Raw genomic sequence first — 57,671 nt, 5'->3', positions numbered from 1 at the left:
TGCCTGTACGCAAAGTCAGCCGACGACCGAACAGGTGGGCGTTCGTCATGTGGTGAGCTGCCATCGCTGGCGGGAACTGAGTTCCGCCGTTGAAAACCAGGCCCTTTACGCCTGAAGCAAAGAGGAGAGCAATATGCAGGATGACCTTCGTGCCTTTATGCCTTATCCGGTACAGCCGGTGGTACATGCCTTAAGTGGCCCGTTAAGCGGCATGACCTTTGCGGTCAAAGATTTGTTCGATGTGGCGGGCTACCCGACCGGCGGCGGTAACCCGCATCTGCTGGCACTCTCCGGGATAAAAAATCGCACTGCGCCAGTGGTGCAAAAACTGCTGGATAACGGGGCGCGCTTTATCGGCAAAACCCACACCAGTGAGCTGGCCTACTCGATGAGCGGACAAAATATTCATTACGGCACTCCGCGCAACGGTAGCGCGCCGAATCACATTCCCGGCGGCTCCTCATCAGGGTCGGCGTCGGCGGTGTCGAACGATGCCTGTGATTTTGCCCTCGGCACCGATACGGGCGGCTCAGTGCGTACTCCCGCCAGCTATTGCGGGTTATACGGGCTGCGCCCCACGCACGGTCGCATTTCCCTTGAGGGCTGTCAGCCGCTGTGCGCCACCATGGACACCTGCGGTTTCTTCGCCCGAACTCCGGAGGTTTTCAGTGCGGTTGCCGGTTGCCTGCTGAGCGATGAACGACCGGACATCTCACGCGCCCGGCTGGTCAGTCATGAGGGGCTGTTTTCCCGCCTGCCTGCACGTAGCCAGCAGGCGTTGATGCCGGTTCAGCAGCGGCTGGGGCAGTTTTTTGGCGCGATAACGCCGCTGAAAGCGCCGCTACCGGAGATTGATGAGATTTATCTCGCCTTCCGCCAGATACAGGGCTACGAGGCCTGGCAGGCGCAGGGCGAAACCATTGAGCGTTATGGTCTGCAACTGGGGCCGGACGTTAGCGAGCGGTTTTTATGGGGTAAAGCCGTCACCCGCGCGCAGTTCGAGGCCGCTTGTCAGCAGCGTGACCGCTATACCGCCTGGTGGGATGAGCAACTGGGCGACGCGATATTGGTGCTGCCGACCGTCCCCGATGGCGCTCCGCTGCTGACGGCCCAGCCCGAAGAGATTGAGAAGGTACGTCGTCTTTCCCACGATCTGTTGCTGATTTCGGTTATGACCCAACGCCCGCAGGTCACGTTGCCCGTCGCCCGGGTTGGCGGTCTGCCGCTGGGGATTTCATTTTTAGGGCCACGCGGTAGCGATCGTCTGCTGGTTGAGATGGCCAGCGCTTTTATGCAAGGAGACCAAAATGAGCAGTGATGTCCTTTCTACCCCGATAACAGAAACTCAGCTTTACCGTATTAACGGCGAACGTTTGTGGGATTCGTTGATGACGCTGGCGGAAATCGGCGCAACGGCGAAAGGCGGCTGCTGCCGTCTGACGCTGACCGATCTGGATCGTCAGGGGCGGGATCTGGTGATTGGCTGGGGACAAGCGGCCGGAATGAGCGTCACCGTCGATAAAATCGGCAACGTGTTTATGCGTCGGGAAGGGCTTAATCCTGCGCTTCCGCCGATCGTCTCCGGCAGCCATATCGATACCCAGCCGACCGGAGGCAAATTTGATGGCAACTACGGGGTACTGGCGGCGCTGGAAGTGGTGCGCACGCTGAACGACCTTGGTATCGAAACGGAAGCGCCCATCGAAGTGGTGTTCTGGACCAACGAAGAGGGCTCGCGCTTTGTCCCGGTGATGATGGGCTCCGGCGTCTTTGCGGGCGTGCTCCCGTTAGAAACGGTATACGCCGCGCAGGATGTGGAAGGCAAAACCGTGGGGGAGGAGCTGGCGCGCATTGGTTATGTCGGCGACCAGACCCCAGGCGATCATCCGATAGGCGCCTATTTTGAAGCGCATATTGAGCAGGGGCCGATTCTGGAAGATGAAGAGAAGGTCATCGGCATCGTGCAGGGCGTGCTGGGGATTCGCTGGTATGACTGCGTGGTGACCGGGCAGGAGTCCCACGCCGGACCGACGCCGATGCGCCTGCGTCAGGATGCGTTACAGGTCGCGACGCGCATTATGCAGGAAGTGGTCTCCATTGCCGGACGGAGTGCGGAAGGGCGCGGCACCGTTGGCATGGTACAGGTCTATCCCAATAGCCGTAACGTGGTGCCGGGCGAGGTGACGTTTTCGATTGATATGCGCAATCTCAGCGACGAATTGGTGGATGAGATGGATCGTCAGTTGCGTGAGTTTATCGCCCGCGTCGGGCAGGAGAGCGGCCTTGGGGTGGCGCTGAAAGAGGTCAGTCACTATCCGGCAGCACCATTCCACCCCGACTGCCAGGCGGCAATTGCCGGTGCTGCACAACGGCTGGGCTATCCATCACGGGAGATTGTTTCCGGCGCGGGGCATGATGCGGTGTATATGAGCTATCTGGCGCCGACCGGGATGATTTTTATCCCCTGTAAAGACGGTATCAGCCATAACGAGATTGAATACGCTTCACCGGAACACGTCACTGCGGGGGCTAACGTGCTGTTGCAGGTGATGCTGCAATACGCTGGTTAAGCCCTGGCCTGTAATCGTCAGTCTAAACCGCCATTAGCGCGGTTTTTTCTTGACCAGAATCGAGTGGTCGTGGTGGCAATGCTCCTGATGACGGCAGGCTTCCACTTCCGCGCATCCGCGGCACAGACCGTGCGCTTCAATCACATTATGACGTAAGGCAAATCCTAATTTTGCCGCCAGAGAATGCATAATATCTTCAACACCTTCCGCCTGTTCTTCTTTCACCACCCCGCATCTGTCGCAAATAAACATCGCTGAAGTATGGGTGGGTTGATCAAAGAGATGGCACAGCACGTAGCTGTTGGTTGACTCAACCTTATGCACAAAACCCTGCTCCAGCAGGAAATCCAGCGCCCGATAGACGGTAGGGGGTTTGGCCTGGGGTTCGCTCGCGCGCAGCAGGTCCAGAAGGTCGTAGGCGCTGATAGCCCCTTCCTGCAGGCTCATTAACCGCAGTACCTCAAGGCGTTGTGGAGTCAGGCGCACATTGCGCTGCGCACACAGTTTTTCGGCCTGCGCCAGCATCTCTTGCGAAGTGGTCTTATCCATCGTCGTCCTCTCAAATACACACGGCATAATGCGCCACTTTACCATGTTCTGCGCCAAACGCCGAGATCGCCTGCCAGGGCCGTGACTTTCGCAATTGCGGTACATCTTCTATAAGTAATGAGGGTCATTTCTAATAATAATCATTTCTGCTGTTTTTTCGTTTTGCGGCAGAAATAGCCATTTTTCCACTCTTATTCGCAGCAATAGAGCCTTCCCGTTCCTGTACAAAGGAATGGGGCATAAAAAAAACTCATCTGACTACGAGACGCATAATTGTGAAAAACAAACTTAAACTTTCAGTGGTCGCTATCGCTGTCTCCTTTTCTGTGGCAAATCAAGCGGGAGCCGCAAATACCTGGGCGGAAGCACGTAATGATGCGATGGGGGGAACGGGGGTCGCTTCGGCTAACTACGGCAGTGCGGCATTAATTAACCCGGCGCTGCTGGCAAAAGCAAAACCCGAGGATGATGTTACTGTTATCCTGCCATCCGTCGGCGCGCAGATTACCGATAAAGACAATTTGCGCGATGAAATAGACGATATCAGTAATAAGATTGATTATTACAAAGACACGGTGGGGAACCTGAATCTCAATGATATTCTGCTTGATCCCATCGGCACCATTGATGATTTTCAGATGGCGGCCGGGGACGTTGCCGATTCTCTTGAGTTCCTGAAAAACAAAACCGCCAGTGCTAATGCCGGGGCGGGGATCTCGGTCAGTATTCCCAATGATGTGCTGTCGATGGCCTTTGTGGCCAAAGGGTATGCACATGCACGGGTGAATTCAACGGTCGATCAGCAGGATATCGATTATCTGCGCGGAATTCAGAACAGCGATGCGGTGGCCGCGGGGGTCGCTGTCGATGCGCTCACCTCGCCAAACGGGGCAGATGAGATAACCAAAAACCTCAATTCAACCGCCTCAGGCCGTGCCGCGATTGTCTCCGATATCGGTATCGCCTTCGCGCATCAGTTTACGGTTAGTGATATCCCGCTTTCAGTCGGCGTGACGCCGAAGCTGCAAAAAACCTGGATCTATAACTACACCACGTCGATTTACGATTATGACAAAAATGAGTGGAACAGCAGCCGCTACCGGAAGGATGACACCGGCTTCAACATCGATGTCGGTCTGGCGGCAGATCTGACGGACAATTTTACCGTTGGCTTAAGCGCGCAAAACCTGATCTCGCGTGATATTGATTCGAAAGATGTCCTTATTACCAATAACCGCACTGGCGAAGTGACAAATTACAAAGACACTTACCAGATAGCCCCGTTGGTGACTGCCGGTGTGGCCTGGCAAAATGAACTGCTGACCCTGAGTGCCGATGGCGATCTTACCGAGACCAAAGGCTTTAAGAGCGAGAAAAATTCACAGTTCGTCGGCGTCGGCGCTGAGGTGCGTCCTCTGAACTGGCTGGCAGTGCGCGCGGGTTACCGTGCGGATGTGAAAGGGGATGAGAGCAACGTCTTTACCGGTGGTGTCGGTTTCGCTCCCTTTAATACCGTGCACGTCGATTTGATGGGCTCGGTGGGTGAAAATGAAACCTGGGGTGCGGGCGCGCAATTGAGCCTGACATTCTGATAGCTGACCGGAGGCAGTGCGCCTCCGGTTTTTCTTTTCATCATCGTCCCGGGACTTCAGGCAAAAGTGACCTTCAGGCTGCCTGGCGTAACGCCTTGTTTGCCAACTACAATCTGAATGTCTCGTCCCAGACGAGTCAGGCAATCAATCATCTTGACCTCGCTGATACCACGAAACTGGCCGCGCAACATGTTGGATAGCTTCGGTTGCGTCATACCAAGCAGATTTGCCGCTTGCGCCTGAGTCAGTTGGCGGCTTTTGATGATATTGCTAATGGCGGTGGCAAGCTGAGCTTTAATCTGCATCTCTTCAGCGTTTTCCAGACCAATATCTGCATAGACATTGCCGCTGCTGACGTTAATCTCATGATTCATTTTCAGCTCCTCTTGCATGTGCTTGCGCTGTTTTAAGGCGTTGACGAATTTTTTCTATATCAGGCCTGGGGATCGCAATACCGGATGATGATTTCTTTTGATATGCATGCAGAACATCGGCACTGGGTTGTGCGATTTTTAGACTTCAACAGGCGCTGCCTGGAATTATATCTCTGTGCTATAGTAGCGCCCCTTTTTTCCGCAAAGCTTATTTATTCGCCATGTCGCCAGAAACTCAGCCTGTTGCTTACCCTGCTCACCGCTTCTCCATTGCGCCGATGCTCGACTGGACGGACAGGCACTGCCGTTACTTCCTGCGCCAGCTTTCACGCCATACTCTGCTCTATACCGAAATGGTGACTACCGGGGCGATTATTCATGGCAAGGGCGATTATCTGGCATACAGCGATGAAGAGCATCCGGTTGCTCTGCAACTGGGCGGGAGCGATCCGGCGGCGCTGGCGACCTGTGCAAAACTGGCAGAGCAGCGCGGTTATGATGAAATAAACCTCAACGTTGGCTGCCCGTCCGATCGAGTGCAAAACGGTATGTTTGGCGCCTGCCTGATGGGTAATGCGCAGCTGGTGGCGGACTGCGTCAAAGCGATGCGCGATGTGGTGTCGATTCCGGTGACGGTCAAAACCCGTATCGGCATTGACGATCAGGACAGCTACGAGTTTCTCTGCGATTTTATCAATACGGTCTCCGGCAATGGCGAATGTGAGATGTTTATCATCCACGCCCGTAAAGCCTGGCTTTCTGGTCTGAGCCCGAAAGAGAACCGCGAAATTCCGCCGCTCGATTACCCACGTGTTTATCAACTCAAGCGTGATTTCTCGCACCTGACGATGTCCATTAATGGCGGCATCAAATCGCTGGAAGAGGCTAACGCGCATCTTGAACATATGGACGGCGTGATGGTCGGGCGTGAGGCGTATCAGAATCCGGGGATACTGGCGCGTGTCGACAGGGAAATTTTCGGCGCGGCAACCCCCGATGCGGATCCTGTTGCCGTGGTGCGGGCGATGTACCCTTATATTGAGAACGAACTGCGGCAGGGGACTTATCTGGGCCATATCACTCGCCATATGCTCGGTTTGTTCCAGGGCATCCCGGGGGCGCGTCAGTGGCGTCGTTATCTGAGCGAGAATGCGCATAAAGCCGGTGCCGATGTTGCGGTTCTGGAGCACGCGCTCAGCCTGGTGGCAAATCGTTAAAATTTCGCCATAACTTCGTCAATTTCACTAAACCCTGCAAACGAATGCGGGGTTTTTTATTGATAAATCAACGAGAAATGTATTGGCACGCTTCTTGATATATCTCTGACATAGAGTCCACGTCATGACTCATTTATCGGGAGCGCGCCATGCTGGAATTACTGTTTATTATCGGCTTTTTTATCGTCTTACTGGTGACCGGCGTTTCACTGCTGGGGATCCTGGCGGCCATTATTGTGGCAACGGCGGTGATGTTCTTAGGCGGCTTGTTCGCCATGATGATCAAGCTGCTGCCGTGGCTGTTACTGGCGGTTGCCGTTGTCTGGGTGATACGTGCGGTTAAAGCGCCAAAAGTGCCTCAATATCAGCGCAATAAGCGCTGGCGTTACTAAAGGTTTGAGTGTTCGATCACAACCTCGACACTTTTTCGGGCGCATTGCTAAGAACCGAATAGGATTTAGATATCAAATCTGTCACTATCGCGTCGTTAACAAATTCATCGAGCTGTACCCTACATACAGCCGAACTAAAAAAGAATGGGCTTCCCTCGGGAAGCCCTAATTCTTTGTCACTCCATCATTCTTCGAGCTGCAGGTGTGTTGGCTGCGCTCATTCATCCCGGTTACTTACCCGAGTAAGCTCCCGGGAATTCATTCTCTGGTCGCCTTCCTGCAACTTGAATTATTTTGGCGGTGCTGATCATGGGATCAGCAGACTCGACCCCTGGGTTGCGCGGCTTTCCAGTATTTCATGTGCGCGCTGTGCATCATGCAACGCAAACTTCTGCCCTTCCGCCACATCCACTTTAATCACCCCGCTGGCAATCAGTGAGAACAACTCGTGGCTCGCCTCTTCCAGCTCCTCGCGATTGGTTACGTAACCGTTCAGGGAAGGACGGGTGGCGTAGAGCGATCCCTTCTGATTGAGGATCCCCAGATTGACCCCGGTAACCGGCCCGGAGGCATTGCCAAAGCTGACCATTAATCCGCGACGTTGCAGGCAATCGAGAGAGTATTCCCAGGTGTCCTTGCCAACTGAGTCATAGACAACCCGCACCTTTTTACCGCCCGTAATCTCCTTCACCCGCTCGACAATGTTCTCTTCGCGATAATTAATCACCTGCCAGGCGCCGGCCTGCAATGCGCGCTGGCCTTTCTGCGCAGAGCCAACCGTGCCGATAAGTTTCGCCCCCAGCGCCTTCGCCCACTGGCAGGCAATCAATCCCACGCCGCCAGCGGCCGCATGGAACAGGAACGCTTCATCCGGCTTGATCTCATAGGTTTTACGCAGCAGATAAAAGACCGTCAGACCTTTCAGAAAGGACGCTGCCGCCTGCTCAAAGGAGATGGAATTGGGCAGAATGGCGACCTTGTCTGCCGGGACGTTATGCACTGAGCTGTAAGCGCCTAAGCCCGACTGGGCATAGACCACGCGATCGCCCGGTTTGATATGTTTAACGCCGCTGCCGGTTTTGCTGACGATGCCTGCCGCCTCAGTGCCCAATCCACTTGGCAGCGACGGCGGTGGGTAGAGACCGCTACGGATATAGGTATCGATATAGTTAATGCCAATGGCTTTGTTTTCTACCTGTATCTCGTTGGCCGCCGGGTCGGCGGGGGTGAACTCAACGCTTTTCAGTACGTCCGGGCCACCATGCTGGTGAAATTCGATTCTTGTCGCCATGCTTCCTCCTGAATGTGATAATCTTTCGACCCATTCTCTATCTCGGTAACTCCATTCACTATGGCAGGAAATAAACCCTTCAACAAACAGACAGAACCCCGCGACTTTCAGCTCGAGGGAATGAAAGTTCCGCCTCATTCTATTGAAGCGGAGCAGTCAGTGTTGGGCGGTTTAATGCTGGATAACGAGCGCTGGGACGACGTGGCAGAACGCGTTGTATCAGAAGATTTCTACACCCGTCCGCACCGCCATATTTTTACTGAGATGCACCGTTTGCAGGAGATGGGCAAGCCCATCGACCTGATTACGCTGGCAGAATCGCTGGAGTTGCAGGGCCAGTTAGACAGCGTTGGTGGCTTTGCCTACCTTGCGGAGCTGTCAAAAAATACGCCAAGTGCGGCGAACATCAGTGCTTACGCCGATATCGTGCGTGAACGTGCGGTTGTGCGTGAGATGATCGCGGTGGCGAACGAAATTGCCAGCGCCGGTTTTGATCCTCAGGGCCGCACCAGTGAAGACCTGCTCGACCTTGCAGAGTCGCGGGTTTTCAAAATAGCCGAAAGTCGCGCCAACAAAGACGAAGGGCCGAAAAACATTGCCGATGTGCTGGAGGCGACGGTTGCGCGTATTGAGCAACTGTTCCAGCAACCGCACGACGGTGTCACGGGTGTGAACACTGGCTACGATGATCTCAACAAGAAAACCGCTGGTTTGCAGCCGTCGGACCTGATTATCGTTGCGGCGCGTCCTTCGATGGGTAAAACGACATTTGCGATGAACCTCGTCGAAAATGCAGCCATGCTGCAGGATAAGCCGGTGCTGATCTTCAGCCTTGAGATGCCCTCCGAGCAGATTATGATGCGTTCTCTGGCCTCGCTCTCCCGCGTGGATCAGACCCGTATCCGTACCGGTCAGCTTGAAGACGAAGACTGGGCGCGTATCTCCGGCACCATGGGGATCCTGCTGGAAAAACGTAACATCTATATCGATGACTCCTCTGGCCTGACGCCAACAGAAGTGCGCTCCCGTGCGCGACGTATCGCCCGCGAGCATGATGGGATTGGCCTTATCATGATCGACTACCTTCAGCTGATGCGCGTCCCGTCGCTTTCCGACAACCGTACGCTGGAAATCGCCGAGATCTCCCGTTCCCTGAAAGCACTGGCGAAAGAGTTACATGTGCCCGTCGTGGCGCTGTCGCAGCTTAACCGCTCGCTGGAACAACGTGCCGATAAGCGCCCGGTAAACTCCGACCTGCGTGAGTCCGGATCCATTGAGCAGGATGCTGACCTGATTATGTTTATCTACCGTGATGAGGTTTATCACGAGAACAGCGATCTGAAAGGTATCGCCGAGATTATTATTGGTAAGCAGCGTAACGGCCCTATTGGTACGGTGCGCCTGACCTTTAACGGGCAATGGTCTCGCTTTGATAATTATGCGGGGCCGCAATACGACGACGAATAATCCTCGTCATCCTTCTTTTAATAAGGATTTCAAATGCAAGCGGCAACTGTTGTAGTCAACCGCCGCGCTCTGCGACACAATCTGCAACGCCTGCGCGAACTGGCTCCCGCCAGCCGTCTGGTGGCGGTTGTGAAAGCGAACGCCTACGGACACGGTCTTGTTGAGACCGCGCGAACGCTCCCTGATGCCGATGCTTTCGGTGTCGCCCGTCTCGAAGAGGCCCTGCGTCTGCGCGAAGCGGGCATCACCCATCCCATCCTGTTACTCGAAGGCTTTTTTACTGCCGACGAGCTGCCGCTGGTTTCTGCCCATCGTTTTGACACCGTGGTGCATAGCGTAGAGCAACTTACCGCCCTGGAAGCCGCCGATCTTGCTGAACCGGTTAGCGTGTGGATGAAGCTCGATACCGGTATGCACCGCTTAGGTGTGCGGCCGGACGAGGCAGAAGCCTTTTATCAACGCCTGACGCAGTGCAAAAACGTGCGTCAGCCGGTGAATATCGTCAGCCATTTTGCCCGCGCCGATGAGCCCGACTGCGGCGCCACCGAACGTCAGCTGGATATCTTCACCACCTTCAGCGAAGGCAAACCAGGCCTGCGCTCTATCGCTGCATCCGGCGGCACGCTGCTGTGGCCGCAGGCCCATTTCGACTGGATCCGTCCCGGCATTATTCTGTATGGCGTATCGCCCCTCGACAGCCATCCCTGGGGTGAGGATTTCGGCTTTAAGCCGGCGATGACTTTTACCTCGGGTCTGATTGCCGTGCGTGAGCACAAAGCGGGTGAAGCCGTGGGCTACGGCGGAAGCTGGGTCAGTGAGCGTGATACCCGCCTTGGCGTGGTGGCGATGGGCTACGGTGACGGTTATCCACGCTCTGCCCCTTCCGGCACGCCGGTACTGGTTAACGGGCGCGAAGTGCCGATCGTCGGACGCGTGGCGATGGACATGATCTGTGTCGATTTAGGGCCACAGGCGCAGGATAAAGTGGGTGATGCGGTGGTGTTCTGGGGCGAGGGCCTACCCGTTGAGCGTATTGCCCGGATTACGGGCATCAGCGCTTATGAGCTGATTACCCGCCTGACTTCACGCGCTGGGCTGCAATACGTGGATTAATGCACCGCCTGCATCATGTTGGAAGAGGGATCAGGCCGCGCCCATTCAGATCCCTCTCGACCTTCCTCCGCTTCCGGTTTATTGTGGTTCTCTTGCCACTGTAAACCTGGAGAACCACCTCGTGTTTCAGAAAGTTGACGCCTATGCGGGCGACCCCATCCTGACGCTGATGGAGCGTTTTAAAGACGATCCGCGCAGCGACAAAGTTAATCTCAGCATCGGGCTCTATTACAATGAAGACGGCATCATTCCGCGCTTGCAGGCTGTTGCCGAAGCTGAAGCCCGTCTCAATGCCCAGCCGCATGGCGCGTCTCTCTACCTGCCGATGGAAGGACTGAACAGCTATCGCCACACCATCGCACCCTTGCTGTTTGGCGCAGACCACCCGGTACTGACGCAAAAACGCGTTGCCACCATTCAGACGCTGGGCGGCTCAGGCGCGCTGAAAGTGGGGGCGGATTTTCTTAAGCGCTATTTCCCGAACTCCGGCGTCTGGGTAAGCGATCCGACCTGGGAAAACCATGTCGCCATCTTTGAGGGCGCGGGCTTTACGGTTGCCACCTACCCGTGGTTTGACAGTGAAACCAACGGCGTGCGTTTCAACGCGCTGCTCGAGAAACTGGCAACCCTGCCGGAGCAAAGTATCGTCCTGTTGCATCCATGCTGCCATAACCCGACCGGTTCAGATTTGACCAACGCGCAATGGGATGAGGTGGTAAGCCTGCTTAAAGCACGCAACCTGATCCCCTTCCTCGACATTGCCTATCAGGGCTTTGGCGCCGGGATGGAAGAAGATGCTTATGCTATTCGCGCGATTGCCGATGCCGGTTTGCCTGCGCTGGTGAGCAACTCCTTCTCGAAGATCTTCTCGCTGTACGGTGAGCGTGTCGGTGGCCTGTCGATTGTCTGTGAAGATGCTGAAACGGCTTCCCGTGTGCTGGGGCAACTGAAAGCGACGGTGCGTCGTAACTACTCCAGCCCGCCGAATTTCGGTGCCCAGGTCGTGGCAACCGTGCTGGGCGATACGGCGCTGAAAGCGTCCTGGCTTGCGGAAGTGGAGACCATGCGCACCCGTATTCTGGCCATGCGCCAGACGCTGGTTGATGTGCTGAAAGAGACCGTACCAGGCGGAAATTTTGACTATCTGCTTAAGCAGCGCGGCATGTTCAGCTACACCGGCCTGAGCGCCGCCCAGGTTGACAGGCTGCGTGAAGAGTTTGGTGTCTACCTTATCGCCAGCGGGCGTATGTGTGTTGCCGGTCTTAACAGCCGCAACGTGCACCGCGTGGCGCAGGCCTTCGCGGCCGTGATGTAATGTTTGATATTTTCCTCCCGCAAGGGAGGAAAATCAGCCAGCCTCGCACAAACGCCTTCCCTTACCCCTCTATCGACGGTATGGTCGAAGAGTTTTTTGAGCCGTTGTACAAATTCGAAGCATAACAAACTGAAAATTTAGGGATAAATATGCGAAAGATTACATTAGCGCTTTGCTTGTCGTTTTCGCTTTTCAGCGCGGGATCTGCTCTTGCCTCCACACCTGTTCCGGATAATGCCGTTGGCACCAATGTGGCCAAACTGGCTGAGCAGGCGCCGATCCATTGGGTCTCGGTGGCGCAGATTGAAAGCAGCCTTGCAGATCGCCCGCCAATGGCGGTGGGATTTGATATCGACGATACCGTGCTCTTCTCAAGCCCGGGGTTCTGGCGCGGCAAGAAAACTTACTCACCCGACAGCGAAGCTTATCTGCAAAACCCGGCGTTCTGGGAAAAGATGAATAATGGCTGGGATGAGTTCAGCATTCCAAAAGAGGTCGCCCGTGCGCTTATCACCATGCATGTGAAGCGTGGCGACAGCATTTACTTTGTTACCGGCCGCAGCCAGACGGCGACCGAGACCGTGACCAAAACCTTGCAGGATGATTTCCTGATCCCTGCGGCTAATCTTAACCCGGTGATTTTCGCCGGTGACAAGCCAGGGCAAAACACGAAAACCCAATGGCTGGTGGATAAGAAGATAAAAATCTTTTACGGCGATTCAGACAATGACATCACCGCGGCCAAAGAGGCCCAGGCGCGCCCGGTGCGTGTTCTGCGGGCATCTAACTCGACGTACCGTCCCCTGCCGCTGGCGGGTAAGTATGGTGAAGAGGTGATTGTTAATTCTGAGTATTAAAACATACCGACTGAATGCGCCCGCAACGGCGGTGCATTCAGTCGGTATGATATAAGGCGAATAAACCGCATCAGCGGCTAACGCATGACCCAATGTTGAGCACCGACCTGCTCATAGTGACGGGCAGGGCGCTGATAATCTTTGGCGCGAAACGGCGTTGGCAGCTCGTCATTATTGATTTCACGACGCAGATGACGGCGCGCCGGATCGGTTTTAGGAATTGCCGCAATAAGTTTTCGGGTATAGGGATGTTGAGGGTTGTTGAAGATTGCCTGACGGGGGCCAATTTCGACGATTTCACCTAAATACATCACCGCTACGCGGTGACTAACCCGTTCAATAACCGCCATATCATGGGAAATAAACAGGAAAGCGATCTGCATCGTTCGCTGTAATTCAATAAGCAGATTGACCACCTGGGCTTTTACCGAAACATCCAGCGCAGAGACGGACTCATCCGCAATAATCACCTTCGGGTTCATCGCCAGGGCGCGGGCAATACAGATTCGCTGACGCTGCCCGCCGGAAAATTCGTGTGGGTAACGGTTTAACGCCGCGACGCTCAACCCCACTTTCTCAATCAGTTCCTGAGAACGGGCCAGCGCCTCTTTACGGGTTGCCAGGCCATTTTCCAGTAAGGGTTCGATCAACGCTTCCTGCACTTTTAAACGAGGATTGAGGCTGGCGAACGGGTCCTGAAAGATCATCTGAATATCCTGACGCAGCCGCTTTTGTTCCGCAGCCCCGGCCTGCAGAACATTGTGCCCGTTAAGGAAGACTTCGCCAGATTGTGCCTCAACTAAGCGAATCAGGCTGCGACCGGTGGTCGACTTGCCACACCCGGACTCACCTACCAGCGACAATGTTTCACCTGGCCATAAATCGAAGCTGATATTGTCAACGGCACGAATATGCCCGACAAGCTGGTTGAAGAAACCTTTCCTGACGGGGAAATGGGTCACCAGGTTTTTAACGCTCAGAACAGGCGGCGGCGAGTTATCTGCGAGCCCTGGTTCGGGTTGAAAGTAAGATGTCTCCCCGGTCTGCAAATCCACCGAAGGGAATTTACACGGCGTCGTCATCCCATCCATTTCACCCGCCGCAGGTACAGAGGATAAGAGTGCTCTGGTATAGGGTTGTTGCGGTGCGGCAAACAGCGTTGGGGTCTGTTCACACTCAATCGCATCACCGCGGAACATCACCAGCGTGCGGTCAGCGGTTTCAGCGACGACCTCCATATCATGGGTAATAAACAGCACTGCCGTATTATTTTCTTCCTGCAATACCTTTATTAAATCAATGATTTGCCCCTGAATTGTTACATCAAGCGCGGTGGTGGGTTCGTCGGCAATCAATAGCTTAGGTTTCAGTGCCAGCGCCATAGCGATCATGACGCGCTGGCGCATGCCGCCAGAGAATTGATGCGGGTATTCATCGAACCGCTGTTCGGCATGAGGAATACGTACTTTTTCGAGCAGGGCCAGGGCCTCTTTTTTGGCCTGCGCTCTGGAGAGCTTCTGGTGCTGGATAAACACTTCCGCAATTTGATGACCAATAGTAAAGGCCGGATTCAGACTGGTCATCGGCTCCTGGAAAATCATCGCCACGTCAGCGCCGCGAATGGTGCGCATCTGTTGTTCCGATTGCGTCAATAATGATTTTCCACACAGGTTCACCGTGCCTTCAATCCGTGATGCGCGGGGTGAAAGTAAACGCATAATCGCCATCGCCGTGACGCTTTTACCTGAACCAGACTCACCGACAATGGCCAGTGTTTCGCCTGGAGCAATAGTAAAATTGATATTTCGCACGACCTTTTGCCAGTTATCACCGTGGCGAAAAGATACGGATAAATTTTCGACAGTGAGCACCGGAGATGGCGTTATGGTTTTCATTAATCATGACTCCAGGGAAAAGGGGGCGCGGGCAGACGCAAAAACTTTTGGCGTAAAATCAATGTCGCGGGCAAATGGCCAGGTTTTGGTGAACATACGCAAACGCGGAACACGTTCAATATCCTGATCGACCACACCTTCTGATAACGCCATAAGGTTAGGATTCGCCAGCGGAGCTAACTCTGGCGACAAATAGCCGGATTTGACGACCAGAATCTTCACCGTGGCGGGGTCTAATCCCAGGCTCGTGAAATCAGCAATGTCGTGGTAAGGACGACGACGGTCAGCCACCACCACCGTGATGCCTGCGGTTTGCAGTACCGCCTGGTTGGCATTGCTATGTTCACCGGCGGCAAGCAAATTTTTGACGGTGAAATGTGCGCTCACGCTTTTACCCGCCGGGTCGAGGCTTGCGCCGAGCGTGAGTTCTATTGTGGCTCCCACACCGGCGCTGAATGCCGCCTGGGTGGCCTGAGCGTCCATGATCCCGGCAATCAGGGTGTGTTGCGCATTTTGCCGTAATAACTCCGCCAGCATATCTGCGCGATCGCCCACGCCGCCGCCGGTTGGGTTATCTCCGGAATCTGCCAGGATCACCGGGAACGTCGTGCTGGCGATAGCTTGCTGGACGGTGGCCTGCAGGGTGCCGGTACGACAGCCGAAAACAAATTCTTCCCGTACATCCCAGTAATACTGCGCCAGTTTTTCTGCCTGCTGTTTGAGCACTGCCGCATCGGTGCCCGTGAAAATCGCCGCTGCGGTAGCGCGTGGTTCATCGGCCCACACGTATCCGACCATCAAGGAGCTGTCCAGGATACCGGGAATCGTGTCGCTTACAGGTAATGTGGCGTAGAGGCTTTTCGCGGGCTCATCTTCGGTGCTGGTGCGCTCGCCAGGCAACATGACCGGTATGGGCGCCCACACGACGCCGGGACGAATGCCGGTTTGAATGCTATTGACCAGCATCGTGACGGAGCGGCGCATCGTTTCTTCAATATCAATATGTGGCGCAGTGCGATAGGTTGAATACATATCAATGGCGTCAATAATTCGCTGGGTGACGTTGCCATGCAGATCGTAGCTGACGGCGACAGGGCAGCTGTCGCCGACACACTCTCTGGCCGCGGTGATCCAGTCGCCTTCCGCATCTTCCATACCTTCAACATACATTGCTCCGTGCATGGCGAGATACAGGCCATCAACGGGCAGCGCTGCTTTCAGACGCGCCAGAAACTCAGCTTTAAAATTTTCATAGGTTTCGCGCGCAACCGGGCCGCCGGGAATACATCTGGCATGCAGCGTCGGCATAAATGTCGCCGGGTAATCCTGCAAAAACTGAAAATAAGGTGCATCCAGCAAGCTCTCGCCTTTAACAATTCGGAACTCTTCTTCATGAGTTAAAACAGGATTGAAGGTGCTGCATTCAATATGTATTCCGCCAACAGCTATGCGCATAGAGACCTCATTAGTATTCAGGAAATAAAACGTGAATGATGGCGACGCTTGCCGCAGCCAGCGCCCAGCTATTCGGTTCGAGAGCGCGGTATATGAGTGGTGTTTTACCGGCCATGCCAGGGAGCAGATTGGTTTCGATGGCCTGCTGCATGACGGTATTAAGCAGCCCCTGAAAATGCTCCGGCTGGTGGGCAAGCATAATGGCGGCAGGATCGTTGTTATGGATCTGATTGGCAATCGCCATCCCCAACGCATCTCCTGCCTGATGCAGAATGTGAACCGCTGCGGAATGGCCCTTACGCGCCATCGCTTCCAGTTCGCTCAGGCTTGTGGCATCTATCCCTTCCATTCTGGCTTGTTCAAAAATGGCCGTTAGCGAGGCAATGGTGTCCAGACAACCGCGTTTGCCACAGCGGCAAGGTTTTCCTGCCGGAACAATGGTGCAGTGCGCGATTTCGCCTGCACCGCCGTGCGCCCCTCGCCAGATGCGCCCGTGAATAACCGCCGCGCTGCCAATACCGCTGCCGTGGGAAATGACCACCGCACTGTCCTGTTTGCGTAACAGACCAAAGGTTTTTTCATGAATGGCTAATGCGCGAGTGTCGTTTTCAACTACCACCGGCAGCCCGCCAGTAGCTTTACTCAGTAATTCCGCGAGTGGAACCTGATGCCAGCCCATTAACGCCGACTGCACACATACTGACTGGCTGGCATCAATAAATGCCGACAGGGCCAAACCCACGCCCATTAAATGTTGCCGATCAATGGCCGACTGTTCGAGCATCGCGGCGATTTCATTCGCCAGTTGCTGAACTAAGGGTGGGATCCCGCTCGCGGGAATAAGGTTACGCTCAAGAAGGATTTCCCCTTTGCCATTGGCCAGCACCATAACCAACTGATTATCAATAAATGAGATGCCGATAGCGTATGCCGCATCAGGGGCAAGAGAGAGGGTGACCGACGGGCGGCCCTGTCCGCCAGACGCGGGTATATCGCTTTCCTGCAAAATACCGTCAGCCAGCAGCTCTTTCACTATTGTACCGATCGCCGCTTTACTCATGCCCGTCAGGCGAGCGAGGTCTGCACGGCTCGCGCCATCTTCGTTACACACCAGAGAAACGATTTGTTGCTGAAGTTTATTTAGCATAGTTATTCATTTTCAGTTTTTTTTAAAAGTAATTGTCCACTGTTGCTTTAGCAATCACTTTATTCATAAAAATAACTAAATTCACACTTATAAGTTAATTATATTACCTAATGTGGCTTTTTATTGGTTATTGATATATCAATAGAAATCTAATGCGCATAAAAATTGTTCTTAATGATAGCGCGCAACAACACAACAAACAGACTGGGGTAACAGATGAAGGCATTGCTTTTGAATAAGTATCGAATTTCCATCCTGGCGGGCGTTCTGGCTGTAGGTGGCGTGACATCATTACAGGCAGCAACGCTAAATGTGATGCAGAATGAGGCTCCACGTAGCATGGATCCGGGCGATCAGACGGCAACGTTTACCGACACGGTGTTAAAACCGATGTATGAAGGTCTGGTTGATTTGTCCCCTGAGTACAAGATTGAACCCGCGCTGGCCACCTCATGGAAAATGAGCGATGACGGTAAAGTCTGGACCTTCACGCTGCGTAAAAATGTCGTCTTCCATGATGGTACGCCCTTTAATGCGGATGCGGTCGTCGTTAACCTCCAGCGTCATATCGATACCAAACGCGGTTTAGCCGCCAGTTCCCGCATGCGTAATGTGGTGGCGTCAGTGAAGAAAATAGATGACGAGACGGTTGAGATCACGCTGAAGAAAGTCTATCCCTCGTTTTTGAATTTGCTGACCGGCGGATCGGCGAAAATGGTCAGCCCTGAGGCAGAAAAGGCAGGCACCATTGGCCGCAAGGCGGATGGCACCGGTCCGTATATGCTGCAGGAGTATAAAGCTGGCGAGTACGTGCTGCAGAAAAAGAACCCGCATTACTGGGGCAAAAACGACGGCCCGGATCAAATCAAATGGACCTGGAGCTCTGAGCCTTCCGTCATGAATATGGCGTTACTTTCCGGTCAGGTTGACGTTATCAACCCGGTTCCCCCTCAGTTTGGTTTGCAACTGAAAAGCAATCCGCAAATCAAGCTGGAAGAGGGCGAGGGGGCATCGGTATTTTGGCTGGCGCTCAACACCGAGCAAAAACCATTGAATGATGCGCGTGTGCGGCAGGCGCTGAATTTCGCAACGGATAAAGACGCACTCCTCAAAGCGGTGATGTTCGGTTTCGCTTCCGCCGCAAACTCGCCGCTTGCCCCGGTTAATGAAGGCTACGACAGTACGCTCAATGAGTACCCTTATAACGTTGATAAAGCGAAAACGTTGCTGAAAGATGCCGGATATCCGCAAGGTTTTGATATGAATATTGCGGTTCAGGGACCCGATGCGCGTACCGCGCAGATCCTGCAGGCGATGTGGGGCAAGGTCGGCGTTAAAGTGAATATTCAACAGATGGAAAGTGGCGTCTGGAGTAAGGCGGCATTTGCGCCGGTGAGCGAAAAACTGGCGAATCATACGGATTCAGTGCTTGCCTCCTGGTCCTCTGGTCTTAATGGCTCGGATTTACAACTGCGCCCTCTTTATCACTCGCAAAGCGCGGCGCCCGTTGGCGCAAATCTCGGTTTCTACAAGAATCAGGTGGTTGATGAGCTGCTGGATAAAGCCTCCTCGACGATGGATGACAAAGAACGTATTGCCGATTACGTGCAGGCACAAAAAGTCATCATGCAGGATGCTCCTCACGTGATGCTCTACTTCCAGAACGACCTCTACGCAACGCGCAGCGGGATTAAGGGTGTCCGTATGGAACCCGGTGGAGAAATTATTGTGATTAACGCGCAGAAACCATAAAGCAGGATGCCCCGGAGTTGCTATGAAGGCTTATGTCGTAAAGAAATTGTTGTCGTTGCCATTCATTCTGCTTGGTGCTTCGCTCATCGTCTTTCTGGCGATCAGGACTTTACCTGGCGATCCCGCGCGTTTGATGGCCGGCCCTCAGGCAACTCAGGATGACGTTAGCCGTATGCATACTCGTCTGGGGCTTGATGAGCCTCTGCCGGTACAATACGGACACTTTGTTAGCGGAATGCTGAAAGGCGATTTTGGCACGTCGCTAAAATCAGGCCAGCCAGTATCAGAAGAGATAGGCGAACGCGCACCTTATACCCTGGGCCTGGCGTTACTGGCCTGGATTATGGCGATGGCCATTGGCGTCCCTGCCGGTATGTGTGCGGCGATTTATCGTAATCACTTGGCCGATCATGTGCTGATGCTGATGGCGATAGCCGGGGCATCTATCGCCAACTTTTGGCTGGCTTTAATTGCGATGGATACGTTCTCGGTGAAACTGGGCTGGCTTCCTCTGTTAGGTGCTGAGGGATGGAAAAGCTATATATTGCCGTCAGTATGTCTGGGTATTTTCCCTATGGCGGTGATGTCCAGAATGACGCGTTCCAGCATGGTGGATGTGTTGGGTGAAGACTATATTCGCACTGCCAGAGCCAAGGGATTAGCCCCTTTTCAAATCTACTTTAAACATGCATTGCGCAATGCACTGATTCCCATCGTTACTATTATTGCCCTGAATTTCGGCAGCTTAATTGGCGGCGCGGTGGTTACGGAGTCTGTCTTTAACTGGCCTGGTATCGGGCGCTATCTGGTCGATTCAGTGCGTTATCGTGATTACCCGGTTATTCAGGGGGTAACAATGATAACGGTGGCAAGTGTTGTGGTGATGAATCTGATCGGTGAAATCATTATCGCCAGAATCAATCCGAAAATAAGGTTTGATTAACATGTCTGACATTACGGTAGAAAAATCGAGAAATAACCTGGCGACGTCTCTGCGCTGGATGGTGAAACATCCTGCCATCAGCATTGGTGGTTTTTTGGTGGGGTTAATCACGCTGTGCGCCATTTTTGCCCCGCTGATTGCCCATTATGATCCCTATGCCCAGGATTTAATAAATATCCTTGCCTCTCCTTCTCCAGAGCACTGGATGGGGACCGATGACTATGGTCGGGATATTTTTTCACGCACTGTTTACGGCGCCCGGATATCGTTAATTGAAGTGGCGGTCAGCGTCGCGCTATCTCTGCTGATGGGATTACCACTGGGGATCGCTGCGGCGTTATGCGGCAAGTATGTTGACCACGCGATTATGTGGGTGATGGATGTCATTTTTGCCTTCCCGGGAATTGTGCTGGCGATTTTGCTGGTCAGCGTCCTGGGTTCAGGGCTGATGAATATGCTACTTGCCATCGCTATTTTTTCGGTTCCGGTATATGCGCGTCTGAGTCGTAACCTGACGTTAGGTATTAAGAACATGGAATATATGGAAGCCGCCCGGTCGCTAGGGATTGGCTACAGAAGATTGATTATTCATTATATTCTGCGTAATACCCTCGGCCCTATTACCGTTCAGGCAACGTTAACTGGCGGGTCTGTTATCCTGGCGGCGGCATCTCTGTCTTTCCTCGGTATGGGCGTGCAACCGCCAATGCCTGAATGGGGCACGATGATGAGCGATGGGCGTAACTTTCTTGGCATGAGCCTGGGCATCTCTCTGTGGCCAGGGCTTGCTATCGTCGTCTCGGTGCTGGGATTCAATGTGTTGGGCGATGGCCTTCGTGACTTACTGGATTCCCGTTTATGAATAACAGCGTATTGTGCCTGGATATTGGCGGCTCTTTCATTAAAAGCGCGCTTTCAACTGCTGAGGGCGTTATTAGTCATAAACGGCAGCGTCCGCTTCTTGCCACGCACTGGGCGGATTTTTCGGCGGCTATTCGCAGCATTATTGCCGAATACGGTGATGCCTTATCAACCAGCAGCCCTGTCGCTCTCTCCTGCGCAGGCGTAGTGGATATCGCTCAGGATAGTATTCTTGCCAGCAATGTCCCTCCCTTTCAGGGGGTGAAAATCACCCAGACCTTATCTGCTGACCTGGGGCGAACGGTGGTGATGGCTAATGATGCCGATTGCTTTACCCTGGCTGAGGCCTGCTACGGCGCGGCAAAAGATCTGCCGGTGGTTCTGGGGATTATTATCGGCAGCGGAATTGGCGGGGGGATTGCGATCCACGGGAAAATCTTTAAAGGTAATCAGGGGATTAGCGCTGAATGGGGACATGCTCCTGTTACCCCGACCAGCCTCGTCGTACAGGGAAAAACGGTCACATTGCCGCGTTTACCCTGCGGCTGCGGTCAGTCTGGTTGCCTTGATACGCTAGGCGGGGCCAGAGGGATTGAACGTTTGCATCAGTTACTCAGCGGCGAGTCGCTCGCCAGCCAGGACATTGTGCAGGCGGCGTTTGCCGAACAAGAGCAGGCAGCCATGACGCTGGCGGTATGGGTCGAGTTGGTCAGCGAGCCACTGGCGCATGCGGTGAATATACTGGGTCCTCACAAAATTGTGGCCGGAGGGGGCTTAGCCAGTGAGTTAACGTTGATCGCTCGTCTGGATGAGGCAGTTCGGCGCAAGATCCTGCTTAAAACGGATGAACCCTTACTGATCCCTGGTTGCCATTTTAGTGATGGCGGCTTGATTGGCGCATCAATACTTGCGCATCAGGCGTCATAACGAACGCCGGGATGAGGTTCGTCAGTATCCTGCATATTGTCAGCACCCTTTGTGGTTGTTAACCTGATTTTCCGACGGGCACAGAGAGAATTTTCTCCTAATCTGAATGCAGGCGGTTATCGATATCGTATCCACGGCGGTTCGCGGAAAATCACCGCGACACTACAAGGGGAATAAGGATGACAATTTCGGAGTTACTCCAGTATTGCATGGCTAAACCCGGAGCAGAACAGAGCGTACATAGTGACTGGAAAGCCACGCAGATTAAGGTTGCTGACGTGCTTTTCGCCATGGTGAAAGAGGTGGAAGGGCGCCCGGCGGCATCGCTGAAAACCAGCCCGGAACTGGCAGAACTGCTACGGCAACAACATGCTGACGTGCGCCCCAGCAGGCATCTGAACAAAGCCCACTGGAGCACCATTTATCTCGATGGATCCCTGCCCGATTCGCAGATTTACTACCTGGTGAATGCCTCATATAAACAGGCCGTTTCGCTGTTGCCCGATCCGCTCAGGCAACAGCTTTCGGACTGATTATTTCAGCATCGGTTTCAGGAAGCGCGCCGTATGCGATGCTTCGCATTCGGCGACGGTTTCCGGAGTTCCTGCGACCAGAATTTCGCCGCCGCCGCTGCCGCCTTCCGGCCCGAGGTCAACAATCCAGTCTGCGGTTTTAATCACATCCAGATTGTGCTCAATGACCACAATGGTGTTGCCCTGGTCTCTGAGCTGGTGGAGCACCTCCAGCAGTTGCTGGATATCGGCAAAGTGCAGGCCGGTGGTCGGCTCATCAAGAATATAGAGCGTCTGACCGGTGCCGCGTTTGGATAACTCGCGCGCCAGTTTCACGCGCTGGGCTTCGCCGCCGGAAAGGGTGGTCGCCGACTGACCAAGACGAATATAGGTCAGGCCCACGTCCATCAAGGTTTGCAGCTTGCGCGCCAGTGCCGGAACGGCATCAAAGAATTCGCGGGCCTCTTCGATGGTCATATCCAGCACTTCATGGATAGTCTTGCCCTTGTACTTGATTTCCAGCGTTTCGCGGTTATAGCGTTTGCCTTTGCACTGATCGCAGGGCACGTAGATATCCGGCAGGAAGTGCATCTCAACCTTGATGACGCCATCACCCTGGCAGGCTTCGCAGCGCCCGCCGCGGACGTTAAAGCTAAAACGTCCAGGCGTGTAGCCGCGGGAACGAGATTCCGGTACGCCGGCAAAGAGTTCGCGCACGGGGGTGAAGACGCCGGTATAGGTCGCCGGGTTGGAGCGCGGCGTACGGCCAATCGGGCTCTGGTCAATATCGATAACTTTATCGAAATGTTCCAGACCCTGAATCTCGCGATACGGCGCAGGCTCAGCCAGGGTAGCCCCGTTAAGCTGGGTCTGCGCGATCGGGAACAGGGTGTCGTTGATCAGCGTCGATTTACCCGAGCCGGAAACCCCGGTAATACAGGTAAACAGGCCAACCGGCAGCGTCAGGGTCACGTCTTTGAGGTTGTTGCCGCGCGCGCCGGACAGCTTCAGCACTTTTTGCGGGTCGGCTTTGGCTCGTGATTTAGGGACTTCAATTTTGCGTTTGCCGCTCATGTACTGGCCGGTAAGGGACTCCGGCACTGCCATAATGGCATCCAGTGTGCCCTCAGCCACCACCTGACCGCCGTGCACGCCAGCACCAGGACCGATATCGATCACATGGTCAGCCGCGCGAATAGCGTCTTCATCATGCTCGACGACGATCACCGTGTTACCGAGGTTGCGCAGGTGAATCAGGGTTCCTAAAAGACGTTCGTTATCGCGCTGATGCAGGCCGATCGAGGGTTCGTCCAGCACATACATCACGCCCACCAGGCCTGCGCCAATCTGGCTTGCCAGACGGATACGCTGGGCTTCGCCGCCGGATAAGGTCTCCGCAGAGCGAGAAAGGCTCAGGTAGTTCAGACCGACGTTGACGAGGAATTTCAGCCTGTCGCCAATCTCTTTGAGCACTTTTTCGGCTATTTTAGCCCGCTGACCGGAGAGCTTCAGATTGGTGAAGAAGTCCATCGCATGGCCGATGCTCATATCTGAAATGGTCGGCAGGGGGGTGTTTTCAACATACACATGGCGTGCTTCACGCCGCAGACGCGTTCCTTCGCAGCTTGTGCACGGACGATTGCTGATAAATTTTGCCAGCTCTTCGCGTACCGCTGAGGATTCGGTCTCTTTGTAGCGGCGCTCCATATTGTGCAGCACGCCTTCGAATGGGTGACGGCGCACGGAGGTATCGCCGCGATCGTTCATATACTTGAATTCAATGTTCTCTTTACCGGAACCGAACAGCACCACTTTGTGCACATTCGCGCTCAGGCTGGCCCATGGGGCATCGACATCAAATTTATAATGCTCAGCCAGCGACTTGAGCATCTGGAAATAGTAGAAATTACGCCGATCCCAGCCGCGAATAGCGCCGCCGGCCAGTGAAAGCTCAGGATTCTGGATAACCCTGTCCGGGTCGAAATACTGCTGCACGCCAAGGCCGTCACAGGTCGGGCAGGCGCCCGCCGGGTTGTTGAACGAAAACAGGCGTGGCTCCAGCTCGCGCATGCTGTAGCCACACACCGGGCAGGCGAAGTTGGCGGAAAACAGCAGTTCTTCGGCTTTGGCGTCGTCCATATCGGCGACAATTGCCGTACCGCCGGAGAGCTCAAGCGCCGTTTCAAATGACTCGGCAAGGCGTTGCGACAGATCCTCACGCACCTTGAAGCGATCGATAACCACTTCGATGGTGTGTTTCTTTTGCAATTCCAGCGGCGGCGGATCGGAAAGATCGCACACTTCGCCATCAATACGCGCACGGATATAGCCCTGGCTGGCGAGATTTTCCAGGGTTTTGGTGTGCTCGCCTTTACGCTCTTTAATCACCGGAGCCAGCAGCATCAGGCGTTTACCTTCCGGCAGCGCCAGCACGTTATCGACCATCTGGCTGACGGTTTGCGCTGCGAGCGGCACATCATGATCCGGGCAGCGCGGCTCGCCGACGCGGGCAAACAGCAGACGCAGATAATCGTGAATTTCAGTGATGGTACCGACGGTGGAACGCGGGTTGTGCGACGTCGATTTCTGCTCGATGGAAATCGCCGGTGAGAGCCCTTCGATATGGTCAACGTCCGGTTTTTCCATCAGTGACAGGAACTGACGGGCGTAAGCGGAGAGCGATTCAACATAGCGTCGCTGCCCTTCGGCATACAGGGTGTCGAAGGCCAGTGAAGATTTACCCGAACCCGACAGCCCGGTAACGACAATCAGCTTGTCGCGTGGGATGACGAGGTTGATGTTTTTGAGATTGTGGGTGCGTGCGCCCCGTACTTCGATCTTATCCATTCACCTTTCCCGGTTAAAACACGGATCGCCAGGTTTGCTCGAAGGGCAACCGGCGGAAACGGCTAATTATGACACAATTTACCCTGTCTGAATATACAGTATTGGAATGCTTATTCTGGTTAGCTGTGCAAGAATGTGCGGTTCGTGAGAACTCTGGAAGATGCTTCGAAACTATCGGAAGACCAAGTGGAAATGGTACACTCTCGCGTTTACACTATACAGAAACGTATTCAGGAGACTCGATCATGGCCAGCAGAGGCGTAAACAAGGTGATTCTCGTCGGTAATCTGGGGCAGGACCCGGAAGTACGCTACATGCCGAGTGGTGGCGCAGTTGCCAACATTACGCTGGCGACCTCCGAATCCTGGCGCGATAAAGCGACCGGTGAGATGAAAGAGCAGACTGAGTGGCACCGTGTTGTGCTGTTCGGCAAACTGGCTGAAGTCGCCGGTGAATACCTGCGTAAAGGTTCTCAGGTCTATATCGAAGGCCAGCTGCGTACCCGCAAATGGACCGATCAGTCCGGCTCTGAAAAGTACACCACTGAAGTGGTGGTCAACGTCGGCGGCACCATGCAAATGCTGGGCGGCCGTCAGGGCGGTGGCGCTCCGGCCGGTGGTGGTCAGGGCGGCCAGGGTCAGCAGGGCGGTTGGGGGCAGCCTCAGCAGCCGCAGGGCGGCAACCAGTTCAGCGGCGGCGCGCAGTCCCGTCCGCAGCAGTCCGCACCGGCACAGTCTAACGAACCGCCGATGGACTTCGACGACGACATCCCGTTCTAAGATCTCCCGCATGATAACCCTCTCCATCGAGAGGGTTATTTTTTTGTGCTCGTCCTTAATCGCAAATCACGCACATCGGCCTGCCGGACACCGGCTCCGGGTGGATCTCTGCTGCTACGCTAAATACCTCGCGCAACAGCGCAGGCGTCATGACCTCCTGCGGCGTTCCCTGGGCGGCAATTCTTCCACTTGCCAGCACCACCAGATTGTCGCAATAGCGGCTGGCCTGATTAAGATCATGCAGCACGGTAATCACCGTTTTTCCGCTATCGCGCAGTGCCTGCATTAATCCCATTAATTCGACCTGATGATTAATATCCAGCCAGGTGGTGGGCTCATCAAGCAGAACAATGGGAGTATCCTGGGCCAGCAGCATCGCCAGAAAAGCGCGCTGTCGTTGGCCGCCTGAGAGCCGGGTTAACTGACTTGATGCCAGGCTTGCGGTGTGGGTTTTCGCCATGGCGGCATCAATCATCATATTGTCATGCTTCGACAATCGTCCCCAGAGGGGAAGCCAGGGGCTGCGACCATAGGCAACCAGCTCACGGACGGTAATGCCCTCCGGGATCATATGATGCTGGGGCAACAGCGCCAGCCGCCGTGATAACTGACGGGAATTAAAGGATGCCATCGGTTTTTCATCCAGCCAGATATGGCCAGACTGAGGGGCTAAAAGCCGTGAAAAGCACTTTAACAGCGTCGATTTACCACAGCCATTGGGGCCAAGCAGCGCGGTGATTTTCTCAGACGGCAGCACAAGGGAGATATCCTTCAGGACGGATGTTGCGCCATAGCCAGCAGTCAGACTTTCGGTTCTCACATTCATTAGCGCATCCTTACTAACAGCCAGATAAAACCCGGCGCGCCGATAATGGCGGTCAGCACCCCGGCGGGGAGCTCCATCGGTGGATTGATTGTGCGGGCCAGAAGGTCGGCCAGCAGCAGAACAAGCGCGCCAGTCAGTGCGCTAAGAGGGAGCAGCACCCGGTGTCGGCCACCTGCGCAGCGGCGCATAATGTGGGGAACCACAAGGCTGATAAAACCTATTGGCCCGCATACGGCGACGCCGACCGAGGTCAGGGCAACGGCGAGCAACAGGACCTGAAACTGGGTGCGGGCGACCGAAACGCCCAGGGTGGCGGCACGTTCATCTCCCAGCGCCAGTAAGTCCAGGTCACGGCTGTAGAAGAAACTCAAGGGAACCAGCACCAGCAGCGCGGGCAGCGCCACCATCACAAAGGAGAGATCCCGCCCCCACAGACTGCCCGTCAGCCACAGCAGCCCGTTATTAATATCCTGCGGACGGGAGAGCAGCAGATAATCGAGGACGCTGGCCCAGCAGGCGGAAAGGGCGACCCCGGTTAATGCCAGCTTCATAGGGGAAGCCGTGTTGACCAGCGCGCGCAGCAAAAACAGGCCCGCCATGCCCCCGACGAAGGCCATAAAGGGGAGCCAGAACACCGACAGCCCAGGGATCAGCAGCATAGCGCCCACCGCTGCCAGACTGGCGGCGTGGTTAATACCCAGAATATCCGGCGATGCCAGCGGATTGCGTATCGTTCCCTGCACCAGCACGCCCGCGACCGCCAGTGCCGCGCCGACCACTAGCGCCAGAATTACGCGCGGCAGGCGATATTGCGTCAGCACATAGTGGTGTTCACTGCCTGACTGCCAGCCTGAGAACAGCGCCGACCACGGCAGCGGCAGCGCGCCCGCCCGCAGCGCCAGCGCGGTTGTCAGCAATAGCATCAGCAGTAGCAGCCCCGCGAAAGTACGAGTGTTCATCCGCGCCTCCTGGCCAGCCAGACAAATCCCGGCGCGCCAATTAACGCCACGACTGCCCCGGCTGGCAGTTCGCCAGGCCAGGCCAGCCCATGGGAAACGAGGTCAGCCAGCAGCATAAAGGTCGCGCCCAGCAACATGCTCATCGGCAGCAGGCGCTGGTGGCTATGCCCCACCCATAGTCGCGCCAGGTGCGGCATCAACAGGCCAATAAAGGCCACCGGCCCGGCAACGCTGACGCAGGTTCCTACCAACAGCAATACCGCCAGGTTGATGATAAGCCGTACTCGCGGCAGATTGACGCCCAGGGTGTGGGCAGAATCATCGCTGATATTGAGCAGATTCAGCGAATTTGCCAGTAACAGGACGACTGGCGTCACCAGCGCAACCACCGGGAAAAGATGCCAGAATTCCTGCCAGCGAGCGTGAGAGACGCCGCCAGCCAGCCAGTAAAAGATACCGTAAGCGTGGTCTTCAGCCAGCAGCAGGGTAACGCGGGTGAGGGCCATACACAGTGCCGAAAGAGCGATACCTGCGAGGATCACCCGATGCCTGTCCAGTGATCGCCTCCAGCCGCCGCCTGCTGTCATCACCAGCAGCCAGCACAGCCCGCCGCCCACGGCCGCAATAAAGGCCAGTGAAAAGCCTGCCAGCGGTGCCGGGCTGATGGCGCTGACCACGGCCATTGCCAGCGCCGCGCCGCTGTTAATACCCAGCAGCGAGGGCGAGGCCAGCGGATTGTGGGTCAGCGTTTGCAGCAGGGTTCCGGCCAGCGCCAGACTTGCGCCAATCAGCATGGCCACCAGGCTGCGCGGCAGACGCAGGTTCTGCACCAGCGCTTCCGCCATCGAAGACGGGGGGCCTGGCAATAACGCATGCAGGGCGCTAAATGCGGGAATAGCCACCGGCGACCAGCAAAACAGGCTCAGCCAGAACACACCTCCCAGTACCAGTACGGGCAGACCCCAGCGCCACAATATTGGGCTCCCGTGGGTCATGGGGCGGTGATAACCGCTTGATGATGAACAATTTTGACCATGTCGGAACCGATACGCTCGGCGGCAAAAATACCGCGCATCCGCGCCCAGGTATTACTGTCCACTTGTGCAATCTGCTGCTTCTGCGCCGCCTGCATCATTGGCCAGAGTGGGTCCTGCTGCCAGGTGCGGACAATGCTCTGCTGGCGATAGTGCGCCACAATCAGCCACTGCGGGTTGATTGCCAGCAACTGTTCCAGACCAATAGCGGCCATCGGGGCATTATTGACGGCGGCCGGGAGGGTTAACCCCAGCGAAGCCAGCACGCTACCGGTGTAGCTTTGGCTGGAGTGCAGGTTGAATTGCTGTTCGCGGGAGGTACCAAACACCACCGTGGCGCCTTTGGGAAGGTCGGCGGCAAAGGCCTGCATCCGCTGGTGATGTAACGCCAGGCGTTGGGTCATCTCTCCCTCTTTGCCCACAACTTTGCCGATGATCGTCGCAGATTGCAGATTTTCTTCGTAGGTTTCGTTACGGGACTTCAGTAATAACACCGGGGCGATAGCCTGTAGCGCGGCGTAAATACCGGCATGACGGCTGCTGTCTGCGATGATCAGATCCGGCTTCAGGGCCGAAATCACTTCCAGGCTCGGCTGCGCGCGGGTGCCGACAGATTGCCACGGCGTAAAACGGGCGCTGACGTCGGAAAGAATGCGGGAGGGATCGTTATCATCCGCAATCCCCACCGGGCTGACGTTTACCGCTGCCAGCGCATCGGCGAAGGAGAGTTCCAGTACCACAATCCGTTGTGGCGTTTTATCGAGGGTAAAGCTGCCGTGCTCATCCTGAACGGTAACGGCAAAGGCCTGGCTGGTCAGTACCAGCAGGCCCGCCAATAAAAAACGAATATAAGCCAACATATTTCTCCCGTCCTGTCGGGCGGCGCAGGCCAGCCCGACGGCAAAAAACCAACTGTCCTGCAGGCCGGATAAGGCGTTTTGCCCCATCCGGCGATACCAGACTTAGAACTTCACTGAACCTTGCATATACAGCGTGCGTGGTTGCCCGACGTAGAGACCTTTGTTGTTGTCATCATACGAGCGGGTGAAGTACTCATGGTCAAACAGGTTCTTCACGCCAAAGGCCAGGTTCAGGTGCGCCATATCAGCGCCGAACTGGTACCCGGCGCGCGCGCCCCATAACATGTACCCCGGGATACGACCGGTGCTGCCATCGGCGCTCTCTGCGCGGGTATTGGCATTGTCAGCAAACTGGCTGGACTGGAACTCGCTGTTCAGGTTGAACGTCCAGTTTCCGGGTTTGTAATCCACGCCGAAGGTGCCTTTGTGCTTTGGCGAGAAGGGAACCTGGTTGCCGTAAGTGTCACCTGCTTCGCGAATTTCCGCGTTGACGTACGCATAGCTGGCGTAAGCTGAAACATTTTCCAGCGCAGGGGTCAGGTCTGAGAAGTCATAGCGAACCTGGCCTTCCACGCCGGTGTGGCGTGTTTTACCACGCGCCGTAACCGTGTCATTGGTCTGGTTGGAGTCGTACTGATTATCGAAGTTAATCAGGAACAGCCCCATTTCCGCGCTCAGGACGCCGTCGTCGTATCGGCTTCCGACTTCCCAGGTACGCGCTTTTTCCGGCTCCACATTGCCGCTTTGCACAGCCTTGCCAATTTGACTGTACTGTACTGTTCCGAACGAACCTTCGGTGTTGGCATAGAGATTCCAGCTTTCGTTGAGGTGATAAAGCACATTCAGTGCAGGCAGCGGCGCGTTGTAGCTCACTTCCTCACGGGTGCCTTTGATATTGTTGTCCTGATATGACTCGATATGTTCGAAGCGCATACCCGGGGTGATAGTCCAGTTGCCGACGTCAACACGATCGTCGAGATACCAGGCGTGGGCCTCGGTACCGGAACGGGTGTCGCGGTCATACGGACTTTGCGTGGATGGCATTTGTCCACTGGTGGCGGAGGTGTAGTAACGCATCTCATGCGTTGACTCATTCACATAGCGGTAGCCAACGCCCACTTCATGCGCGGTCGGGCCGAGGTTGAAGCTCTGGCTGTAGCGCGGCTCAATACCCCGGACCCAGTAATCACGCGGCGACAGGGTAACGCGCGCGCCCTGGAGCAAATAACCGCTGCGCAGGGTGCGGGTGTAGAAGCCCTGAATATTGAATTTATGCTGGCTGTCCGGCTGGAACTGATAGCCGAGGCTTGCCAGTTGGCGGCGACCCCAGAAGCTGTCGTCAGGGCGGGTGGACTGCCATCTGTCTTTATCGTAGTCCGCGCGTGACAGGCCGCCGGGCATATCGGCTTCGCCATCGTAATATTGCAGCAGGCTGTTAAAGGTATGCACCTCGTTGGGGGCATATTTGCTTTTCAGCATGATATCGTCAATGCGGGTTGAGCTATGCTCGCGCCAGTCGCTGCCACGCGTCCCTGAGTACAGCAGCGCTGAGCCAAAACCATTTTCCGCCGTGCCGCCAATCATCAGATTGTGGGTTTCTTTCGGCGAGTTTTGCGAAGAGGACGGGCTAAGCTGGCCTTCCATACCGGCTTCAATACCGAACTCTTTCGGGATGGCACGGGTCACAAAGTTGACGACGCCGCCCACGCTTTGCGGCCCATAACGCACGGCCCCGCCGCCACGGACTACGTCAATGGCGTCCATATTTCCCAGCGAGACTGGCGCGAGGGAGAGCTGCGGCTGGCCATAGGGCGCAAAGGGAACGGGAATGCCATCCATCAGCACGGTAGAGCGGCTGGCAAGACGCGGGTTAAGCCCACGAATACCGAAGTTCATCGCCAGATCGTGGCTACCTGTACCGTTATTTTCCGGGGCATAGACGCCAGGGATACGGTTAAGTACTTCGCGCATGGTCGTTGCCCCGGAGCTGGCAAAGGCATCGCGGCGAATCACATCACGTGCGCCTGCATGTTCAAAAACATCATTCTCACGGGCTTCTCCCAGCCAGTCGCCGATGATGGTGAGTGACTCTTCCTGCCCGGCGGGCGTTTGCTCAAGCGTCCAGGCATTATTGCCCAGGGCTTTGCTTTGCAGGCCGCTGCCGGACAGCATGGTTTCTAAACCGCCATCAACGGTCCAGGTTCCCTTCAGGCCCTGGCTCTGTTTGCCACGAGTCAGGCTGGCATCCACCGAAAGGGTAATACCGCTTTTGGCGGCAAACTGGTTGAGCGCTTTGTCCAGGGCTCCGGCGGGAATGTCATACTGGATTGTCGCCGGTGCGACGGCGGCGAAGGCTGCGGTGCTGGCAAGGCTTGCCACCGGCAGCAAACTCAAACGTATTGCCATGACCAAAGGTGTTGTTTTACGAAGTGCGCGAAAAGGCGTCATAACGTCTCCATCATCATTTTTGTTGTGTTCATCTATGAAGTCGGACGAAGGAGGGAAAAAGGACAAACGAAAATGATAATTTTTTTCGTTTTCAATTAGCTTAACGCGGTTACGTTAACCCAGTACCTTGTAACGTATTGAATTTTTACGGGAAGTGTTTTTGCGATGGTCTGCAAAATTCGATCGGTATCATTAAGCGGGAAGGTGCCGCTGAGCCGTAATCCGGCGACCGGCGGGTCGCACTGCACGATGCCGGAACGGTAACGGCCAAGAATGGCAATCACCTCGGCGAGCGGCTTATCGCTGAAACTGAGTACCCCCTGCGTCCAGCTGATCTCCTCTTCATCACGAGGCTGGACGGCGCCAAAGGTCGTGGCATTAAAGCGCAGGCTTTGCCCCTGTTCGACCACCCTTATCTGGTCAGGGGAGGATGCCAGTCTTGCTTCGACGGCGTGCTGTTGCACCGTAAGTTCGACGCCATTGTCCTGCTGGCGCACGCTAAAGCGTGTACCCAGCGCGGTCAGCCGCCCTTCGCGGGTCTGCACATGGAACGGGCGCTGCAAGGTATCTTTGGCGGTGGTAATGGCAATTTCGCCATACCAGAGTCGAATAAGTCGCTGTTCGCCATCAAACTGCACGTCGACGGCGGTGTCGGTATTCAGCGCCAGCTGGCTGCCATCGGCGAGCGTCAGTTGCTGAACTGCGCCTTTCGCGGTGCGGTAATCCGCGCGTAGCCCTTCCCCGGTCTCGGACTGCCAGAGACGCCAGCCTCCGCCTAACCCCAACAGCAGGAGCATCCCTTTCATCACCCGACGGCGGGTAAGCTGCGTGTCCTGCAGGGCACGGTGTGCCAGCTCTCCGGGGATCGCGCTCATCTCATTACGTAAGTTTTCCACCTGCTGCCAGGCCCACTGGTTTTCCTGGCTCTGCTCGTACCATTGTTGCCAGCGCGCGGTTTGCTGTGGGCTAACCTGTTTATCACTGAGGGTTGCATACCAGTGGGACGCCGAACGCAACGCCTGGCGGCGGGCATCTGTCAGCGCGCTGCTCATAACCCATGCTCCAGGCGAAACAGCAGGCAATGTTCTACGGCTTTAGCGACATACTTTTTCACTGAGCTGACCGAGACGTTCAGCCGGGCGGCAATATCGTTGTAGGCCATTCCATCCAGTTGCGACAGCAAAAAGGCTTCCCGTGCTTTACTGCTCAGACCGTCCAGCATGCGATCCAGGAGCTGTAATAATTCGAGCTGGCTTTGCTGTACTTCCGGTGACGGCGCTGAGTCTTCCGGCAACTGTGCCAGCATTTCAAGCCAGGCCTTTTCCAGCGCGTTACGGCGGAACAGATCGATCATGACCCGTTTGGCGACGGTGCAGAGGAATGATTTTGGATCGCGGATAGCCGTCAGGGATTCACCGCGCATAATACGCAAAAAGGTATCCTGGGTGATGTCATCGGCATCGAAGGTCGACTGAAGCTTGCGGGTGAGCCATGATTTTAGCCAGCCATGATGCTCGCCATACAGCGATTCAATCGTCACAGGAACGGGTGTCGTGGCGTAGTCAGGCATGGCTAAAAGTATCAAAAGTTGATAATCACGGCGGCATGTTAATATGAGAATGGTTCTCATTACAAACCTGCGGTGGCATTAAAAATATAATCGGCTGTTTTAATGAATAAAAAAAACACATGCGTCATCGTGGCCCGATTCTGACTGAGGTAATACTTGTACTGGGCGTGGGTGACATTATTATCCGTCGGGCTAAAAAAGCGTATGCAGAACTCAATGAATGCGCGACAGAACAGGTCCAAAGACGGTGAGGCTGTACTTCAGATAATAACTCCCTGAATATATTCGCGTAAACGTACCAACCAAGGAGTCACGCTTATGAAAAGACACGATAAGGATTGCGATGTGTCCGCCCTGCACGGCGGAGGCCGCCAACGATTCACCTTCCTGCCGGAGAAAGCAGCATGATCGAGGTTACCGAGGTTTCTATTGCCGCGCTACGTGAAGCGCTCGAATCGGGTCGCACTACGGCTGTTGAACTGGTCAGTGCATATCTCGCCCGAATCGATGCTTACGATGGCCCTGAGACTGAGACCAGGCTGAATGCGGTGGTGGTACGTAATCCTGACGCGCTAAAGGAAGCCGAAGCTTCTGACGCGCGCCGTGCCAGTGGTAAAACGCTGGGTCCGCTGGACGGTATTCCCTACACCGCCAAAGACAGCTATCTGGTGAAAGGGCTCACCGCGGCTTCCGGCAGCCCGGCTTTCAAGGACCTGGTGGCCTGTCGCGATGCGTTCACTATTGAACGCCTGCGCGCCGCAGGGGCTATTTGCCTTGGTAAGACGAATATGCCGCCAATGGCCAATGGCGGTATGCAGCGCGGCGTCTACGGACGTGCCGAAAGCCCGTATAACGGCCGCTACCTTACCGCACCTTTTGCTTCTGGCTCCTCTAATGGCGCAGGCACTGCTACCGCCGCCAGCTTCGCCGCCTTTGGGCTGGCTGAAGAAACCTGGTCGAGCGGTCGTGGCCCGGCATCGAACAACGGCCTGTGCGCCTACACCCCGTCACGCGGCGTGATCTCTGTGCGCGGCAACTGGCCGCTGACCCCGACCATGGATGTGGTGGTGCCTTATACCCGCACTATGGCCGATCTGTTTGAGGTGCTTGACATTATTGTCGCGGATGATGCGGACAACCGTGGCGATCTGTGGCGTTTGCAGCCCTGGGTGAGCATTCCCAAAGCGTCAGAGGTCCGCCCGGCCTCCTACCTGGATCTCGCTGCCAGGGGCGATACTCTGCGAGGCAAACGCCTGGGTGTGCCACGCATGTTTATCAACAAAGATGAACTGGCCGGGACCAGCGAAAACCCCGGTATTGGCGGCCCAACGGGTCAGCGTATCCACACCCGGGCTTCAGTGATCGACCATTGGGAAGCGGCACGCAAAGCGCTGGAAGCTGCCGGTGCCGAAGTGGTGGAGGTGGATTTCCCGCTGGTGTCTAACTGCGAAGGAGATCGTCCCGGCGCGCCAACGGTGTACAACCGCGGTATTGTCACCCCGGAATATCTCCATGATGAGCTATGGGAGCTGTCTGGCTGGGCCTTTGACGACTTCCTGCGCGCCAATGGCGATCCCAAACTGAACAAACTGGCCGACGTTAACGGGCCGCTGATCTTCCCCCACGATCCGGGCACTTTGCCGAACCGCGAGGGCGACCTGGCCGCAGGTATGGAAGAGTATGTCAATATGGCCAGGCGCGGCATCAAACCGTATGACCAGATAGCCAGCGTGCCTGACGGTCTGCGTGGTCTGGAGAAGACCCGCAAGCTGGATCTGGAAGACTGGATGAGCGAACTCAAACTCGACGCGGTACTGTTCCCCACCGTGGCTGACGTTGCCCCGGCGGATGCGGATATCAACCCGGCTTCGGCCGATATCGCCTGGAGTAATGGGGTCTGGGTTGCCAACGGTAACCTTGCCATCCGCCACCTGGGCGTGCCGACCGTTACCGTTCCGATGGGGGTGATGGCCGATACCGGCATGCCGGTGGGCTTGACCTTTGCGGGGCGGGCTTATGACGACAACAACCTGCTGCGTTTTGCCGCCGCGTTCGAAGCTACCGGCAGTAAGCGCCTGGTGCCGCCGCGCACGCCGCCGCTCGGCTGATAAGCACGGGCGGAGGACAGGAAAACGGCGCAATAAAAAAGCCGGTCAATGGTTGAATTGACCGGCTTTACCCTGCATGACGCTGCTTGATCAGGTGATGACCATCGGCCATTCAGGTGGCGCTTTCTGCGACATTTCTTCCATAATATTCAGCACATTGTGCCAGATACTGGAGGCGTCAAGCAGGGTGATACCCAACAAGCCGGTTGCGAACCAGCAGGCGGCGACCATGCCGAGACCGCTACTGATCACTGCAAGGCCGATATAATCTGCTTTACGAAAACGAATATTCAGGGTGCTGGCCATAAACATCAGCACTGCACTTAATATCTGCCAGCGCAACAACACGACGCTGGTGGTTAAGGTTGCCATGAAACCATCCTCAAAAAAATAACGCTCAGGCGGACGGGCTTGCGCCACAGGCACAGGGCGCTGGCGATGCTTAGGTCCGCAGGGGAATAAATCGGGGTGAAACAGCATTCTTCCTTGAATAATGTGAACTATATCACATTTGTTCTTTTATTCACCAGTCTGAGTTGCTGGATTTTTTATAGATAAATGGTTTTTGAATATGGACAAAAATGCTATTAAAAGGGAGCTATAATTTTTTGCTATGAATAACAATAAAATACTTTCAATGGCTTTTGTTTTAACTTTATGATTTATATTGATTTTTTGGTTTGATTTACAGTTTGCAATTGATCTATTACTCTTGATCTAATGGTTATATAACCTGAGTATGGCCTTTCAGGTTTTTTGATCCTGATGGATATATCCTCAACTGACGATTTTCACATTACGCGGCATTTATTAATGCGGGCGCTGCTTGTCTGGTTTTTACTGTTTTTACAGTTTGCTCATTGTGGGTATGGTCCGGTGTGTTTAATCATCGGTGAAAGAAAAAATGACAACAGAAATCTCCACCATCCCTATGGATGATGGTGCAGTGGCGCTTGGCGTTCTGGCAAAATTAATGCCCTAGTTGACCGATCAGCGTACGCTTGCTGAGATCCTTGGCGCCATCAACACGGCGGTGGGGTCAACGCTTGCGTGGGTTGTGGTTGAAGAAGAGGGCGAGATCCAGCATGCCAGTGCCGGGCATCACTCCTGTAGCCTCAAAGATACACTGGCGTTTCTCGAACATTCACAATTGCGTCGTCATCAACATGCCTGGCGGGTTATTTGCTGGCGTCGGCAGGTCGGCTCTTTGTTATTTCCTGCGGGCCATGAAGCCGTGGATAAATACCAAAGCGGCATTCTTTGCAAATTGAATTCAACGGCATCGGGTCTGGATGGCTTTTTCTTTTTAGCCTTCCCTCGGGTTTTGTCTTCAATGGACATAATAAAAAGTGTGGTAATTATTCTGGTCGATAAATTAAAAGACCACCTTCTGGATATTGTTGCCCGAGAGCGGATGGTGAGGGAAATGCAGCGTATCGTTGCGCAATACAAAGTCTTATTTGAACGCGCGCCAGTATTAATGAATTCATTTGATAAAAATAACCGCTGCGTCCTGTGGAATGGCGAGTGCGAACGTTTGTTTGGCTGGACTATTGAGGAGCTAAATCAATGTTCAGACCCGCTAGCGCTGTTTTTCCCGGATGCCGAAATCCGCCATCAGGTTCGGGCCACCGTAAGCTCCTCCGCCACGGTCGACATGCACGAATGGCACCCGGTAAAACGTAATGGCGAAGCTCTGACGGTCCTCTGGTCGAATATCTTATTGCCTGATAAGTCGATTCTTAGTATCGGGCTTGATATCACCGAGCGCAAAAAGGTGGAACACCAACTGGCGATGAAGGCCACCACTGACGATTTAACCGGTTGTTTTAACCGCTTCTCCATCCTGAGGCAGTTTAAAGAGGCCCTTGTCGCCTGTGTCCCCGGCGACCCTTTCAGCCACTTTAGCTTGCTGATGCTCGACCTCGATCATTTTAAGAGTATTAACGACCGCTGGGGGCATCTTACCGGCGATGCGGCTCTGCTGCATTTCTGCGAAAAGATCCGCGAACTCAGCTTGCTGGGTTACTCGCTGGGGCGACTTGGGGGTGAGGAATTTCTGATTTTGTTACCAGGGGAAGACAGCGAGTCCGCGATGCGTTTTAGCCAAAAAATTCGTTCCGCATTGATGGACAAGCCCATTTTCAAAGAAGGTGAAAAGATTACCTTATCGTTCAGCGCTGGTGTTGTATTCGTGACCGGCGGTGTCTCTGATACTTCAGTTTTGCTTACGCTTGCTGACAATGCCCTGTACGATGCAAAGCGCACCGGACGTAGCAAAACCGTCATCTCAGAAGCCATTTTTTAAATATTATCGTGTTCTTTGGCTCCCGGCCGATTAGATGAAAAAATACGCGATTGGCTGCTCTTTTTTTTATCCTGTGGACAGTTTGACTTAATCAAAGATAGTCTGTTGCGCAAACTAAAAGCACCTGGTGAGTAGTGGATAAATATTTTCCTTAATATAAACATAACGCATACTTCTAGTTTGCCTTACGGGCAAATATTATCGTCATAACCAAATATTAGGTTTTTAATGGAAAAAGTAAGTTGCTAATGTCGTATGATTCATGCAACGTAATCACCTGTTTATCAAAGCATCCTGCCGTCATTACATGCAGGCACACTAAATGCAGGGATATAGGCGGAAATGAATCATAGCGTGCGTCGCAAGATGCTGAGACTCGTCGGGATCATCGTGGTAGTGCTCCTGCCGGTGTTGCTGTCGCTATGGTTTGCGCACATCCGTGCAGTAAAGGAAACAGGGGCACAGTTGCGTTCTTTTGCCCAACTGGCTCTGGATAAAACAGAAATCGTTATTGGGCAGGTCAATTCAGCCTACAGCGCTGCGGAAAAATATCAAGGTCGTATCTGTTCTCCTGAGCATCGTGATTACATGCTCAATATCACCCGTGGCAGTCTGTATGTTGCAGATTTAATTTACGCCCATGGCGAGCAGTTCATCTGTTCTACTGCAATAACGCCACCGCAATCGTATGCTATTTCGCCACCTGAGTATAAACGCAAGCCTGACATCTCTATTTATTATTACCGGGATACGCCATTTTATCCTGGATATAAAATGGTCTATCTGCAGCAGGGTAAATATGTGGCGGTGGTCAATCCACTTTCCTTTAGTGAAGTGACTTCAGACGATCCTTCCCTGGCGTTCGGCATTTATGACACCGTCACCAGGATGTTTTTCTCCGTCAGTCCGCAGGCCGACCTGCAAACGATGGAAACGTTAGTGCATAAAAGCGACCTGACTTTTCAAAAAGAGCAGCGTTTTTATACCATTGCACATTCTGACAAACGCCCTATCGCCATCATAGTTTCGACATCCAGTGATAGCTACTTTCAGTCTCTTTACCATCAGGCGACCCTGACGCTACCGCTGGGCATGATCTGCAGTATTATTGTTTTACTGATGTGGTCGCGAACACGGCAGGAGTTTAACTCCCCGCGTCGTTTGCTCCATAGAGCATTAGTTAAACATCAGCTTAAACTTCATTACCAACCTATTATTGATATAAAAAATGGCCAATGTGTTGGCGCAGAAGCATTATTGCGCTGGCCGGGGTTTAATGGCCAGGTAATGAGTCCGGCAGAATTTATTCCGCTTGCAGAAAAAGAAGGCATGATCGAACGTGTTACCGATTATGTTGTGGATGAAGTTTTTCTCGATTTAGGTGAATTTCTGGCGAAGTGGCCAGATCTTTATATTTCGATCAATTTATCAGCGGTCGACTTTCACTCCTCACGGCTTATTGCGCTGATCTCAAATAAAGCCCGTGAATATTCTGTACGTGCTGAGCAAATTAAAATTGAAGTTACTGAGCGCGGTTTTATCGATGTGCCCAAAACCACGCCTGTTATTCAGGCATTTCGCCAGGCCGGCTACGAAGTGGCGATCGACGATTTTGGGACTGGCTATTCCAACTTACATAACCTGTATTCATTAAATGTCGACATTCTGAAGATCGATAAGTCTTTTATCGACACCTTAACCACCAATAGCACCAGCCACCTTATCGCAGAACATATCATCGAAATGGCTCATAGCCTGCGTCTGAAGATTATTGCTGAAGGGGTTGAAACGGGTGAACAGGTGACCTGGCTGTTAAAGCGTGGCGTGCAATTTTGTCAGGGCTGGCACTTTGCAAAGGCGCTGCCACCGCAGGAATTTATGGCCTGGGTTAAGCAGCCGCCTCCACTAAAGTAACCTGCCCGGCGACGGCTATGCGTGATGGCGATAGTCGCTGGGAGTACGATCAAACTCACGACGAAACACCCGCGAAAACGTTTGTTGCGAGACATAACCCAAATCCATCGCAATATCAAAAATCGGACGCTGCGTAGTGCGCAGCGCTTCTGCCGCCAGCAGCAGCCGACGCTGGCGAATATAATCCCCTAACGTCTGATGCTGGATGGTGCGGAACATCCGTTGCAGATACCACTTTGAATAACCAGACTTTCTGGCGACAACATCAATGTTTAACGGTTGATCGATATGGTCATCAATCCATTCCGTCAGGGTCTGAATAATCTGCTGGTGGGACATATTTCTGCCTCTTTCGCTTTCCAGTTTCGATTCGTCGTTTGGTTCGGGCTTGAGTATAATTCCTCAAGTTAACTTGAGGTAAAGAGGTTTTATGGTAATAAAAACAGCACGCATAAAAGCACTGTTGACGCCGGGTGAGGTGGCAAAACGTAGTGGAGTCGCCGTCTCTGCGCTGCATTTTTATGAGAGCAAAGGCCTGATTAAAAGCACCCGTAACAACGGTAATCAGCGGCGCTATACCCGCGATGTTTTACGTTATGTGGCGATCATTAAAATTGCCCAACGTATCGGGATCCCGCTGGCGACAATTGGCGATGCGTTGGGGGTATTACCGGAAGGGCATACGCTGAGTGTGAAGGAGTGGAAGCACCTCTCTTCTCAGTGGCGTGAGGAGCTCGACCGGCGTATCCATACGCTGGTGGCGTTACGCGATGAACTGGATGGTTGTATCGGCTGTGGCTGTCTGTCACGCAGTGATTGCCCGTTACGTAACCCTGGCGATCAGCTTGGTGCCCAGGGGACAGGCGCGCGACTGCTGGAAGACGATTAATGCGCAACAGGGGCCGCGACACAAAAAACTAAAGCGCCCAACTGGGGCGCTTTAGTCGGTCCGGTCTTTGTCTTTCTCTCTATCCCATTTACGTATGGGAGGGTTTCCCCCGACATCAGCACCCCTCATTTATGTTGGAGGTTCCGGATTGTGCTGACACTTTTAGTGTAGTGCCTGGTGAAAAAATCGCCAGTTAAGGCGCGCGTTTTTTAGCAAATTTTTTATCCAGGGTGAAGGCTTTTCTATAGTTAACTCGAATAAGACACACATCGAATTAACCGGGAGAAAATCATGCTCGCCGTACATCACCTCAATCAGTCGCGTTCCCAGCGTATTCTCTGGGCGCTGGAAGAGCTGGATCTGCCTTACCAGCTGATTCGTTATCAGCGTGAAAAGACGATGCTTGCCCCTGAATCGCTGAAAAAGATCCACCCGCTGGGCAAATCGCCGGTGTTACAGGACGGTGAACTGATCCTCGCGGAGTCGGGGGCAATCCTTGAATACCTTCAGGAAACCTACGATCCCGGGCAGCGTTTCAGACCGCAGGAGGCAGCATTGCGTCATCAGTATCGGTTCTGGCTGCATTACGCGGAGGGATCCTTAATGCCACTACTGCTGATGAAGCTGGTGTTCAGTAGCCTCGGAAAGCCACCGGTGCCCATTGGTTTTCGTACCCTTGGCAAAGCGCTGGGCGGGGGTATCGAAAAAGCCTGGCTGAATAAACAAATTGCCACCCATGCCCACTTTATCGAATCTGAACTGGCCCATCGTCCCTGGTTTGCCGGGGATGAACTCAGCATGGCCGATATACAGATGAGTTTTCCCATTTTTGCCTTGCTCACCAGAGGCGGTATCGACAATTTGCCGCATACTCATGCCTGGAAAGCACGGGTAGAAATGCGTCCTGGCTGGCAGCGGGCAATTGCACAGGGCGGTCCTGTTGATCTTTCCGGCGGCTGAAAATGATCCTGAAATGTTGCAAAGTTGCGCATCAACGATAACGTTTGCGCATCTGGCGGTTACTTCTTCACCGCCATAAGTGAAAATTAGCAAAAAGCGGCAAAGTTCAGTTGAAAAGCAGTATCTAAACGCTGGATAATCGTTTGCCTTTTTCTTCCAACCGTTTTGTATGCGCGGAGTTAAACGTTTGCTTTTTGTGACACCCCTTTGTCACAACGCAGCCAGGGAGAGGACGTTTAACACGCAGTGGACTGTCAGCCGCGTATACCAACGAACGATAAAAATTCTCAGGGGATGTTTTCTATGTCTACGCCTTCAGCGCGTACCGGCGGTTCGCTTGACGCTTTCTTTAAAATTTCTGCCCGTGGTAGCACGGTTCGTCAGGAAGTTGTCGCCGGTTTAACCACTTTCCTGGCGATGGTCTATTCCGTCATCGTCGTGCCTGGCATGCTCGGTAAAGCTGGCTTCCCACCGGCAGCGGTCTTCGTCGCGACCTGTCTGGTTGCGGGGGTTGGCTCAATCGTTATGGGTCTGTGGGCTAATCTGCCACTGGCTATCGGTTGTGCTATCTCTCTGACGGCATTTACCGCTTTCAGCCTGGTGCTGGGCCAGCAAATCAGCGTTCCGGTCGCCCTGGGCGCCGTGTTCCTGATGGGCGTGCTGTTTACCGTGATTTCTGCCACCGGTATTCGTAGCTGGATCCTGCGCAATCTGCCGCAGGGTGTTGCGCACGGAACCGGTATCGGTATCGGCCTGTTCCTGCTGCTGATCGCGGCAAACGGCGTGGGTCTGGTGGTGAAGAACCCTATTGATGGCCTGCCGGTTGCACTGGGTCATTTTGCCAGCTTCCCGGTAATCATGTCCCTGATTGGCCTTGCGGTGATCATCGGCCTGGAAAAACTGAAAGTGCCTGGCGGTATTCTGCTGACCATCATTGGCGTCTCTATTGTCGGCCTGATCTTTGACCCGAACGTCCACTTCTCCGGTATCTTCGCTATGCCGTCGCTGAGCGATGACAAAGGCAACTCCCTGATTGGTAGCCTGGATATTGTGGGCGCGCTGAACCCGGTTATCCTGCCAAGCGTACTGGCGCTGGTGATGACAGCGGTGTTCGATGCCACCGGGACTATCCGTGCGGTCGCGGGTCAGGCGAACCTGCTGGATAAAGACGGTCAGATTATCGATGGCGGCAAAGCACTGACCACCGACTCCCTGAGCAGCGTCTTTTCAGGCCTGGTGGGTGCCGCTCCGGCGGCGGTTTACATCGAATCTGCGGCAGGTACGGCTGCGGGCGGTAAAACGGGCCTCACCGCGCTGATCGTAGGCGTGCTGTTCCTGTTGATCCTGTTCCTGTCCCCACTTTCATACCTGGTGCCAGCCTATGCAACAGCGCCTGCGCTGATGTATGTAGGTCTGCTGATGCTGAGCAACGTGGCGAAAATCGATTTTGCTGATTTCGTTGATGCGATGTCTGGCCTGATTACCGCCGTGTTTATCGTGCTGACCTGTAACATCGTCACCGGCATCATGATTGGTTTTGCATCACTGGTGATTGGTCGCGTGGTGTCCGGTGAATGGCGTAAGCTGAACATCGGTACCGTGGTGATTGCGGTCGCGCTGGTTGCCTTCTATGCAGGCGGCTGGGCTATCTAAGCGTTATCCATGCTATAAAAACGGGTGGCTTTGGCCGCCCGTTGTTATTTTTTACCCACATCCTGTTGCCTTTGCGTTAATCTGAATGTTCTATCATCAGGGCAAGATGCCTTAATAAGAACATCGCAGAAGGGAACGCATGGAAATCTTTTTTACTATTCTCATCATGACCTTTGTGGTCTCACTATCGGGGGTTGTTACACGCGTATTACCCTTCCAGATCCCACTCCCGCTGATGCAAATCGCCATTGGCGCGCTGTTGGCCATTCCCACCTTTGGACTGCATGTTGAGTTTGATCCGGAACTGTTTTTAGTCCTCTTTATTCCTCCGTTGCTGTTCGCCGATGGCTGGAAAACGCCGACGCGTGAGTTTCTGGAACACGGGCGGGAAATCTTTGGTCTTGCGCTGGCGCTGGTGGTGGTCACCGTCGTTGGTATCGGCTTCTTAATTTACTGGCTGGTGCCGGGCATTCCGTTAATTCCGGCCTTTGCTCTGGCGGCAGTGTTATCGCCAACCGATGCGGTGGCGCTCTCGGGCATTGTCGGTGAAGGCCGCATTCCGAAAAAAATCATGGGCATTTTACAGGGCGAGGCGTTGATGAATGATGCCTCGGGTCTGGTGTCACTGAAATTCGCCGTTGCCGTTGCGATGGGAACCATGGTCTTTACTGTCGGTGGCGCGACCGTTGAGTTTTTCAAAGTGGCCTTTGGCGGTATTCTAGCCGGATTTGTGGTGAGCTGGCTGTACGGGCGTTCGCTGCGTTTTCTCAGCCGCTGGGGCGGCGACGAGCCTGCCACCCAGATAGTGCTGTTGTTCCTGCTGCCTTTCGCCTCATATCTGATTGCGGAGCATATTGGTTTCTCAGGCATTCTGGCGGCGGTCGCCGCCGGGATGACCATCACCCGTTCAGGCATGATGCGTACCGCGCCGCTGGCGATGCGTCTGCGTGCAAACAGTACCTGGGCGATGCTGGAATTTGTCTTTAACGGCATGGTGTTCCTGCTGCTGGGCCTGCAACTGCCAGGGATCCTGGAGACCTCGCTGGTGGCCGCAGAAGCGGATCCGAATGTTGAAACCTGGGTTCTGTTTACCGACATTGCGCTGATTTATCTGGCATTGATGCTGGTCCGCTTTGGCTGGTTGTGGACCATGAAAAAATTCAGTAATCGCTTCCTGCGCAAAAAGCCGATGGAGTTCGGTAGCTGGTCGACACGTGAGCTGTTGATTGCGACCTTCGCTGGCGTTCGCGGGGCGATTACGCTGGCAGGTGTGCTGTCGATACCGCTCTTTCTGCCCAATGGTATGGGATTCCCGGCGCGCTATGAGCTGGTGTTGCTGGCGGCCGGCGTTATCCTCTTCTCCCTGTTTGTCGGGGTGATTGCGTTGCCGAAACTGCTCCAGCATATTGAGGTCCGCGATCACTCCCATCAGTATAAAGAAGAGCGTATGGCGCGGGCGGTGACGGCGGACGTGGCCATTGTCGCTATCCAGAAAATGGAAGAACGCATGGCGGCGGACGCGGAGGAAAATATCGATAACCAGCTTCTGACGGAGGTCAGTTCCCGGGTTATTGGTAATCTGCGACGCCGGGCTGACGGGCGCAACAACGCAGAAAGTTCGCTGCTTGAAGAAAACCTTGAGCGCCGTTTCCGTCTGGCTGCCCTGCGTTCAGAGCGTGCGGAGTTGTACCACCTGCGCGCCACCCGGCAGATCAGCAATGAGACGTTGCAAAAGATGCTTCACGATCTCGACCTGCTGGAAACGCTGTTGATTGAGCATAAGTAAATGACCGGCCAGGGCGGCTCCCTTCCGTCCTGGCCTTGCCAATAAATTCCTAAAATCCTGGTGACATCCGGGCATGCTCTGTGCAGGATGAGATTTTTCATTTCAGGGAATCGCCATGAGTCCAAAAACGGCATCGTTAGAGGGCCGGATCCGACAGCACTGGGAGCAGCTCTCCAGCCATGAACAGCGGCTGGCGGATGTGTTGCTTGCAGCACCTGGTCAGCTTGCTATGAATACCGCCACTGAACTGGCGCAAAGTGCAGGCGTCTCCAAGGCCACGACAACCCGTTTTTTCCGCCATCTTGGCTATGAAAACTATGAAGCGGCGCGGCGTCAGGCGCGTGACATGCAGAGCAGTGGTTCGCCACTCTATTTACAGGCTGTACCCAGTGCTTCACCGATGGACAGCGTGATGCAGCAGCACCTGGAGAAAGAGATAGCTAACCTGGTAAACAGCTACCGCACGCTGGACAGCACGCAATTCCAGCAGGCCATTGTGGCGATTGCGGGAGCCCGCCGGGTGGTGGTGATGGGCTGGCGACACAGCCAGACCATTGCGCAGTTGATTTACCGTGATTTAGTGCATATTCATCCTGACGTACGTTTGCTGCCTCGCCCGGGCGACTCCCTGGCTGAGCACCTGGCCGCACTGGGGGAACAGGATGTGGTGATTTGTGTTGGCTTACGTCGGCGGATGCCCGCGCTGGACGCGGCAATGGCTGCGCTGGCTGAACGCCAGGTGCCTATGCTCTATCTGGCGGATGTGCTCTCCGGTAAACCGGCGCGTCACGCCAGATGGGTGGTGCGCTGCCATACCGATGGCGGCATGTTGTTTGACAGCACCGTCGCCCTCTCCGGCGTGTGCAATCTGCTTTGCTCCCTGGTCGCACGCCAGATGGGGAAAAGCGGTAATGATTACCTCGCCCAGGTTGAAGCCCTGCATCAGTCGCTCGACGAACTCGAATAATGCGCCATTCTGGCGCATTTTTGATCATTCTGGTACAACCCCCTCCCCAAAACAGTGCTTGCTCTGCGGGCTGTTTGCTGCCCGATTCAGGATTTATGAAACCGTAGAAATGTAAAATAAAAATAAAGAAACAAATGTTTCTTTATGATTTTAAGAGAAAAAGAGGGTAATGGCAGGGTGGTGAACCTCTGGTGGTGAAAAATGTGGCACAAAAAGTGCTCAGTAGAAAAAGACATTTCACCAACACCAGGGAAATACCATAATGAAAAAAACAGCACTGCTGACCGCCGCACTTCTCACCTTGGGCTCACTGGCGACGGCGTATGCCGATACGCTGGCCGACATCAAGAGTAGCGGCACAATGACCGTGGGGATCGACCCCACATTTCCTCCTTATGAATACACCGACGACAAAGGCGAGATAACCGGCTACAGCGTCGCCATCATGCAATCCTTCGCCAAAGATCTCGGCGTGAAACTGGAGTTTCAGAAGACGGCTTTTAGCGGCATTTTGCCGGGCCTGATTTCTGGCTCCTTTAATGCCGAGGGTTCTTCCCTGAACGTTACGGCGGAGCGGGCCAAAAAAGTGCTTTTCACCGTGCCGTACAGCAAAACGGTTAATGGCGTGCTGGTTCGCGCTGAGGATGCCAAAACCTTCAGTTCCAAAACATTGAATGCCGAGAGCCTTTCTGGCCTGCGCGGCGCGGTAAAAACCGCCAGCGTGCCGGAGCAACTGCTGAAAAGTTTTAACAGCGAACTGAAAAAAACCGGCAAGAAACCCATCACCATTATTAGCGTCGACTCTCTCGATCAGACCGTCAGTACCCTGATGACCAAACGCGCTGACTTTGTATATGACGATATCTCCGTGCTGGCGCCGATCGTGAGCAAATACACCGGCAAAGTGGCGCAGGTTGGTGAAGTGGGGCCGTCACAGTGGATGGCATGGGCGACCCGCAAAGAGGATGGCAGCCTGAACAAAGCCATCAGCGATCATATCCTGGCGATGCAGAAAGACGGGCAACTGACCCAACTGCAGCAGCAGTACCTCGGCACCACGTTCACCGTACCCGCCAGCGATTTCATACCGAAGGAGTAACCATGTGCCAGTCAAACCTGAGGGTGCCGGCGGGCCACGGCAAAACCTTCCGTGTGCGTAAAGGTCAGTTTATTACCGTCATTGACAGTGAAGGGCAGCAGGCCGCCGACTTTGTGGCTGTCAATGCTGACAATCTCGACGAAAAGTTGTCGCCCGTGCATACCCGCCAGCATCTGCGTTCGCTGTTCTTTAAACCGGGCGATGCGCTGTGGTCGAGTGAGAACCGTCCGCTGCTGCGCATTATGGCGGACAGCATCGGGATCCATGATGCCAACGTGCCGGCCTGCGATCGCACCCGTTTTAGCGTCGATTTTGGCGTAGAGGGGCACCGTAACTGTGTTGATAATTTGCTCGAAGGTATGAAAGCCCACGGCGTGACCTATTTTACGTTGCCGGAGCCGTTCAACCTCTTCCAGAACGGGCCGGTGACCGCTGACGGACGCATGGAAGTGACCGATCCCAACAGTAAAGCGGGAGACAGCATCACTTTCGAGGCCTTATGCGACCTGATCTGCGCCGTCTCCTCCTGCCCGCAGGACATTATTCCCGGCAATGGCCTGCAGGTGACGCCGATTGATATTCGCATCAGCGACAGCTTCCAGCCACAGGAGATGCAACATGTTACTCATGCGTGAGGCTTTTACTGAGAACGCTGATCGCTCGCTGGCCGCCTCCGTGGATGTTGCTGCTGGCAGCGTCGGCTCAATTCGGGTCATGCGCGGGCAGTTACTGCGCATCAGTGCCCTGGGCGATGGCGCTGTCGCCTCGCTGTTTGGCTTTAGCCAGCAGGATCCGGCGGTGTGGCTGTCGGTGCATCATACCCGCGTATTCAGCAACAGCTATCTGCTCGGGTCGGGGATGCGGATGGTCAATAATCGCCGCCGTCCGATGATGGTTCTGGGGAAGGACAGCGTGAAGCGCCATGACCTGCTGCTGCCCGCGTCAACCCGTGCATTTCTCGCCGAACAGGGTTACGACGGCGAAGGGTGCATTGAGGCGGTCAGCGCTGAGTTGGCGCGCCTGGGCATGTCGGTACCGAAGCTGCCGGACCCGATCAACCTCTTTATGCACGTGGCGTTGATGCGTGACGGCAGCATTGTGCCGGAACCCAACCTGACCCGCGCCGGGGACAGCATCACCTGCCGCGTGGTGATGGACACGCAGTTTATCGTCTCGGCCTGTAATACCGGTATTGCAGGCAACGATAACCCCGCGCCGCTGCGGCTGTCGGTGGCCGAAAATCTCACTGACTTTAACCCGGAGTAAGTGAATGGGGCTGGATCAACAGGTACTGGCGGCGCTACCGGAGCTGGGGCACGGGCTGTTTATGACGCTGGCTCTGACGGTGCTGGCTTCGCTGGTCAGCGTGGTGATGGGGCAGATTGGCTGCTTTCTGCAACTGCGCCGTGCCTGGTTCTGGCGTGCCCTCGGGCGTTTGTACATCAGCCTGATGCGGGGGACTCCCGCCATCGTGCAGCTGTTTGTGGTCTTCTTTACCCTGCCACGGCTGGGGCTGGGTGGTCAGCCAATGCTGGCGGCGGTACTGGCCATTGGCCTTAACAGCGGCGCGTATGTGGCGGAGATCCTGCGCGTCAACCGCAGTCTGGTCACCCAGGGGCAACTGGAGGCGGCGCGTACTCTGGGGCTGAGCCGCCTGTTAACCTGGTGGTATGTCATTAATCCCCAGGTGCTGCGCGCCAGTCTGCCCATGCTGGTGAACGAGTTCACTATCCTGTTGAAAACCACGCCGTTGGCCTCGGTCGTGGCCCTGACTGAACTGACCTTTGCCGGACAAATTGTGATTGCCCGAACTTATGAAGCCACCCAGGTGCTACTGCTGGTGGCCACCGGTTACCTGCTGATTGCCTTACCGCTGACGGCGGCGGCCCGGCGACTGGAAGCCAAACGGAGAACCGCATGATGGACTGGCAGGCAATTCTTGATGCGCTGCCGTCGCTGGGAGAAGGGCTGGCAGCCACGCTGCAACTATGCGTCATCGCCGCGTGCTGTGCGCTGCTGTGGGGAACGGCAATGGCAACACTGTTTATCCGGGCGCCACGTTTCTGGCAGCGGTTGTTGCAGGCTTACAGCGACATCACTCTGGCGCTGCCGCTGCTGGTGGTTATCTATCTGCTCTATTTTGTCCTGCCGGAATATGACATCACGCTTTCGTCTCCGGTGGTTGGCGTACTGGCGCTGACCCTCTATTACGCGCCCTATATCGCTCAGGTTATCCGTGCGGCTGTTGACGCGCTGCCAAAGGGACAGTGGGAGGCATGCCGGGTTCTGGGGCTGAGCCGTACCGAGCAGTTGCGCGATGTGGTGCTGCCGCAAACGCTGCCGCAGATGCTCTCACCGCTGGTGGGACTCATGATTGGGCTTATCAAAGATTCTGCCCTGCTGTCGGTAGTCTCGGTACAGGAGTTTATGTATGCCGCGAAGCAGGCGATTTCCGATACCTATGCGCCGCTGGAGATCTATCTCACGGTGGCCCTTTGTTACTGGCTGCTTAACAGTCTGCTCGACACGCTGGCACGCCATCTTGAATCACGTATGACGCGCTACCGTCGCGGCATACAACATGAATAAACCAGGAGAAGAATATGTCGGCTGAATTTCAGCATCGTGATGTGGTGACCATTCCGGCGCGGTACGGCAAAGCCGTGCGTCTGAACAAAGGGGAAGCCGTCCAGGTGATTAACCTGCATGGCACCCAGGTTGTCGATTGCTGGGCCTATAACGCCCAGGATGTGAATGAGTATATGTGTATGGAAGCGACACGGGTGTGGAACCAACGGCTTAACCCGCGCATTGGCGATAGCTTTATTACCGACCAGCGTCACCCGATCCTCACCCTGGTAGCCGACACGTCGCCCGGTGTGCATGATACCTTTATGGCGGCCTGCGATGCCTGCCGCTACGAGCTGTTAGGCTGTAGCGAACCGCACCGAAACTGCCATGACAATCTGCATGAAGGTATGGCGGAGCTGGGCGTCACCTTGCCCCATGGCAATCTCGCCTCATTTAATATCTTTATGAATATTCAGGTGCAGCCTGACGGTATCACCCTCAAAACATTGCCGGTGGTAACCCGACCGGGCGACTACATCATTTTGCGTGCGGAGATGGATTGCTACGTTGCATTTTCTGCCTGCCCGCAGGACATCGTCAGTATCCAGGGGCAGGGGGATAACACGCCGCGCGACGCGCAGGTGCGTATTCTGGTCGACGGGTTCCCGCAGGTAAAATTACAGGGGCCATGGGTGCCCGATAGTGCGGCCTGAGTCAGGGTTTCCCGGCAGGAAAGGTGGTTTCTCCTGTTTCCAGCCAGAAACCTTTGCAACATTCCAGCCATGCCTGGGCGCTACGTGAGAGGTAGACGCCATCGCGCCAGATCATCCCCAACAGCCAGCGTAAATCGCTCTCAAGCGGGATCCAGTTGAAGATCTGTTTGTCCAGCCGCTGGCAAATCGGCTCTGGCAGGATGGCGATACCGACGCCAGCCTGGACCATGGCCGCCAGAAAATCCCACTGCCCGCTGCGCACGGCAATTCGCGGCTTCACACCGTGCTGGCTGAAAAGCTGGCTGAGCTGGCGGCTTAAGGCGAAATCTTCGTTGTAGATCAGCAGCGGCTGGCCTGCGAGCTGCTCCGGGGTAATGGCGGTGATATTGCGCCACTCGCCGGAGCGGGGGACCAGTACGCAAAGCGGGTGGCTGAACAAGGGCAGGGTAGCAAGGCCGCTGTCGGCTTCGACAGGCAGGGCCGTCATCGCCAGATCAAGTTCGCCGTTGGTGACCGCCTGCTGGACCGTCAAACCGCCAAATTCGGAGATTTTAAGCTCTACGCCAGGGTAACGCTGGCGAAACAGGCTGATTGGCCCGGCCATCAGCATGCCGACCATCGGCGGGATCCCCAGACGCAATATCCCTTTGTTGAGATGATTAATATCATCCAGTTCGGCTTCCAGCTGACGAAATTCAGCGAGGATCGCCAGCCCGCGTTCAAAGACCACGCGACCGGTATCGGTGAGTAATAATTTTCGGCCATCGCGAATAAGCAGCGTGCAATTCAGCTCATCCTCAAGATTTTTTAGCATCTTGCTGATGGTTGGCTGGGTGACGAATAAGCGCTCCGCTGCGCGAGTGAAACTTTGCTGTCCTACGACTTCCACAAAATAACGCAGCGTTCTGATGTCCATAATTATTCCTTTAGACTATGTATCCGATGAGTTTAATTCATTTCAGAACGCAGCGGTGGCTCTCTATACTGGCTCTCTGTCTCATTTGTGCGAGAAATATGTATGGAGATGGCGTTACGTCGTATTACGCCTGCCATTGTACGTCGGCTCCAGGTACCGGTTCAGGTCGTTCTCTATGCCGGGCTATTCATTGTTGCCGGGTACCTTGTCCAGTGGTTGCATATCCCCCTTCCTGCCAATTTAGTTGGCATGATTATTTTGTTGATGCTGATTGTCTGTCGTGTGATCCCGCTTAATTGGGTGCGGGCCGGAGCACGCTGGCTGCTGGCCGAAATGCTGCTGTTTTTTGTTCCGGCGGTGGTGGCGGTGGTCAATTACGCTCAATTGTTGATGGTGGATGGCTGGCGAATTTTTACCGTCATTGCGCTAAGCACTCTGCTGGTGCTGGGCGCGACGGCCTGGGTGGTGGATAAAGTGTATCGCTATGAAATAAGCAGGCTGAAGAGTGAGTGATTTTATCCTGAGTGTACTGTGCCTGGTGATGACGCTGGTGTTCTATTCCCTCAATAAGCGCCTGTACCGCCGGTTCCATAAACTGCCGCTGATGCCGCTGGTCTTAACCCCCGTATTGCTGGTTCTGGTGCTGGTGCTCGGCCATATCTCTTATCAGCGTTATATGGGGGAGTCCCAGTGGCTGCTCTGGCTTCTGGGACCGGCCTCCATCGCCTTTGCGGTGCCGATCTATGACAATTTCGCCCTTATTCGTCGCCACTGGATGTCACTCTCTGCGGGGGTGATAACGGCGACGGTGGTGGCGGTGACCAGCTCGGTCTGGCTGGCGCGGTTGTTTACCCTGTCTGATGAAGTGCAACGTAGCCTGGCCGTGCGCTCAGTCACCACCCCGTTTGCCCTTGCGGCAGCGAAACCGCTGGGCGGTCAGCCGGATCTGGTCGCTTTGTTTGTGGTGATTACCGGCGTATTTGGCATGGCGGTGGGTGATGTGCTCTTTTTGCGCCTCTCAATTCGGGAAGGGATGGCGAAAGGGGCTGGTTTTGGCGCCGCGTCCCATGGCGCAGGTACTGCGCGCTCCTATGAGCTGGGCCAGCAGGAAGGGGTAGTGGCGAGCCTGGTGATGATGCTCTCCGGTGTGCTGATGGTGATTGCCGCGCCGCTGGTGGCCCGGCTGATGTTTTGACTACCAGGGCCAGGAGTATTGTCTGAACCCCATTCTCGCTGATTCTCGCTCTGCTGCTGTGGGGGATCGTGATTGGCACCTTACTGACGGGATCGCAGGTGCTGGCGGCAATTGGCCTTATCATGCTGCTTATTCTGTATGTTGCGCCAGGCCGTTATTAAAAAAGCGCGGGCTGGCCGCGCTGTTGTTTCGATTACGGATGCTTTATCAGCCGCTTAACCAGTTCAAATTCGCTAAAATTCACCGGGCGCTGCTGCTGCATCGAGATATTTCCGGCAATGCCGGTCAGAATCGACATCGCCCCGGCGCGGTGATCGGCCGCGCGCTTAAGCGGGTCGTTACCCGGCGCGCCAAACAGATCCGCCAGCATGGCATTATCGCCACCGCCGTGCCCGCCTTCGCCAAGGCTAAAGTTCGCCTCCCAGGGGGCGGCAAACATCGGAAAGACCGTAATATTGCAGGACTCCAGACTGCCTTCGTTCTCGCGCTCGCCACCGGCATTGACATAGGATTTCTCGACGATTTTCATCTCCAGCCGACCTTCGCTGCCGTTAAACACCACGTTCAGCCCCTCCCAGGGCAAATACGTATTCAGTGAATAGCTGAGCTGGCACTGATTCTGGTATTTCACCAGCACCGACATCGTATCCTCGATGGTTACCCCGTCGCTGAAGACGCTTTGATCCCGCCAGTAATTATCTTCATGTTCGGCATCGAGATAGAGAGCCTTAAGCTGCGGGTTTTCCTCCATATGCAGGGCAAAGGGATCGTTTTTCGCGGCCTTATAGCCATGCGCACGCGGATAGAATTCGCTGACGCCGCGTTTCTCGGCATTCTCTTTGCCGTAAAAGCGCAGCCCGCCCTCGGCATACACTCGCTCAGGGTAGCTGTTGAGCCAGAAGTTCATAAGATCGAAATGGTGGGTGGATTTGTGCACCAGCAGCCCGCCGCTGTTACGTTTTTCCCGGTGCCAGCGACGAAAATAGTCGGCCCCATGTTCGGTGTTGAGCAGCCATTCGAAGTGAACGGAGAAGACCTCGCCAATCGCGCCATTCATCAGTAACTCGCGGACTTTACTGTGGTGCGGCGCATAGCGGTAATTGAAGGCGACACGCACGGTATGCCCGGTTTCCTGGATGGCATCAAGGATCCGCAGGGCGCGTTTTTCATCGATGGTCATTGGTTTTTCCGTGATCACATCGCAGCCGGCTTTCAGCGCCCGCACAATATAATCGTCATGGGTCCGGTCCATGGTGGTGACGATAATAATGTCCGGGCGGGTCTCAAGGATCATCTCTTCGAACTGTGCAGCGCGCCAGGTGGATACCGGGGCGGCGCCTTCGTTTTTTAATAAACGATTGGCGTAGTCCATCCGTGTCTGGTTGGTGTCGCAAAAGGCCACCATCTGCGCGTTATCTTTCCACTGACCGCCAATCGCCGAAATATATAATCCGGCGCGACCACCTGTACCCACAAGAGCATATTTTTTCATACTAACCTCAATTATTATCTATGGAGCCAAAATTAACGGGATGAAGTAATGAAACGTATTGCCCAGCAATTAATGGAACTGAACACCACCTTTATTTGGCACTGGCCGTGGCTGGAACAGGGCGTAATGAGTGCGAAGCAACACGGCTTCACCGGCATTATTCTTCATCAGCAAGAGTTATTTTCCATCCTGGCAACCCCGTCGCCGTTCAGTCAGAAACTGAATGTGGAAAACCTTGTTCACCAACAGCATTACGCGTTGCACTATTTAAAAAAGGTCAATCAGTATCTGGCGGACAATAATTTATCCTTCTGGTTGCAAGGGGAGGCCGCGCCCGCCGACGATATTATTAAGCGAAAATTTCCCGAGTTCGCCTTTGACGAAAAAAGCGCGCCGGATTTCTGGCACCACTTTTATTCCACGACGTTCGCGCCACTATTACAGGAATTACCGCACCTCAGCGGCGTGATCCTTAGCCTGACGACGCCGACGTTTCAGACTGCGGGCTGGCAAAAAAGCCTGCATCAGGTCTGGCGTCAACTGCGCGCCAGCGGCAGGAAACTGGTGCTGCGCGATTTTATTGATGACAGCTGGCCGCGCCAGCAGCTTACCTCGGTGCTGGCGACGCTTCCTCAGGATGTGCGCGCCTCCATCAAAGCGACGGAGCTGAATTACCACCCCGGTTTCGCCAACCATCCCCATATCGCCACCCTGCCCGAACATAAAAAGTGGATCGAATACGATCTCTTTGGCATCGGCTACGGCTGGACGGCCCTGCCGTGCTGGCTGGCCGATGAAATTAGCGGCCGACTGAGCTGGGCCATCGGCGCAACTGTGCAGGGGATTGAGGCCATTACCTGCCGGGTCAGCTGGCAATGGCTGCCCGACAGCCGGGTGATGGACTCTGCCAACGCCATCAATTTGTTGGGGTTCACCGCTGCCAATCAGGGGCAAAATACGGTTCTCGCCGACTGGGTCGCACTACACGGGCTGCGCTTTCGCCAGATGCAGGACAAAGCGCGCCTTAACGAACTGTTCCACGCCAGCTACGACTGGCTGTGCCGAACGCCAAATCTGCTGGGACGCCGCTTACACACTCAAAGCCAGATCCCGGAAAGCATTGCTCAGGCGCAGCAGTTGGTGCATATGGACACCCGCAGCGCTAACTGGCTCCAGGCATATCAGCCGCTGATGCCAGCGGACAATCCTGAACAAGGGGCGGAACAGCGTCAGCTGATCGCCCTGGAAAAACAACATGCCTGCTTCCTGGCCCAGGCGGGCGTCCAGACCCTGCGTGAGCTGATGCCGCGCATCGCCTGCCAGGATGAATCCCTTGAACGCCTGCTGGCGGCCTGGCGTAATGCGGAAATCTACAGTCAGATGTTCAGCCGGGTTGCCGCGGCGGTAAGCGATGTGCTCTGGCGCGATCGTTACGGTGACGATCAATTGCCCGCCGGCCATCTGGAGCAGCATCAGGACAGCCTGTTACGCTTTGCCGATGAAGTGGCGAGCTATCTGGAAAACCCGCCGCCCGGCAGCCCGCTCTTTTTACCGTTACTGTTAAGCCCGCAACGCCTGACCACCTTTGCGCAAAGTTTGCGTGAATAAGCATACGAGGAGCCATCCGGGCTGTCCCGGTTGTTGAGGCTCCAGATGATGGGTTACGTGGCTAAAGGCGGTAAAGCGTGATGGGTCTTACACTTTTAGGATAATAAATGTGATGGTGATCGTCTTTTATTGCGCAGGAACAGTGATGACGCTCACCTGAGGCGGGAAATAATGTGAAGTAACCCCGGCCATTGCTGACCGGGTATGATTTATCAATGGGCACGACCCTGATCGATACCGATACCCGTTTGTGAACGGATAAACTGGGCACGGAACTGCTCGCGCTCCAGCAGACCTTGCGCGCTATTATCGGTGATCGAGAAGAACCAGATCCCAATAAAGGCCACCGCAATGGAGAAGAGCGCCGGGTATTCATACGGGAAGACCGGGGCGGCATGGCCGAGGATTTGCACCCAAATGGTTGGACCGAGCACCATCAGCACAACCGCCGTCAGCAGACCAAGCCAGCCGCCAGTCATCGCCCCACGGGTGGTCAGTTTCGACCAGTACATGGAGAGCAGAATGATCGGGAAGTTACAGCTGGCGGCAATCGAGAAGGCCAGACCCACCATAAAGGCAATGTTCTGCTTCTCGAACAAAATCCCCAGCAGGATGGCGATAACGCCCAGCACCAGCACGGTAATTTTCGAGACTTTGAGCTCATCGCGCTCGGTAGCCCCTTTGCGGAAGACGTTGGCATACAGGTCATGGGACACCGCCGAGGCGCCTGCCAGCGTTAAGCCCGCCACCACCGCCAGAATAGTGGCAAAGGCGACCGCGGAGATAAAGCCGAGGAACAGGTTGCCGCCCACCGCATTTGCCAGATGGACTGCCGCCATATTGTTGCCGCCAATCAGCGCGCCAGTCGCGTCTTTAAACGCCGGGTTGGCCCCCACCAGCATGATCGCGCCAAAGCCGATGATAAAGGTCAGAATATAGAAATAACCCATAAAACCGGTGGCATAGAAGACGCTCTTACGGGCTTCACGCGCATCGCTGACCGTGAAAAAGCGCATCAGAATATGCGGCAGACCGGCGGTGCCGAACATCAGACCAAGACCCAAAGAGAGTGCCGATATGGGGTCTTTGACCAGCCCGCCGGGGCTCATAATGGCTTCGCCTTTCGGGTGTACCGCCATCGCCTCAGTAAACAGATTATTGAAGCTAAAGCCGACATGCTTCATCACCATAAAGGCCATAAAGCTGGCGCCGAAGAGCAGTAAAACGGCTTTGATGATCTGCACCCAGGTAGTGGCGAGCATGCCGCCAAACAGCACGTACATCACCATCAATACGCCGACCAGCACCACGGCAATATGGTAGTTCAGGCCGAACAGGAGCTGGATAAGCTTACCGGCACCCACCATCTGGGCGATAAGGTAAAGTGCGACCACCACCAGTGAACCGCAGGCGGAGAGGGTACGAATCGGCCCCTGTTTCAGGCGATAGGAGGCGACGTCGGCAAAGGTATAGCGCCCAAGATTACGCAGTCGCTCGGCTATCAGAAACAGAATGATCGGCCAGCCGACCAGGAAGCCTAAGGAGTAAATCAGGCCGTCATAGCCTGAGGTAAACACCAGCGCGGAGATGCCGAGGAACGATGCCGCCGACATATAGTCCCCGGCAATCGCCAGACCGTTCTGAAAGCCGGTGATATTGCCGCCCGCCGTATAGTAGTCGCTACGGGTGCGGGTTCGTTTCGAGGCCCAGTATGTGATACACAGCGTAAGAGCAACGAAAATCACAAACATGATAATCGCCTGCCAGTTGGTTGGCTGGCGCTGGACAGCCCCGGTAAGAGCATCGGCAGCATTTGCGGCGAAAGAGGTAGCGAGCAGAGGGGCGACCAGCGCCATCGTCAAAGAGCCTGTACATAAAATTGTGTAATTGCCTGATTTTGATATGTTCAATCCAACATCAAAAGCAGGTTAATTTATGGA

52 protein-coding genes (1 of these 52 running past the window's edge) are annotated in these 57,671 nt (G+C 54.9%); 33 read left to right on the top strand and 19 right to left on the bottom strand.

The features are described from left to right. The 3 genes in view from ACSZO4_RS03025 to ACSZO4_RS03015 are tightly spaced (at most 18 nt apart) and all read left to right on the top strand, a layout consistent with a single transcriptional unit that may run on beyond the window. On the top strand, positions 1 to 115 hold the 3' end of the coding sequence (locus ACSZO4_RS03025; RefSeq protein ID WP_437887357.1) for an ABC transporter ATP-binding protein. The gene continues 896 nt to the left of window position 1, outside the view; only the last 115 of its 1,011 coding nucleotides appear in the window; the start codon falls outside the window, past its left edge; the stop codon is at positions 113 to 115. Between the two features lie 18 nt (positions 116 to 133). Beyond that, positions 134 to 1,318, top strand: a complete 1,185-nt coding sequence (locus ACSZO4_RS03020) for an amidase (protein ID WP_437887356.1) — start codon at positions 134 to 136, stop codon at positions 1,316 to 1,318. Then, on the top strand, positions 1,308 to 2,570 hold the full coding sequence (locus ACSZO4_RS03015) for a Zn-dependent hydrolase (RefSeq protein ID WP_437887355.1): 1,263 nt from the start codon (positions 1,308 to 1,310) through the stop codon (positions 2,568 to 2,570). The genes ACSZO4_RS03020 and ACSZO4_RS03015 overlap by 11 nt, the downstream gene beginning before the upstream one ends. Positions 2,571 to 2,603: 33 nt before the next feature. On the opposite strand, the gene zur is transcribed toward ACSZO4_RS03015, so the two are convergent. Then, positions 2,604 to 3,119 carry a zinc uptake transcriptional repressor Zur gene (gene zur, locus ACSZO4_RS03010; protein WP_437887354.1) on the bottom strand — a complete coding sequence of 172 codons (516 nt, stop codon included), beginning with the start codon at positions 3,117 to 3,119 and terminating at the stop codon, positions 2,604 to 2,606. 275 nt (positions 3,120 to 3,394) lie between these two features. On the opposite strand from zur, the gene ACSZO4_RS03005 reads away from it, so the two are divergent. Continuing rightward, positions 3,395 to 4,711: a conjugal transfer protein TraF gene (locus ACSZO4_RS03005; protein ID WP_437887353.1), complete on the top strand. Its 1,317-nt coding sequence runs from the start codon at positions 3,395 to 3,397 to the stop codon at positions 4,709 to 4,711. Positions 4,712 to 4,767: 56 nt separating this feature from the next. Here the strand turns inward: ACSZO4_RS03005 and ACSZO4_RS03000 are convergent, their stop codons facing one another. Further along, a complete protein-coding gene (locus tag ACSZO4_RS03000; RefSeq protein ID WP_437887352.1) occupies positions 4,768 to 5,085 on the bottom strand; it encodes a helix-turn-helix domain-containing protein in 318 nt (105 codons plus the stop codon). A 221-nt stretch (positions 5,086 to 5,306) separates the two neighbouring features. Between ACSZO4_RS03000 and dusA the strand changes: the two genes are divergently transcribed. Together dusA and pspG are read left to right on the top strand one after the other, a co-directional pair. Further along, a complete protein-coding gene (dusA, locus tag ACSZO4_RS02995; protein WP_437887351.1) occupies positions 5,307 to 6,302 on the top strand; it encodes a tRNA dihydrouridine(20/20a) synthase DusA in 996 nt (331 codons plus the stop codon). 149 nt (positions 6,303 to 6,451) lie between these two features. After that, on the top strand, positions 6,452 to 6,694 hold the full coding sequence (gene pspG / locus ACSZO4_RS02990; RefSeq protein ID WP_437887350.1) for an envelope stress response protein PspG: 243 nt from the start codon (positions 6,452 to 6,454) through the stop codon (positions 6,692 to 6,694). A gap of 307 nt (positions 6,695 to 7,001) precedes the next feature. On the opposite strand, the gene ACSZO4_RS02985 is transcribed toward pspG, so the two are convergent. Next, entirely contained in the window at positions 7,002 to 7,985 is a 984-nt protein-coding gene (locus ACSZO4_RS02985; protein WP_437887349.1) for a quinone oxidoreductase, read from the bottom strand. Positions 7,986 to 8,045: 60 nt separating this feature from the next. On the opposite strand from ACSZO4_RS02985, the gene dnaB reads away from it, so the two are divergent. The 4 genes from dnaB to aphA all read left to right on the top strand — a co-directional run bounded on the left by dnaB (position 8,046) and on the right by aphA (position 12,737). After that, a complete protein-coding gene (gene dnaB / locus ACSZO4_RS02980) occupies positions 8,046 to 9,452 on the top strand; it encodes a replicative DNA helicase (RefSeq protein ID WP_437887348.1) in 1,407 nt (468 codons plus the stop codon). A gap of 33 nt (positions 9,453 to 9,485) precedes the next feature. After that, complete coding sequence (gene alr / locus ACSZO4_RS02975) at positions 9,486 to 10,565, top strand: alanine racemase (protein ID WP_437887347.1); 1,080 nt, start codon at positions 9,486 to 9,488, stop codon at positions 10,563 to 10,565. Positions 10,566 to 10,686: 121 nt separating this feature from the next. Next, positions 10,687 to 11,880 carry an aromatic amino acid transaminase gene (gene tyrB, locus ACSZO4_RS02970; RefSeq protein ID WP_437887346.1) on the top strand — a complete coding sequence of 398 codons (1,194 nt, stop codon included), beginning with the start codon at positions 10,687 to 10,689 and terminating at the stop codon, positions 11,878 to 11,880. Between the two features lie 149 nt (positions 11,881 to 12,029). Further along, on the top strand, positions 12,030 to 12,737 hold the full coding sequence (gene aphA, locus ACSZO4_RS02965) for an acid phosphatase AphA (RefSeq protein ID WP_437887345.1): 708 nt from the start codon (positions 12,030 to 12,032) through the stop codon (positions 12,735 to 12,737). A gap of 77 nt (positions 12,738 to 12,814) precedes the next feature. On the opposite strand, the gene ACSZO4_RS02960 is transcribed toward aphA, so the two are convergent. Genes ACSZO4_RS02960 through ACSZO4_RS02950 form a run of 3 tightly spaced genes read right to left on the bottom strand, consistent with a single transcriptional unit; the run spans position 12,815 to position 17,234 of the window. Then, positions 12,815 to 14,632, bottom strand: coding sequence for an ABC transporter ATP-binding protein (locus ACSZO4_RS02960; protein WP_437887344.1), 1,818 nt, complete (start codon positions 14,630 to 14,632; stop codon positions 12,815 to 12,817). A gap of 3 nt (positions 14,633 to 14,635) precedes the next feature. Continuing rightward, entirely contained in the window at positions 14,636 to 16,087 is a 1,452-nt protein-coding gene (locus ACSZO4_RS02955; protein ID WP_437887342.1) for a M81 family metallopeptidase, read from the bottom strand. Between the two features lie 10 nt (positions 16,088 to 16,097). After that, positions 16,098 to 17,234: an ROK family protein gene (locus ACSZO4_RS02950; RefSeq protein WP_437887341.1), complete on the bottom strand. Its 1,137-nt coding sequence runs from the start codon at positions 17,232 to 17,234 to the stop codon at positions 16,098 to 16,100. Between the two features lie 216 nt (positions 17,235 to 17,450). Here ACSZO4_RS02950 and ACSZO4_RS02945 point away from each other — a divergent pair, with 216 nt between their 5' ends. The 5 genes from ACSZO4_RS02945 to ACSZO4_RS02925 all read left to right on the top strand — a co-directional run bounded on the left by ACSZO4_RS02945 (position 17,451) and on the right by ACSZO4_RS02925 (position 22,250). Beyond that, positions 17,451 to 18,986: an ABC transporter substrate-binding protein gene (locus ACSZO4_RS02945; RefSeq protein WP_437887340.1), complete on the top strand. Its 1,536-nt coding sequence runs from the start codon at positions 17,451 to 17,453 to the stop codon at positions 18,984 to 18,986. 22 nt (positions 18,987 to 19,008) lie between these two features. Beyond that, positions 19,009 to 19,929: an ABC transporter permease gene (locus ACSZO4_RS02940; RefSeq protein WP_437887339.1), complete on the top strand. Its 921-nt coding sequence runs from the start codon at positions 19,009 to 19,011 to the stop codon at positions 19,927 to 19,929. A gap of 1 nt (position 19,930) precedes the next feature. Further along, a complete protein-coding gene (locus ACSZO4_RS02935) occupies positions 19,931 to 20,791 on the top strand; it encodes an ABC transporter permease (protein ID WP_437887338.1) in 861 nt (286 codons plus the stop codon). Further along, on the top strand, positions 20,788 to 21,717 hold the full coding sequence (locus tag ACSZO4_RS02930) for an ROK family protein (RefSeq protein ID WP_437887337.1): 930 nt from the start codon (positions 20,788 to 20,790) through the stop codon (positions 21,715 to 21,717). The genes ACSZO4_RS02935 and ACSZO4_RS02930 overlap by 4 nt, the downstream gene beginning before the upstream one ends. Positions 21,718 to 21,896: 179 nt before the next feature. Continuing rightward, complete coding sequence (locus ACSZO4_RS02925) at positions 21,897 to 22,250, top strand: MmcQ/YjbR family DNA-binding protein (RefSeq protein WP_437887336.1); 354 nt, start codon at positions 21,897 to 21,899, stop codon at positions 22,248 to 22,250. Here the strand turns inward: ACSZO4_RS02925 and uvrA are convergent, their stop codons facing one another. After that, positions 22,251 to 25,076, bottom strand: coding sequence for an excinuclease ABC subunit UvrA (gene uvrA / locus ACSZO4_RS02920; protein ID WP_437887335.1), 2,826 nt, complete (start codon positions 25,074 to 25,076; stop codon positions 22,251 to 22,253). A gap of 245 nt (positions 25,077 to 25,321) precedes the next feature. Here uvrA and ssb1 point away from each other — a divergent pair, with 245 nt between their 5' ends. Next, positions 25,322 to 25,855 (top strand): single-stranded DNA-binding protein SSB1, encoded by a 534-nt coding sequence (gene ssb1 / locus ACSZO4_RS02915; RefSeq protein WP_437887334.1) that lies wholly within the window; start codon positions 25,322 to 25,324, stop codon positions 25,853 to 25,855. A 55-nt stretch (positions 25,856 to 25,910) separates the two neighbouring features. Here the strand turns inward: ssb1 and fecE are convergent, their stop codons facing one another. From fecE to fecI, 7 genes are all read right to left on the bottom strand, one after another. Then, positions 25,911 to 26,681, bottom strand: a complete 771-nt coding sequence (fecE, locus tag ACSZO4_RS02910; protein WP_437887333.1) for a Fe(3+) dicitrate ABC transporter ATP-binding protein FecE — start codon at positions 26,679 to 26,681, stop codon at positions 25,911 to 25,913. Beyond that, entirely contained in the window at positions 26,681 to 27,640 is a 960-nt protein-coding gene (fecD, locus tag ACSZO4_RS02905; RefSeq protein ID WP_437887332.1) for a Fe(3+) dicitrate ABC transporter permease subunit FecD, read from the bottom strand. Before fecD ends, fecE begins: the two co-directional genes overlap by 1 nt. Beyond that, positions 27,637 to 28,635: an iron-dicitrate ABC transporter permease FecC gene (fecC, locus tag ACSZO4_RS02900; protein ID WP_437887331.1), complete on the bottom strand. Its 999-nt coding sequence runs from the start codon at positions 28,633 to 28,635 to the stop codon at positions 27,637 to 27,639. Before fecC ends, fecD begins: the two co-directional genes overlap by 4 nt. Beyond that, positions 28,632 to 29,534 carry a Fe(3+) dicitrate ABC transporter substrate-binding protein FecB gene (locus tag ACSZO4_RS02895; protein ID WP_437887369.1) on the bottom strand — a complete coding sequence of 301 codons (903 nt, stop codon included), beginning with the start codon at positions 29,532 to 29,534 and terminating at the stop codon, positions 28,632 to 28,634. The genes fecC and ACSZO4_RS02895 overlap by 4 nt, the downstream gene beginning before the upstream one ends. A 102-nt stretch (positions 29,535 to 29,636) precedes the next feature. Further along, positions 29,637 to 31,982 carry a TonB-dependent Fe(3+) dicitrate receptor FecA gene (gene fecA, locus ACSZO4_RS02890; RefSeq protein ID WP_437887330.1) on the bottom strand — a complete coding sequence of 782 codons (2,346 nt, stop codon included), beginning with the start codon at positions 31,980 to 31,982 and terminating at the stop codon, positions 29,637 to 29,639. Positions 31,983 to 32,077: 95 nt separating this feature from the next. After that, complete coding sequence (gene fecR / locus ACSZO4_RS02885; protein WP_437887329.1) at positions 32,078 to 33,034, bottom strand: ferric citrate uptake sigma factor regulator FecR; 957 nt, start codon at positions 33,032 to 33,034, stop codon at positions 32,078 to 32,080. Further along, positions 33,031 to 33,552, bottom strand: coding sequence for a ferric citrate uptake sigma factor FecI (gene fecI, locus ACSZO4_RS02880; protein WP_437887368.1), 522 nt, complete (start codon positions 33,550 to 33,552; stop codon positions 33,031 to 33,033). Before fecI ends, fecR begins: the two co-directional genes overlap by 4 nt. Before the next feature lie 404 nt (positions 33,553 to 33,956). Here fecI and ACSZO4_RS02875 point away from each other — a divergent pair, with 404 nt between their 5' ends. Then, complete coding sequence (locus tag ACSZO4_RS02875; RefSeq protein ID WP_437887328.1) at positions 33,957 to 35,660, top strand: amidase; 1,704 nt, start codon at positions 33,957 to 33,959, stop codon at positions 35,658 to 35,660. A 90-nt stretch (positions 35,661 to 35,750) separates the two neighbouring features. On the opposite strand, the gene ACSZO4_RS02870 is transcribed toward ACSZO4_RS02875, so the two are convergent. Next, complete coding sequence (locus ACSZO4_RS02870; protein ID WP_437887327.1) at positions 35,751 to 36,032, bottom strand: YjcB family protein; 282 nt, start codon at positions 36,030 to 36,032, stop codon at positions 35,751 to 35,753. Positions 36,033 to 36,642: 610 nt separating this feature from the next. Here ACSZO4_RS02870 and ACSZO4_RS02865 point away from each other — a divergent pair. Beyond that, on the top strand, positions 36,643 to 37,968 hold the full coding sequence (locus tag ACSZO4_RS02865) for a diguanylate cyclase (RefSeq protein ID WP_437887325.1): 1,326 nt from the start codon (positions 36,643 to 36,645) through the stop codon (positions 37,966 to 37,968). Between the two features lie 342 nt (positions 37,969 to 38,310). After that, on the top strand, positions 38,311 to 39,882 hold the full coding sequence (locus ACSZO4_RS02860) for an EAL domain-containing protein (protein WP_437887324.1): 1,572 nt from the start codon (positions 38,311 to 38,313) through the stop codon (positions 39,880 to 39,882). A 15-nt stretch (positions 39,883 to 39,897) separates the two neighbouring features. Here ACSZO4_RS02860 and soxS read toward each other — a convergent pair whose 3' ends face one another. Then, complete coding sequence (gene soxS, locus ACSZO4_RS02855; RefSeq protein WP_437887323.1) at positions 39,898 to 40,221, bottom strand: superoxide response transcriptional regulator SoxS; 324 nt, start codon at positions 40,219 to 40,221, stop codon at positions 39,898 to 39,900. Between the two features lie 91 nt (positions 40,222 to 40,312). On the opposite strand from soxS, the gene soxR reads away from it, so the two are divergent. From soxR to ACSZO4_RS02800, 11 genes are all read left to right on the top strand, one after another. Beyond that, positions 40,313 to 40,771: a redox-sensitive transcriptional activator SoxR gene (gene soxR / locus ACSZO4_RS02850; protein ID WP_437887322.1), complete on the top strand. Its 459-nt coding sequence runs from the start codon at positions 40,313 to 40,315 to the stop codon at positions 40,769 to 40,771. A gap of 291 nt (positions 40,772 to 41,062) precedes the next feature. After that, positions 41,063 to 41,731, top strand: a complete 669-nt coding sequence (locus ACSZO4_RS02845) for a glutathione S-transferase family protein (protein ID WP_437887321.1) — start codon at positions 41,063 to 41,065, stop codon at positions 41,729 to 41,731. A 303-nt stretch (positions 41,732 to 42,034) separates the two neighbouring features. Further along, the gene (gene ghxP, locus ACSZO4_RS02840) at positions 42,035 to 43,384 is read left to right on the top strand and encodes a guanine/hypoxanthine transporter GhxP (RefSeq protein WP_437887320.1); all 1,350 of its coding nucleotides are present in this window, start codon (positions 42,035 to 42,037) and stop codon (positions 43,382 to 43,384) included. 139 nt (positions 43,385 to 43,523) lie between these two features. Next, a complete protein-coding gene (locus ACSZO4_RS02835) occupies positions 43,524 to 45,170 on the top strand; it encodes a Na+/H+ antiporter (protein ID WP_437887319.1) in 1,647 nt (548 codons plus the stop codon). Positions 45,171 to 45,285: 115 nt separating this feature from the next. Beyond that, on the top strand, positions 45,286 to 46,137 hold the full coding sequence (locus tag ACSZO4_RS02830; RefSeq protein WP_437887318.1) for a MurR/RpiR family transcriptional regulator: 852 nt from the start codon (positions 45,286 to 45,288) through the stop codon (positions 46,135 to 46,137). Positions 46,138 to 46,399: 262 nt separating this feature from the next. Next, entirely contained in the window at positions 46,400 to 47,236 is an 837-nt protein-coding gene (locus ACSZO4_RS02825) for a transporter substrate-binding domain-containing protein (RefSeq protein WP_437887317.1), read from the top strand. A 2-nt stretch (positions 47,237 to 47,238) separates the two neighbouring features. Then, positions 47,239 to 47,871 (top strand): DUF1989 domain-containing protein, encoded by a 633-nt coding sequence (locus ACSZO4_RS02820; protein ID WP_437887316.1) that lies wholly within the window; start codon positions 47,239 to 47,241, stop codon positions 47,869 to 47,871. Then, a complete protein-coding gene (locus ACSZO4_RS02815) occupies positions 47,855 to 48,502 on the top strand; it encodes an urea carboxylase-associated family protein (RefSeq protein WP_437887315.1) in 648 nt (215 codons plus the stop codon). Before ACSZO4_RS02820 ends, ACSZO4_RS02815 begins: the two co-directional genes overlap by 17 nt. 4 nt (positions 48,503 to 48,506) lie before the next feature. Further along, positions 48,507 to 49,157, top strand: coding sequence for an amino acid ABC transporter permease (locus ACSZO4_RS02810; protein WP_437887314.1), 651 nt, complete (start codon positions 48,507 to 48,509; stop codon positions 49,155 to 49,157). Continuing rightward, complete coding sequence (locus ACSZO4_RS02805) at positions 49,157 to 49,825, top strand: amino acid ABC transporter permease (protein ID WP_437887367.1); 669 nt, start codon at positions 49,157 to 49,159, stop codon at positions 49,823 to 49,825. The genes ACSZO4_RS02810 and ACSZO4_RS02805 overlap by 1 nt, the downstream gene beginning before the upstream one ends. Before the next feature lie 14 nt (positions 49,826 to 49,839). Beyond that, on the top strand, positions 49,840 to 50,520 hold the full coding sequence (locus ACSZO4_RS02800) for a DUF1989 domain-containing protein (RefSeq protein ID WP_437887313.1): 681 nt from the start codon (positions 49,840 to 49,842) through the stop codon (positions 50,518 to 50,520). Position 50,521: 1 nt separating this feature from the next. Here the strand turns inward: ACSZO4_RS02800 and ACSZO4_RS02795 are convergent, their stop codons facing one another. After that, on the bottom strand, positions 50,522 to 51,436 hold the full coding sequence (locus ACSZO4_RS02795) for a LysR family transcriptional regulator (protein ID WP_437887312.1): 915 nt from the start codon (positions 51,434 to 51,436) through the stop codon (positions 50,522 to 50,524). 102 nt (positions 51,437 to 51,538) lie between these two features. Between ACSZO4_RS02795 and ACSZO4_RS02790 the strand changes: the two genes are divergently transcribed. Both ACSZO4_RS02790 and ACSZO4_RS02785 read left to right on the top strand, forming a co-directional pair. Then, positions 51,539 to 51,949, top strand: a complete 411-nt coding sequence (locus ACSZO4_RS02790; RefSeq protein WP_437887311.1) for a CidA/LrgA family protein — start codon at positions 51,539 to 51,541, stop codon at positions 51,947 to 51,949. 28 nt (positions 51,950 to 51,977) lie between these two features. Beyond that, positions 51,978 to 52,631, top strand: coding sequence for an LrgB family protein (locus tag ACSZO4_RS02785; RefSeq protein WP_437887366.1), 654 nt, complete (start codon positions 51,978 to 51,980; stop codon positions 52,629 to 52,631). 193 nt (positions 52,632 to 52,824) lie between these two features. Here the strand turns inward: ACSZO4_RS02785 and ACSZO4_RS02780 are convergent, their stop codons facing one another. Then, positions 52,825 to 54,123: a Gfo/Idh/MocA family protein gene (locus tag ACSZO4_RS02780; protein ID WP_437887310.1), complete on the bottom strand. Its 1,299-nt coding sequence runs from the start codon at positions 54,121 to 54,123 to the stop codon at positions 52,825 to 52,827. A gap of 48 nt (positions 54,124 to 54,171) precedes the next feature. On the opposite strand from ACSZO4_RS02780, the gene ACSZO4_RS02775 reads away from it, so the two are divergent. Further along, the gene (locus tag ACSZO4_RS02775) at positions 54,172 to 55,731 is read left to right on the top strand and encodes a hypothetical protein (protein WP_437887309.1); all 1,560 of its coding nucleotides are present in this window, start codon (positions 54,172 to 54,174) and stop codon (positions 55,729 to 55,731) included. 212 nt (positions 55,732 to 55,943) lie between these two features. On the opposite strand, the gene actP is transcribed toward ACSZO4_RS02775, so the two are convergent. After that, positions 55,944 to 57,587 (bottom strand): cation/acetate symporter ActP, encoded by a 1,644-nt coding sequence (actP, locus tag ACSZO4_RS02770; protein ID WP_437887308.1) that lies wholly within the window; start codon positions 57,585 to 57,587, stop codon positions 55,944 to 55,946. Between the last annotated feature and the right edge of the window lie 84 nt (positions 57,588 to 57,671).

It is taken from the genome of Phytobacter sp. V91 (assembly GCF_965644225.1).
Lineage (GTDB): Bacteria > Pseudomonadota > Gammaproteobacteria > Enterobacterales > Enterobacteriaceae > CBFFRJ01.
The sequence above is the reverse complement of the archived record's forward strand: the minus strand, read 5'-3'. Positions and strand labels throughout refer to the sequence as shown.

Coding starts and splice junctions, on each gene's coding strand:
- ACSZO4_RS03020 (WP_437887356.1), top strand. CDS start 134: ATGCAGGATGACCTTCGTGCCTTTATGCCTTATCCGGTACAGCCGGTG.
- ACSZO4_RS03015 (WP_437887355.1), top strand. CDS start 1,308: ATGAGCAGTGATGTCCTTTCTACCCCGATAACAGAAACTCAGCTTTAC.
- zur (WP_437887354.1), bottom strand. CDS start 3,119: ATGGATAAGACCACTTCGCAAGAGATGCTGGCGCAGGCCGAAAAACTG.
- ACSZO4_RS03000 (WP_437887352.1), bottom strand. CDS start 5,085: ATGAATCATGAGATTAACGTCAGCAGCGGCAATGTCTATGCAGATATT.
- dusA (WP_437887351.1), top strand. CDS start 5,307: ATGTCGCCAGAAACTCAGCCTGTTGCTTACCCTGCTCACCGCTTCTCC.
- pspG (WP_437887350.1), top strand. CDS start 6,452: ATGCTGGAATTACTGTTTATTATCGGCTTTTTTATCGTCTTACTGGTG.
- ACSZO4_RS02985 (WP_437887349.1), bottom strand. CDS start 7,985: ATGGCGACAAGAATCGAATTTCACCAGCATGGTGGCCCGGACGTACTG.
- dnaB (WP_437887348.1), top strand. CDS start 8,046: ATGGCAGGAAATAAACCCTTCAACAAACAGACAGAACCCCGCGACTTT.
- alr (WP_437887347.1), top strand. CDS start 9,486: ATGCAAGCGGCAACTGTTGTAGTCAACCGCCGCGCTCTGCGACACAAT.
- aphA (WP_437887345.1), top strand. CDS start 12,030: ATGCGAAAGATTACATTAGCGCTTTGCTTGTCGTTTTCGCTTTTCAGC.
- ACSZO4_RS02960 (WP_437887344.1), bottom strand. CDS start 14,632: ATGAAAACCATAACGCCATCTCCGGTGCTCACTGTCGAAAATTTATCC.
- ACSZO4_RS02955 (WP_437887342.1), bottom strand. CDS start 16,087: ATGCGCATAGCTGTTGGCGGAATACATATTGAATGCAGCACCTTCAAT.
- ACSZO4_RS02950 (WP_437887341.1), bottom strand. CDS start 17,234: ATGCTAAATAAACTTCAGCAACAAATCGTTTCTCTGGTGTGTAACGAA.
- ACSZO4_RS02945 (WP_437887340.1), top strand. CDS start 17,451: ATGAAGGCATTGCTTTTGAATAAGTATCGAATTTCCATCCTGGCGGGC.
- ACSZO4_RS02940 (WP_437887339.1), top strand. CDS start 19,009: ATGAAGGCTTATGTCGTAAAGAAATTGTTGTCGTTGCCATTCATTCTG.
- ACSZO4_RS02935 (WP_437887338.1), top strand. CDS start 19,931: ATGTCTGACATTACGGTAGAAAAATCGAGAAATAACCTGGCGACGTCT.
- ACSZO4_RS02930 (WP_437887337.1), top strand. CDS start 20,788: ATGAATAACAGCGTATTGTGCCTGGATATTGGCGGCTCTTTCATTAAA.
- ACSZO4_RS02925 (WP_437887336.1), top strand. CDS start 21,897: ATGACAATTTCGGAGTTACTCCAGTATTGCATGGCTAAACCCGGAGCA.
- uvrA (WP_437887335.1), bottom strand. CDS start 25,076: ATGGATAAGATCGAAGTACGGGGCGCACGCACCCACAATCTCAAAAAC.
- ssb1 (WP_437887334.1), top strand. CDS start 25,322: ATGGCCAGCAGAGGCGTAAACAAGGTGATTCTCGTCGGTAATCTGGGG.
- fecE (WP_437887333.1), bottom strand. CDS start 26,681: ATGAATGTGAGAACCGAAAGTCTGACTGCTGGCTATGGCGCAACATCC.
- fecD (WP_437887332.1), bottom strand. CDS start 27,640: ATGAACACTCGTACTTTCGCGGGGCTGCTACTGCTGATGCTATTGCTG.
- fecC (WP_437887331.1), bottom strand. CDS start 28,635: ATGACCCACGGGAGCCCAATATTGTGGCGCTGGGGTCTGCCCGTACTG.
- ACSZO4_RS02895 (WP_437887369.1), bottom strand. CDS start 29,534: ATGTTGGCTTATATTCGTTTTTTATTGGCGGGCCTGCTGGTACTGACC.
- fecA (WP_437887330.1), bottom strand. CDS start 31,982: ATGACGCCTTTTCGCGCACTTCGTAAAACAACACCTTTGGTCATGGCA.
- fecR (WP_437887329.1), bottom strand. CDS start 33,034: ATGAGCAGCGCGCTGACAGATGCCCGCCGCCAGGCGTTGCGTTCGGCG.
- fecI (WP_437887368.1), bottom strand. CDS start 33,552: ATGCCTGACTACGCCACGACACCCGTTCCTGTGACGATTGAATCGCTG.
- ACSZO4_RS02875 (WP_437887328.1), top strand. CDS start 33,957: ATGATCGAGGTTACCGAGGTTTCTATTGCCGCGCTACGTGAAGCGCTC.
- ACSZO4_RS02870 (WP_437887327.1), bottom strand. CDS start 36,032: ATGGCAACCTTAACCACCAGCGTCGTGTTGTTGCGCTGGCAGATATTA.
- ACSZO4_RS02860 (WP_437887324.1), top strand. CDS start 38,311: ATGAATCATAGCGTGCGTCGCAAGATGCTGAGACTCGTCGGGATCATC.
- soxS (WP_437887323.1), bottom strand. CDS start 40,221: ATGTCCCACCAGCAGATTATTCAGACCCTGACGGAATGGATTGATGAC.
- soxR (WP_437887322.1), top strand. CDS start 40,313: ATGGTAATAAAAACAGCACGCATAAAAGCACTGTTGACGCCGGGTGAG.
- ACSZO4_RS02845 (WP_437887321.1), top strand. CDS start 41,063: ATGCTCGCCGTACATCACCTCAATCAGTCGCGTTCCCAGCGTATTCTC.
- ghxP (WP_437887320.1), top strand. CDS start 42,035: ATGTCTACGCCTTCAGCGCGTACCGGCGGTTCGCTTGACGCTTTCTTT.
- ACSZO4_RS02835 (WP_437887319.1), top strand. CDS start 43,524: ATGGAAATCTTTTTTACTATTCTCATCATGACCTTTGTGGTCTCACTA.
- ACSZO4_RS02830 (WP_437887318.1), top strand. CDS start 45,286: ATGAGTCCAAAAACGGCATCGTTAGAGGGCCGGATCCGACAGCACTGG.
- ACSZO4_RS02825 (WP_437887317.1), top strand. CDS start 46,400: ATGAAAAAAACAGCACTGCTGACCGCCGCACTTCTCACCTTGGGCTCA.
- ACSZO4_RS02820 (WP_437887316.1), top strand. CDS start 47,239: ATGTGCCAGTCAAACCTGAGGGTGCCGGCGGGCCACGGCAAAACCTTC.
- ACSZO4_RS02815 (WP_437887315.1), top strand. CDS start 47,855: ATGTTACTCATGCGTGAGGCTTTTACTGAGAACGCTGATCGCTCGCTG.
- ACSZO4_RS02810 (WP_437887314.1), top strand. CDS start 48,507: ATGGGGCTGGATCAACAGGTACTGGCGGCGCTACCGGAGCTGGGGCAC.
- ACSZO4_RS02805 (WP_437887367.1), top strand. CDS start 49,157: ATGGACTGGCAGGCAATTCTTGATGCGCTGCCGTCGCTGGGAGAAGGG.
- ACSZO4_RS02800 (WP_437887313.1), top strand. CDS start 49,840: ATGTCGGCTGAATTTCAGCATCGTGATGTGGTGACCATTCCGGCGCGG.
- ACSZO4_RS02795 (WP_437887312.1), bottom strand. CDS start 51,436: ATGGACATCAGAACGCTGCGTTATTTTGTGGAAGTCGTAGGACAGCAA.
- ACSZO4_RS02790 (WP_437887311.1), top strand. CDS start 51,539: ATGGAGATGGCGTTACGTCGTATTACGCCTGCCATTGTACGTCGGCTC.
- ACSZO4_RS02785 (WP_437887366.1), top strand. CDS start 51,978: ATGACGCTGGTGTTCTATTCCCTCAATAAGCGCCTGTACCGCCGGTTC.
- ACSZO4_RS02780 (WP_437887310.1), bottom strand. CDS start 54,123: ATGAAAAAATATGCTCTTGTGGGTACAGGTGGTCGCGCCGGATTATAT.
- ACSZO4_RS02775 (WP_437887309.1), top strand. CDS start 54,172: ATGAAACGTATTGCCCAGCAATTAATGGAACTGAACACCACCTTTATT.
- actP (WP_437887308.1), bottom strand. CDS start 57,587: ATGGCGCTGGTCGCCCCTCTGCTCGCTACCTCTTTCGCCGCAAATGCT.